We start from the raw sequence: 46,774 nt of genomic DNA on the forward strand, positions 1-46,774 counted from the left end.
ACCCGGACGGCCGCCGGACGGCGGGGAGGGCACACGGGACGCGTGGAAGGGTCCGGTGCGCTCGCCGGACGCGCTCGCCGGACGGGACTGTGTCCCGGGCGGAACCGGACGCAGCCGGGCGGTCGTCTCGCTCGGGGCCTCGGGAGCGGCGGGCGGCTGCGCGGGCACGGGCGGGCGGCCGACGGGACGCCTCGGCGCCGGTGGACGGCCGGTGGGGCGGGGCGGTACGGCGGCCTGGCCCGTCCCTTCGGCGCGGGGCGGCGAGGTCGCCGGACGCTGGGCGGGGGCCGGTGGGCGGCCCGACGGGCGTGGCGGCACGGCGGTTTGGCCCGTCGGCTCGGTGGGGCGCTCCGGGGACGCCGGGGGGCGCGTCGGCTTCGGCGGGTGCGAGGGGGCGGGTGTCGGGGCGCCGGAGTCGCCGCCGACGGCCGGGGGCGTGTCGGGGAAGCGGGCCGAAGCCTTCGGCGGGGGCGGGGGGTTGCCGACGGCCGGTGAACGGAAGCCGGGGAAGCGAGGGCTGTCCGACGGCGGTGCGGAGTTCGGGCGCGGGCCTGGCGAGGCCGCCCGCGCGACCCGGGAGACCTCGGGCCCGTCCTGCGAAGGCGCACGCCCGTCCTGTGGTGTGTCGCGGTGCGGGGGTGCCGGTTCGCGCGGTGGACCGGCTTCGGTCGGGTGTGCGTCCCGGGCAGGTGGCCCGGGCTGTGCCGGGTTCCGGGCGTCGGGTGCCGGGGTCCCGGGCGTCGAAGGGGTGGAGGCGCGTCGCGCTTCCGTGCTCATCCGCCCCCCGTTTCCTCGTCCCCGGGTTCTGCCGTTCCCCGTCCCCGGGCCTGTCCCGTACACGGACCCGCGTGCCGCTCCCGGGCAACCCGTACCCGCGTGCGAAATTCCTTCGGGCACGCATACCCGCGCGCGCGTGGCGGCATCCCGGCGCGGTTGCGGCGGGCGGCGTTCCGCGTGCGTGCGCGTCACTCTACGGCGTGTCGGCGCCCGAGCGGGAACCGGACCGCACCACCGTGGCATCTGCCCGGGAACGTCCCCCTACCCTGCGGTAATTCCGTCTGGCAGGCTGCGTTCATGACCGCACGCTCCGCCGACCGGGCTCGGTACGACCGGGCCACCGCCCATCTCGACGCTCCTCTCGCGATCGTGGACCTGGACGCGTTCGACGCCAACGCGGCCGATCTGGTCGGCCGGGCCGGCGGGAAACCGGTCCGGGTCGCCAGCAAGTCCGTCCGCTGCCGTGCCCTGCTGGAACGGGTCCTGGCCCGGGACGGCTTCGCGGGGATCATGTCGTTCACGCTGGCCGAGTCGTTGTGGCTGGCGCGCTCCGGCTTCGACGACGTCCTGCTCGCCTACCCGTCCGCCGACCGCGCCGGTTTCGCGGAACTCGCCGGTGATCCCAAGCTCGCCGCCGCCGTGACCGTGCTGGTGGACGACCCGGCGCAGCTCGACCTCATCGACGCCTCGCGCGGCGGCGGACGCGAAGTGGTGCGGGTGTGCCTGGAGTTGGACACCTCCCTGCGGCTGTTCGGCGGGCGGGTGCGGATCGGCGCGCTGCGCTCCCCGGCGCACTCCCCGGCGCAGCTCGCCGACCTGGCCCGCGCGGTGGCCCGTCGGCCGGGTTTCAAGGTCGTCGGGATCATGGCGTACGAGGGGCATGTCGCCGGGGTCGGTGACGCGGTGGCCGGGCGTCCGCTGCGCTCCCGGGCCGTGCGGCTGATGCAGGCCGCCGCCCGCCGGGAGCTGGCCGAGCGGCGCGCGGCGGCGGTGCGGGCGGTACGGGCCGTGGTGCCGGACCTGGAGTTCGTCAACGGCGGCGGCACGGGAAGCGTGCAGCACACGGCCGCCGAGGACGCGGTGACGGAGATCGCCGCGGGGTCCGGGCTGTACGTGCCGCGGCTGTTCGACAACTACACGTCGTTCACGGGCCGTCCGGCCGCCCTGTTCGCGCAGCCGGTGGTGCGCCGTCCCGGCGTCGGCGTGGTGACGGTGCTCGGCGGCGGTTATCCGGCGTCGGGCGCGGCCGGGCCGGACCGGCTGCCGGTGCCGTATCTGCCGGAGGGGCTGCGGTACGACCCCCGGGAGGCCGCGGGCGAGGTGCAGACGCCGCTGCTCGGCTCCCCCGCCGATGATCTCCTCGTCGGCGACAAGGTGTGGTTCCGGCACGCCAAGGCGGGCGAGCTGTGCGAGCGGTTCGACACGCTGCACCTGGTGGAGGGGGACGCGGTGACCGGGTCGGTGCCCACGTATCGCGGCGAGGGGCACACGTTCCTGTAGCCGGGCCCGCACCCCCCGTTCAGCCGGTGGGGCCGATGCTGCTGCCGACGCCGCCGCCGGTGGACGCGTCGCCGGCCGGGCGGATGCCCTTGGTGATCCGGTCCATGTCGGCGAGCGGCGGGCCGTCCGGGCCCGCGTCGAAGACGTACCGGACGAGGACGGGCGACTCGGTGCCGACGGTCGACGGGAACACCAGCGACTGCACGTAGCCGCCGGGGCCCTCGGCGGTCCGCACCCGCCAGCGCACGAAGTACCCGGCGCGTCCGGCCACCGCGACGGGGCCCGCCCCGACCTCCTCGTGGGACTCGATGCCGCCGAAGGGCCGCTTGCCGAGGAGGTCCCGGCCGTAGGCGTCGTCGGCGGCGTCGGAGATGTCCTCGCGGGCCAGCGCCTCGGGCGACCTCTCGTCGTTGGCGGTGACCGTGCGGGAGATGACGAGGCCGTGCCGGCACACGCCGCCGTCGCCGGGGCAGTCGTAGGTGCCGTCCCTGGTCATGACGACGTCGTCCTGGGCGACGTGCTCCGGCCGGACCCAGCCGTCGAGGAGCGGCAGGGTGATGCCGTTGAGTTCGTCCGCGACGCGGGACGGGTCCTCGGCGGCGGAGGCGGAGGCGGAAGGCGACGGCGAGGGCGTGTCGTCCGTCGGCGCGACGCCGGAGGAGGCCGGGGCGGACGGCGGCGGGTTCCGCGCCCCGGGGTCGCCGTCGTCCTTGCCCAGCAGGACCGCGCCGGTGACGATCGCGGCGACGAGGACGGCTCCGGCGGTGGTGAGGGCGACGGCCCCGGTCCGGTTGCCGCCGGAGGCGGACCGTGCCGGTGCCCCCGGCGGCACCGGTGGCGGCACGGGCGGTGCCGCCGCCTCCGGCGCACGCCGGTGGTCGGTCCAGGCCGTGCCGTCCCACCAGCGTTCCAGGTGCGGGCCGGACGGATCGCGGTACCAGCCGGGCGGAGGCGTCATGCTCATCCCGGCACTCTAGGACGCGCCCTACAGCGGCGTGACGTACGCCCCCGAGATTCCGCCGTCCACCAGGAAGTCGGTGGCGTTCACGAAGGACGAGTCGTCGCTGGCCAGGAAGGCGACGGCGGCGGCGATCTCCTCGGCCTCGGCGAACCGGCCGAGCGGGATGTGCACCAGGCGGCGGGCGGCGCGCTCCGGGTCCTTGGCGAACAGCTCCTGCAGCAGTGGGGTGTTGACCGGGCCGGGGCACAGGGCGTTGACGCGGATGCTCTCGCGGGCGAACTGCACGCCCAGTTCGCGGGACATGGCGAGCACGCCGCCCTTGGAGGCGGTGTACGAGATCTGCGAGGTGGCCGCGCCCATCCTGGCCACGAAGGACGCCGTGTTGATGATCGAGCCCCTGCCCTGGCGCCGCATGTACGGGATGGCGGCCTTGCAGCACAGGTAGACGGAGGTGAGGTTGACCTCCTGGACGCGCTTCCAGGCCTCCAGGCCGGTCTCCAGGATGGAGTCGTCGTCGGGCGGGGAGATCCCGGCGTTGTTGAAGGCGACGTCGACGCTGCCGTAGGTGTCGTACGCCGTGCGGAACAGCGCCTCCACCTGCTCCGGGTCGGTGACGTCGACCTTGACGAAGATGCCGCCGGTCTCGTCGGCCGCCGCCTTGCCGCGGGTCTCGTCGACGTCGCCGCAGACGACGTGCGCTCCCTCGGAGGCGAGCCGGCGCGCGGTGGCCAGGCCGATGCCGCTGCCGGCTCCGGTGACGACGGCGGTACGGCCGACCAGCCGGCGGCAGATGATCTCGTCAGGCGATGCGGTCACTGTGCGGGGCCCTCCGTGCTGATGAAGACGTTCTTGGTCTCGGTGAAGGCGGTCAGGGCGTCCGGGCCCAGCTCCCGGCCGATGCCGGACTGCTTGAAGCCGCCGAACGGGGTCCAGTAGCGGACGCTGGAGTGGGAGTTGACGGACAGGTTGCCCGCGCGGACGGCCTGCGAGACGCGAAGGGCGCGGCCCACGTCGCGGGTCCAGATCGAGCCGGAGAGGCCGTAGTCGGTGGCGTTGGCCAGACGGACCGCCTCGGCCTCGTTCTCGAAGGGCAGCACGACGGCGACCGGGCCGAAGACCTCCTCGACGGCCACGCGTGCGTGCGGGTCGACGCCGGTGAGGACGGTGGGCGGGAACCAGAAGCCGGGGCCTTCGGGTGCCTTGCCGCGGATGCCGTCGGCGTCCTGGGGGACGTACGAGCGGACGCGGTCGAGCTGGGCCCTGGAGATCAGCGGGCCCATGGCGCTGTTCTCGTCGGCCGGGTCGCCGACGACGACGGACTCGACGGCGGGGGCGAGCAGTTCGAGGAAGCGGTCGTAGGCGGTGCGCTGGACGAGGATGCGGGTGCGGGCGCAGCAGTCCTGGCCGGAGTTGTCGAGGAAGGCCATGGGAGCCGCTGCGGCGGCGGCCTCGATGTCCGCGTCGGCGAAGACGATGTTGGGGCTCTTGCCGCCGAGTTCCAGGGTGACCGGCTTGAGCAGTGCCGAGCCCTTCGCAGCGACCTGCCTGCCCACGGCCGTCGATCCGGTGAACACGATCTTGGCGACGCCGGGGTGTTCGACGAGGGCGTTGCCCGTGACGGGGCCGTGGCCGGGGAGCACCTGGAACAGGCCCTCGGGCAGGCCCGCCGCCAGGGCGAGTTCGGCCAGGCGCAGAGCGGTCAGGGGGGTGGTCTCGGCGGGTTTGAGCAGCACCGCGTTGCCGGCGGCGAGCGCGGGGGCGGCGCCCCAGGCCGCGATCGGCATGGGGAAGTTCCAGGGGGCGATGACGCCGACGACGCCGAGCGGTTCGAGGACGGTGACGTCCAGCCCGCCCGCGACCGGGATCTGACGGCCGGTCAGCCGCTCCACTCCCCCGGCCGCGTAGTCGAGGAGGTCGCGGACGTTGCCCGCCTCCCAGCGCGCGTTGCCGATCAGGTGGCCCGCCTCCCGCACCTCCAGCCGGGCCAGTTCCTCCAGGTGTTCGTCCACGGCGGCGGCGAAGCGGCGCAGCAGCCGGGCGCGGTCGCCGGGCGCCAGGGCGGCCCATGCGGCCTGTGCCCGTGCGGCGCGTACGACGGCGGCGTCGACGTCGGCCGCGGAGGCGGCCGGGACGGTGGCGACGACCTCCTCGGTCGCGGGGTTCAGGACCGTGAGGTCGTGGGGCTGTTCGGACAAGCGGGGCCTCACATGCGTTCGAAGGAGCGGCGCAGTTCCCAGTCGGTGACCGCGGCGTCGTAGGCGTCGAGTTCGACGCGCGCCATGTTGCGGTAGTGGGCGACGACCTCGTCGCCGAAGGCCGCCTTGGCGAGCGGGCTGTTCTCCCAGAGTTCGGCGGCCTCGCGCAGGGTGGTCGGGACGTGGGCGAGGTCGGCGGCGTAGGCGTTGCCCTCGCAGGGGTCGGGCAGTTCGAGCCGCTGCTCGACGCCGTACAGCCCGGCCGCGACCATGCCGGCGACGGCGAGGTGCGGGTTGACGTCGCCACCGGGCAGCCGGTTCTCGAAGCGCAGGGAGCGGCCGTGGCCGACGACCCGGAGCGCGCAGGTGCGGTTGTCGTGGCCCCAGGCGACGGCGGTCGGCGCGAAGGAGCCCGGCTGGAACCGCTTGTAGGAGTTGATGTTGGGGGCGTAGAGCAGCGAGAAGTCGCGCAGCGCGGCGAGTTGCCCGGCGAGGAAGTGCCGCATGACGTCGGACATCTCGGCGCCGGGGCCGGCGGCCATGACGTTGCTGCCGTCGGCGTCGGCGAGCGAGAGGTGGATGTGGCAGGAGTTGCCCTCGCGCTCGTTGTACTTGGCCATGAAGGTGATCGACATGCCCTCCTGGGCGGCGATCTCCTTGGCGCCGGTCTTGTAGACGGCGTGCTGGTCGCAGGTGACGAGGGCCTCGTCGTAGCGGAAGGCGATCTCGTGCTGGCCGGGGTTGCACTCGCCCTTGGCGGACTCGACGGTCAGGCCGGCGGCGGCCATCTCGTTGCGGATGCGGCGCAGCAGTGGTTCGATGCGGCCGGTGCCGAGGACGGAGTAGTCGATGTTGTACTGGTTCGCGGGGGTCAGGCCCCGGTAGCCGGCGTCCCAGGCCTGTTCGTAGGTGTCCTTGAAGACGATGAACTCCAGCTCGGTGCCGACCTGGGCGGTCCAGCCGTGTTCGGCGAGGCGGTCGAGCTGGCGGCGCAGGATCTGGCGGGGCGCGGCGACGACCGGGGAGCCGTCGTGCCAGGCGAGGTCGGCGACGAGCATCGCGGTGCCCTCGTTCCAGGGCACACGGCGCAGGGTCGCGAGGTCGGGGTGCATGGCGAAGTCGCCGTAGCCGCGGTCCCAGGAGGACATCGCGTAGCCGTCGACGGTGTTCATCTCGGCGTCGACGGCGAGGAGGTAGTTGCAGCCCTCGGTGCCGTGGTGGAGGACCTCGTCGAGGAAGAAGCGCGCGGCGAACCGCTTGCCCTGCAGCCGTCCCTGCATGTCGGGGAACGCCAGCACGACCGTGTCGATGTCACCGCCCGCGACGAGGGCGTGCAGTTCCTCGACTCCGAGCGGGGGTGTGCGGTCTGCCACGGGAGAGCCTCCTTGGGGCTTCTTCGTTCCGCCGTGAGCCATAAGGTATTGCCGAGAACCTTTGCTTGGGAAGGGGGCACGGCCGTATGCGGGAGGAGCCTGGCGGCGTCGACCGTCTGACGCCGGTGCTGCGGCCGGTGCGGGCGGGCAACGGCTTCGAGGAGGCGCTGGAGCAGATCCTCCAGGTGGTGCGGCTGGGTCTGGTCCCGGAGGGCGGGCGGCTGCCCGCGGAGCGGGACCTGGCGGAGCGGCTGGGGATCAGCCGGGTGACGCTGCGGGAGGTCCTGAAGGTGCTTCAGGACCAGGGTCTGCTGGAGTCGCGGCGCGGGCGGTACGGCGGAACGTTCGTGCTGCCGCGCGCCGCCGATCCCGGCGGGCAGGACGCGCTGCGGCGGCGGGTCGCCGAGGTGGACGTCGAGGACGTGCTGCGGTTCCGCGAGGTGCTGGAGGTGGGGGCGGCCGGGCTGTGCGCGGCGCACGGTCTGGGCGGCGAGCGGGCGGCCCGGCTGCGGGAGGCGCTGGACCGCACGCACGACGCGCCGCTCGCGGAGTACCGGCGTCTGGACACGATGCTGCACCTGACGCTCGCGGAGCTGTGCGGGTCGCCGACGCTGGCGGCGCAGTACGCGGCGGTCCGGGCGACGCTGAACGACCTGCTGGACTGCATCCCGCTGCTGGTGCGCAACCTGGAGCACTCACAGCGGCAGCACGCGGCGCTGGTGGAGGCGGTGCTCGACGGGGACGTGGACGGGGCGCGGGAGATGATGCGGGAGCACTGCGGGGGGACGGCGGCGCTGTTGCGCGGGTTCCTCACCTGAGCGCTTCCAAAGGTACAAATCCACACCATTGCAGGGAGGGTCGAGGTGACCGGACGGCGGCCGCTGATCGGCGTCAGTACCTATCTGGAGGCCGGGGCGCGCTGGGGCGTGTGGGAGCTGGATGCGGCGCTGCTGCCGACCGGCTATCCCCGGCTGGTGCAGCGCGCGGGCGGCCTCGCCGTCATGCTGCCCCCGGACGCGCCGGAACACGCCGCGGCGGCGGTGGCGCGGCTCGACGCGGTGGTGATCGCGGGCGGACCGGACGTGGACCCGGGGCGCTACGGCGCGGAACGGGACCCGCGTACGGGGCCCGCGGCTCCGGAGCGGGACGCGTGGGAGCTGGCGCTGATCGACGCGGCGCTGGCGGCCGGGGTGCCGCTGCTCGGGATCTGCCGGGGAATGCAGCTGCTGAACGTCGCGCTGGGCGGCACGCTCGTCCAGCATCTCGACGGGCACGCGGAGGTGCTGGGCGCGTTCGGCCGTCACGTGGTGTCGCCGGTGCCGGGGACGCTGTACGCGGGGCTGGTCCCGGAGGCGATGCCCGTGCCGACGTATCACCACCAGGCCGTGGAGCGGCTGGGCGAGGGACTGGTCGTGTCGGCGCGCGCCGGCGACGGGACGGCGGAGGCGCTGGAACTGCCGGCGGACACCGGGTGGGCGCTGGGCGTGCAGTGGCATCCGGAGATGGGGACGGACCTGCGGGTGATGCGGGGGCTGGTGATGGCGGCCGGCGGCTGACGGGCCCGCCGACCCGGGTCGGCGACAGCGGGGCCTGGACGGGGCCGGGCCTCCCCCGGTCGGCGACAGCGCGCCCCGGGCGGGGCAGGTTTTCGCCCGGGTCGGCGACCGCACGCCCCGGGCAGGGCCGTCCTCTCGGGACCAGCGACACCAGGCCCCGGCCGAGCCCGCCACCCCCGGACCAGCAACACCAGACCCCGGCCGAGCCCATCACCCCGACACCAGCAACACCAGACCCCCGGGCAGAACCCGTCACCCCCGGGTCAGCGACAGCAGGTCACGGGCCGGGCCCGTCGGGCGGTGGCCCGTCGGCCAGACCGCCCGGAGGTCTCTCGTCAGGGCGATGCCCTCGACCGGCACGGGGACCAGGCGGCGCATGGACAGCTCCTCGCCCACGGCCAGTTCGCTGAGGACCGCCGGGCCCGCGCCGCTGACCGCCGCCGCCTTCACGGCCGTCGTGGAGGACAGTTCGATCAGCGGGCGGGCCAGGCCGCCCAGGGCGGCGTCCAGGACCTGACGGGTGCCGGAGCCCTTCTCGCGCAGGATCAGCGGGGTCGTCGCCAGCTCCTGCGGGGCCAGCGGCCTGCGCCGCCTGGCCCAGGGATGGCGGGGCGCCGCGACGACGATCAGCCGGTCGTGGGCGATGACGGCGGAGTCCAGGCCGGCCGGCACCGACAGGCCCTCCACGAAGCCCAGGTCGGCCTCGTCGGACAGCAGGCGTTCGGCGACCGCCGCCGAGTTCCCGGCGAGCAGCGACACCGCCGTGTCCGGGCGCTGGGCGCGCAGCGCGAGCAGCCAGCCCGGCAGCAGGTACTCCGCGATGGTCATGCTCGCCGCCACCCGCAGCCGGGAGTCGCGCCGGTCCCGCAGCGCCTGCGCCCCGGCGTCGAACGCCTCCGCGGCCTCCACGATGCGGCGCGCCCAGTCGGTGACGAGGGCGCCGGCGTCGGTGAGCCGGGAGCCGCGCGGCGAGCGGTCCACGAGGGCCACCCCGAGCTGCCGTTCCATCGACCGGATACGGCTGCTGGCGGCGGGCTGGGTGATGCCGAGCTCCCGGGCGGCGCCGCCGAGGCTGCCGAGCCGCGCGACCGCCAGCAGCAGTTCCAGCGCTCCGAGGTCGGGCACCCGGTGCGCCAGTGGCCCGCCGGCGGAAGGCCGGGAGGCGTCGTGCCCGTCCGTCGTACTCGCGCTGTCACCGCTCCTGCTCATAAACCCAGCTTATGTTGTCATAGGGGCATACTCCCTGGTGGCGGGGGACGGGGGACGCGACCGTGGACACCATGGTCACCGCCGCCCAGCCCCTTCTCCCCCGTGCCACCGCACGTCCCCCGCGCGCCGCCGCCGTCCGTCACCTCGGACCCAACTGGTACGCCGCCGTCATGGGCACCGCCGCCGTCGCCCTGGCCGGCGCCGCGCTGCCGCTGCGCGTCCCCGGCCTGCGCACCATCTGCGCGGCCGTCTGGGCGCTCTCCCTCGTCCTGCTCGTGGTGCTGCTCGCCGCCCGGGGCCTGCACTGGCGGCACCACCGCGACCAGGCCCGCGCCCATCTCCTCGATCCGGCGACGGCGCCCTTCTACGGCTGTCTCGCGATGGCGCTGCTGGCCGTCGGCGGCGGCGCGCTCACCGCCGGACGCGACTGGCTCGGCCTTCGCGCGGCCCTCGCCGTGGACGCGGTGCTGTTCACCGCGGGAACGGCGGTCGGGCTGGCGGCAGCCGTCGCCGTGCCGTATCTGATGGCCGTGCGCCACCGGACCGAGCCGGGGCAGGCGACGCCCGTGTGGCTGCTGCCGCTGGTCGCGCCGATGGTGTCGGCCGCGCTCGGGCCGCTGCTGGTCCCGCACCTGCCCGCGGGTCAGGCGCGGCAGACCCTGCTGCTCGGCTGTTTCGCGCTGTTCGGGCTGAGCCTGCTCGCGACGCTGCTCATGCTGCCGGTCGTCTTCGCCCGGCTGCTCACCGGGGGCCCGCTGCCGCTCGCGCTGACGCCGACGCTGTTCCTGGTGCTGGGCCCGCTCGGCCAGTCCACCACGGCCGTGGGCGCGTTCGCGGCCGCCGCCCCGGATGCCGTGCCGGCGCCGTACGAGCAGGGCTTCGCGATGCTCGTCGTGCTGTACGGCGTCCCGGTGACCGGGTTCGCGCTGCTCTGGTTCGGTCTGGCCACGGCGCACGTGGTGCGGGCGTGGCGGCGGGGGATGCGGTTCACGATGACGTGGTGGGCGTTCACCTTCCCGGTCGGCACGTGTGTCACCGGCGCGGCGGCCCTGGCCCGGCACACCGGGCTCGTCGTGTTCGACGCGCTCGCCGTCGGCCTGTACGGCGTGCTGGTCACCGCGTGGGCGACCGCCGCCGTGTGCACGGCGCGTGGTCTGGTCAGCGGCGCGCTGCTCGCAGGGCCCGCCCCAGCACCCGGGGCGCCTCGGCCAGCGACGGGCCGTACCAGGTCAGATGGCGGCCACTGACCAGCGCGCAGCGCAGTCCCGGGAAGGCCTCGGGTCCGTCGTCGGCGGTGAAGCGGTAGGGCTCGTCGGGGAGCACCACGAGGTCCGGGGCCGCCGCGCGCAGGTCGGCCGCAGGGACGCGCGGATAGCGTTCCGCGTGGGTCGCGTACAGGTGGTCGACGCCGAGGCGGGCCAGCACGTCACCGGCGAAGGTGTCCCGGCCGAGCACCATCCACGGGCGGCGCCACACGGGCACGACGGCCGTCGTACGACGTTCCGGCGGCGCCGGCGCCGACCAGGTCTCCTCGGCCTCGTCCAGCCACCGGGGACGACCGGGCGCCCCGCAGGCCCGCAGCACCCGCGCCAGTTCCCGGAAGGCCTCGGGCACGTCGCGCACCTGAGTGACCAGCACGTCGGCGCCGCCCGCCCGCAGGGCGTCGAGGTCCGGGGCGCGGTTCTCCTCCTCGTTGGCGATCACCAGGTCGGGGGCGAGGGAGAGGATCCGGTCGGTCTTCGGGTTCTTGGTGCCGCCGATCCGTACGACGTCCAGGTCCGCCGGGTGCGTGCACCCAGTCCGTGGCGCCGACGAGGGCGCCGGGCAGCGTCGCGGCCACCGCCTCCGTCAGGGACGGCACCAGCGAGACGACCCTCACTGCGGCGGCCTGTCCCGGACCGCCTCGATGTGCTCGGCGACCGCGACGACCAGCAGCCGCGTCTCGGAGACCGTGGCCCGCCAGCGGTGCCGCACCCCGCCGGTGAGGTAGAGGGTGTCGCCGCGGCCGAGGCGGTAGGCGCGGCCCTCGGCCTCGATCTCCACGGCGCCGTCGGCCACGTACATCAACTGGTCGTTGCGGTACTGGAATTCACGGCCCGCGTCGTGGTCGCCGGTGAATTCCGAGGCGTGCATCTGGTGGTGGCCGCGCACCAGGGACCGCACCCGGGGCTCCGGGAGCGGCTCGCCCGGCTCGGCGCGGACGACGTCCACGCTGCACGCCGGGTCGGCCGCCGCGAGGAGTTCGACGGCGGTGGTGCGCAGCGCGTCGGCGACCTTCTCCAGGGAACTGGTGCTGGGCCGGGCCCGCTCGTTCTCGATCTGGCTGAGGAACGGCACGGACAGGCCGCTGCGTTCGGCCACGACGGCGAGAGTGAGCTCCAGGGCCCGGCGCCGCCGCCGCACGGCCGCGCCCACCCGCAAGGGCTGTTCTTTGTGGTCGCCCATCGCTCCGGCTCCCTCCTTCGCTCGTCCCTCGGCCACCCGCGCCCGTCGCCGGCGCACCTCCGCTTTCGGGTTCTCTGCACCCTACGCATGGTCGGCAAACCGATTCACGCGCCCGTCACATGCACGTCACGCCGTCAGGGTTGCGACCTGATGGTTCGCGCCATGGAACGACGGGACGTTCCGTCGGGTCAATGCGCGGTCGCTTTTCCGTGTTCCCTTCCTGCCGGAGGTTTCCCCTCCCCGGGACGCGCGGCCGTGGCCGTACGTGTTTGGCCGAATCCTTACCGCGGGCGCCGGGCAGTCACCCGGTAACCATAAGGGCGCCCGGTATCCGGCCCCGGGGAGCCCTCGGGTCACCGCGGGGTCATGCGCTCGACCATGTCCGGGTGCTCCTCCAGCCACGCGGCGACGGCCTCTTCCTCGTGGCCCTGGCCGCGCTCGTTGATCTCGGCCTCCAGAGTGCCCAGCTCGTCCTCACTCATACGGAATCCCTTGATCCACTTGGTGAGCTGCGGGTACTGCTCGGGGAACTTCGCGCTGGAGATCGTGCGGATCGTGTTGCCCTCGCCGAAGAGCTTCTTCTCGTCCTTCAGCTTGGTCAGCTCGTACTGGCTGTACGCCCAGTGCGGCGACCACAGCACGACGACGACGGGCTCCTTCTTGGCGTAGGCGCGCTTGAGCTCCGCCAGCATCGCCGGGGTGGAGCCGTCGACGACCTTGTACTCCTTGTCGAGGCCGTAGCCCGGCAGGACGTCCTTCTTGAGCAGGTTCATCTCGCCGGTGCCCGGCTCGATGCCGATGATCTTCCCGTCGAAGCGGTCGGCCTTGCCCTTGAGGTCCGCGAGGGACTCGACGTCCTTCACGTACGAGGGGACGGCCAGCTCCAGGGACGTCGGCTCGTACCAGGTGCCGAGGTCGTTGAGTCTGTCCTTGTGCTGGTCCCAGTAGTTCTTCTGGGCGTAGGGCAGCCAGGCGTCGAAGTTGAGGTCGAGGTCGCCCGAGGCCAGACCGGTGTAGACCGGGCCGACGTCCATCTGCTTCAGGTTCAGCCGGTAGCCGCGCCGCTCCAGGACGTTCTTCCACAGGTAGGTGACGGCGATGTCCTCGTCCCAGGGGAACCAGGCCACGTCCAGGGGCCGCTTCGCCTCGGCGGGGGTGCCGCCCGCGCCGTTCCCGGCCGGGGCGAGCTTGTCGACGACGCCGGGGTTCTGCTTCAGCCAGGTCTTGACCGCCTGCTGCTGCTTGCCCTTGCCGGCCTTGTTGATCTCGGCTTCGAGGCTCGTGAGCTGCTTCTCGGTCATCTCGAAGTTCTTCAGCCACTCGCCGACGACCGGGTTGTCGGCCGCGAAACCCTTGCGGGACAGCGTGTGCACGCCGTCGCCCTTGCCCCAGGTGCCCTTCGGGCCCTTGAGCTTCTTCAGGCCGTAGTCGCTGTAGGCCCAGTGCGGGGACCACAGGGTGACGACGATCGGCTTCTTGTCGGCGTAGGCGCGCTTGAGCTGCGCGAGCATCGCCGGGGTGGAGCTGTCGACGACCTTGTACTCGCTGTCGAGGCCGTACTCCTTGAGGACCTTGCTCTTGAGCAGGGACATCATTCCGGCGCTGGGCTCGATGCCGGTGATCTTTCCGCCGAACCGCCCGGCCTTGCCCTTGAGGTCCTCAAGGGAGTTGACGTCCTTCATGTACGACGGGACGGTCAGCTCCAGGGACGTCTCGTCGTACCAGGAGCCGAGGTCGTCGAGCTGCTTGCCGTACTTCTTCCAGTACGACTCGTGGGTGGTGGGCAGCCACGCGTCCGTCTGGAAGTCGATGTCGCCGCTCGCCAGGGACGTGTACAGCGGGCCGGCCTCCATCTGCTTGGTCTCGACCTCGTAGCCGCGCCGCTCCAGGATCTCCTTCCACAGGAAGGTGGAGGCGACGCCCTCGTCCCAGGGGATGTAGCCGATGCTGATCTTCTTGCCCCGGCCGACGTTGCCGTCGGCGGCGGTGGCGGTGCCCTTGTCGGCGCTGCCGAACATGCCCATGCCGCCCGCGACGAGGGCGAGCACCACGACGCCGATCACGGCGACGGACGGACGGGGCCGGTACGACCAGATCTTCAGGCCCTGGGTGGCGCGCAGCCGGGCCGCGGCGCGGCGGCCGAGCGGGGACACCTGGGTGCCGAGGGCGCTGGTCATGCGGTCGAGGTAGATCGCGAGGATCACGATCGCGACACCGGCCTCGGAGCCGAGGCCCACGTTGAGCTGGCCGATGGCCTCGTTGACGTCGCCGCCGAGACCGTCGGCGCCGACCATGCCGGCGATGGCGGCCATCGACAGGCCGAGCATGATGACCTGGTTGACGCCCGCCATGACGGTGGGCAGGGCCAGCGGCAGCTGGACGCGCAGGAGGATGTTGCGCGGCGTGGTGCCGAACGCCTCGGCGGCCTCGACCAGTTCCTTGTCGACCTGCCGGATGCCCAGCTCGGTCATGCGGACGCCGGGGGCCAGCGCGAAGATCAGGGTGGCGACGATGCCCGCGGGGGCGCCGCTGCCGAAGAAGAGGATCGCCGGGATGAGGTAGATCATCGCGGGCAGCGTCTGCATGAAGTCCAGCACCGGCCGGACCACACCGCTGACGCGCTCCGAGCGGGCCGCCCAGATGCCGACGGGCACCGAGACGACGAGCGCGATGATCGTCGCGACGAGGACCAGGGAGAGGGTCATCATCGCGTTCTCCCACAGCCCGAGGGAGTCGATGAACGCGAACCCCGCGAAGGCCAGCACACCGGCGACGGTGCCGCGCAGCCAGAAGGCGATCACGGCGAAGATGCCGGCCAGCAGGAGGGGCTCGGGGGCCTGGAGGACGGCGTCGATGCCGTCGTAGGCGCCGAGGAAGACCGTCTTGAGGAAGTCGAACAGCCACGACACGTTGTCGAGCAGCCAGTCGACGGAGCTGTTGACCCAGTCGCCGAAGGGGATCCTAGGCATTGGCGATCACCTTCTCCCCGTCCTGGGCGCTCGGGGAGCCGCAGGGCTCGGGCGCGCCCTGCTCGTCGCCGAGGAAGCCGACCAGCCGCTGCCGGGGCACGACCCCGACGACCTCGCGGTGCTCGTCGAGGACGGCGACCGGGTGGGCCAGCCGGGCGCTGAGGGCGCACAGGTCGGTGAACGACGTGTCGGTGGTCGCCGTGTCGCAGTCGCAGTCGGCCTCGTCGCCGCTGACGTCGCGGTCCATCACGGACTCGGCGGTCAGCACGCGGGAGCGGTCGACGTCCTGCGTGAAGGAGGCGACGTAGTCGTCGGCGGGCCGCAGCAGGATGTCCTCGGCGGTGCCGGTCTGCACGATGCGGCCGTCGCGCATGACGGCGATGCGGTCGCCCAGGCGCATGGCCTCGTTGAGGTCGTGGGTGATGAAGACGATGGTCTTCTTCAGCGTGCGCTGGAGCTCCAGGAGCTGGTCCTGCATGTCGCGGCGGATCAGCGGGTCGAGGGCGCTGAAGGACTCGTCCATCAGCAGCAGATCGGCGTCGGTGGCCAGCGCGCGGGCCAGGCCCACGCGCTGCTGCATGCCGCCGGACAGCTCGTCGGGCCAGGACTTCTCCCAGCCGGCCAGGCCACACAGGGCGAGCGCCTCGTCGGCGCGCCGTGCGCGCTCGGCGCGGGGCACGCCCTGCACTTCCAGACCGTAGGCGGCGTTCTCGCGCACGCTGCGGTGCGGGAAGAGCGCGAAGTGCTGGAAGACCATGCTGATCTTCCGGGAGCGGACCTCGCGCAGTTCGCGGTCGCCGAGTGCGGTCAGGTCCTGGCCGTCGAAGCGGACGTGGCCCGCGGTCGGTTCGAGCAGGCCGTTGAGCATGCGCAGCAGAGTGGACTTGCCGGAGCCGGACAGGCCCATGACGACGAAGATCTGGCCCGGCTCGACCGTGAAGGAGGCGTCGATCACGGCGGCCGTGGTGCCGTCCGCACGCAGCTCCTCCCGGTCCACCCCTTGCTGGAGCTGTGTGACCGACTCGTCCGGTCGTCTCCCGAACACCTTGTACAGGTGCTCGGCCTCAAGCGTCGCTGACACGCGTACCTTCTCGTCTCGACAGCAATGGAAACGGAGCGACGGGGCCGCGAACAGCTTCAAAAGTTGAACGCGCGACCGACATCGCTCCGAGGCCGCGCCTGCCCCCGGTCTTCGAACACAAACGCGCAAGTGTCGGAGGTCACACAGCGTTCACGGTTGACTCGCGTTCGGGCGTCGAGTGGTCACGGTGCGTGGTTGTCAGTGGCGTGCGGCATGATGCGAGACGTGACCGGACGACTGATGCTCCTCGACGCCGCCTCGCTCTATTTCCGCGCCTACTTCGGAGTCCCGGAGTCGGTCCGCGCCCCGGACGGCACGCCGGTGAACGCCGTGCGCGGGCTGCTGGAGTTCATCGACCGCCTCGTCAAGGACCACCGCCCCGACCGGCTGGTGGCCTGCATGGACGCCGACTGGCGGCCGCACTGGCGGGTCGAGCTCATCCCCTCGTACAAGGCGCACCGGGTCGCCGAGGAGCACGCGGCGGGGCCGGACGAGGAAGAGGTCCCGGACACCCTCTCGCCCCAGGTGCCCGTCATCGAGGCCGTGCTCGACGCGCTGGGCATCGCCCGGGTGGGCGTCGCCGGGTACGAGGCGGACGACGTGATCGGCACGTTCACCGCCCGCGCCACGGGTCCGGTCGACATCGTCACCGGCGACCGCGACCTGTACCAGCTGGTGGACGACGGGCGCGGGGTCCGCGTGCTGTACCCGCTCAAGGGTGTGGGCACGCTCCAGGTGACCGACGAGTCCTGGCTCCGCGAGAAGTACGGCGTGGACGGACGCGGGTACGCGGACCTGGCGACGCTGCGCGGCGACCCGAGCGACGGACTGCCGGGCGTGCCGGGCGTCGGCGAGAAGACGGCGTCGAAGCTGCTGGCCGAGTTCGGCGACCTCGCCGGGATCCTGGCCGCGGTCGACGATCCGCGGGCGAAGTTGACCCCGACGCAGCGCAAGCGGCTGAACGAGGCGCGGCCGTATCTGGCGGTCGCGCCGAAGGTGGTGCGGGTCGCGGACGACGTCCCGCTGCCCGACGTCGACACGGCCGTCCCGGTCGCGCCGCGCGACCCGGCGGCACTGGAGGCGCTGGCGGCCCGCTGGGGCCTGGGCGGCTCGCTGCAGCGGTTGCTGACGACACTCGGAGGGTGACGGCGCGTGCGTCCGCGGCGGTTGCCGACGACGCTCGGGGTGTGACGGCGTGTACGTCCGCAGCGGTTAGTGACGACGCTCGGAGTGTGCGGCATGTGCGACGCGCGCTCATCAGGGAACGCGTAGTGGTGCGCCGGGGGAAGTGCTAACTTAGGTCACCCTAAGCACGAGTCAGGGAGCTCCCTCATGGCAGACCGACCGGACCGCAAGCCGCGCAAGCCGCACACCGCGCAGGTCGTCCGCATCGAGCGGCTGACCCCCCACATGCAGCGTGTGGTGCTCGGCGGCGACGGTCTCGCCGGGTTCTCCGCGGACACGTGCACCGACCACTACGTGAAACTGCTGTTCCCGTCCGGGGGCGCGACCTACCCGGAGCCGTTCGACCTGGAGCGCGTCCGCGCGGAGTTCCCGCGCGAGCAGTGGCCGGTCACCCGGACCTACACGGTGCGCCACTGGGACCCTGAACACCGTGAGCTGACACTCGACTTCGTCCTCCACGGCGACGCGGGACTCGCCGGCCCGTGGGCGGCGCGCGCCCAGCCGGGCGAGACCGTGCGCTTCCTGGGCCCCGGCGGCGCCTACGCCCCCGATCCGGCCGCCGACTGGCACCTTCTCGTCGGCGACGAGAGCGCGCTGCCCGCGATCGCCCGCTCCCTGGAGGCACTGCCGCACGGCGCGCGGGCCCACGCCTTCATCGAGGTCTCCGGCCCCGAGGAGGAGCAGAAGATCGACTCCGACGTGGACGTCGCCTGGCTGCACCGCGGCGACCGTCCGATCGGCGAGGCGCTGGTGGAGGCCGTGCGGGGGCTGGACTTCCCGGCCGGCCGGGTGCACGCGTTCGTGCACGGCGAGGCGCACTTCGTGAAGCAGTTGCGCCGGCTGCTGCGGATGGAGCGCGGCGTCGCACGCGAGGACCTGTCCATCTCCGGCTACTGGCGGCTCGGTCACAACGAGGACGGCTGGCAGGCCTCCAAGCGGGAGTGGAACGCGCGCATCGAGGCCGAGCAGGAGGGCACGGGCACGGCGGCGTGAGGCACTGACCCGGAAGGCGCGCGGCACGAACGCCGCGCGCCCTTCTTCTTCATCTCGCGGGGACACGGCCGGCTCCACTCGCGGGGACATGCCCAGCTTCTCTCGCGGGGACACGCCCGGCTTTTCTTGCCGGGGACATGCCCGGCACCTCTGGACCGCCGCCTCCCCTGCCGGGACGGCGGACGCGGCGGTGCCCGACCCTGGCGTGCCCCACCCTGGCGTGTCCGCCAATGGGGGTCGGCCTCGCGAACGCCCGGAATGGCGCGGCCGGCGCCCCTCTCGGCCACCCCTAGGATCCGGCCGCGTGGCACACACCTTCGACGAACTCGTCGCCATGCAGCGCGCCGCCGACGAGGCCCACGCGCGGGTCGATAAGCTCCGGCAGACCTACGGCCGCCCCACCGACCACACCTGGTCCGCGCAGCAGACCACCACCTGGGAGACCGCCTGGCGGGCCTGGCGCGACCTCGCCCGCGACGTGCAGCGGGCGGTCGCCGAGCACGCCGCCGAGCAGGGGACGTCTCGGCAGTCGGTCGAGGCGGAGGTGGAACGGGCGGCCCGTCAGGGGTAGGCCCCGGGGCTGCCTCCGGGCGGGAGGCCGGTCCGGCCCGGCGCCGCATACTCTGAGCCCTGATGAGACGCCGCAGACCGGTCCTGCCCGCCCCCCTCCCCCAGCGCGACGGGGTCGATCCGGTGCGGGTGCGGTTGCCCGCCGGCGGGACGTGGGCCACGGTGCGGGACCATCTGGCGGAGCGGCTCGCGGCGGCGGGCCCCGGTGTGGTCGACGGCATGTTCGCGGCGGGCCTGATCGTCGGCGCGGACGGGCGCCCCGTGGCGCCGGACGCCCCGTACGTGCCGGGGACGTACGTGTGGTTCCACCGGGAGCTGCCGTCCGAGGTGCCGGTGCCGTTCCCGCTGGACGTGGTGTACCGCGACGAGCACGTCGTCGTCGCCGACAAGCCGCACTTCCTCGCCACCACCCCGCGCGGCGGCCACGTCGCCGAGACCGCGCTGGCGCGGCTGCGCCGGGAGCTGGGCATCCCGACGCTGACCGCCGCGCACCGCCTGGACCGGCTCACCGCCGGGCTGGTCCTGTTCACCGTGCGGCCCGAGGAGCGCGGCGCGTACCAGACGCTGTTCCGCGACCGGCTGGTGCGCAAGGAGTACGAGGCCGTCGCCCCGTACGACCCCGGCCTCGCACTGCCCCGGACGGTGCGCAGCCGGATCGTGAAGGAGCGCGGTGAACTCGCCGCCCGCGAGGTCGGGGGCGAGCCGAACGCCGTCAGCCGCGTCGAGCTGCTGGAGCACCGGGCGGCGCACGGCCTGGGCCGGTACCGGCTGCTGCCCGGCACCGGCCAGACCCACCAGCTGCGGGTGCACATGACCGCGCTGGGCGTGCCGATCCTCGGCGATCCGCTGTACCCCGTGGTGACCGGCCCCGTGCCGGCCGGCGACTTCCGCCGCCCGCTGCAACTGCTGGCGCGGGAGCTGGAGTTCACCGACCCGGTCACGGGTACGGCTCACCGGTTCCGCAGTGCGCGCGTGCTCGCGGCCTGGGCGTCGTACGACGAGTGGGCCGGTGGTCAGTAGCCGCGCCACCAGCGCAGCAAGCGCTGCCAGGCACCGAGCGGGCGGGCCGGTGCGGGCGCCGGCCCCGGCGCGAGGGGCGGCTCGGGCTGCGGCACGGCGGCTTCCGGTGCCGGCCGGGGCGTCGGAACCGGCTGGGAGCGGGGCGGTTCGGTGCCGATGTGCCAGTCGGCGCGCTGCCGCGGGACCGAGAGGCCCGGCGTCTGCGTGACCTCCTGCTGCTCCGAGGGCTCGAAGCGCACCGGCAGCTCCACCAGATGGCGCGACGCGATCGACGACCGCCAGCTCAACTCGTCCTCGTCGCAGTCGAGTTGTACGTCGGGCAGCCGCAGCAGCAGCGCGTCGACGCCCGTGTCGGCGATGGCGCGGCCGATGTCCTGGCCGGGGCACTCGTGCGGGCCGCCGCCGAAGGCCAGGTGGGACCGGTTGCCCTGCATGTTGGCCGCCAGGTCGGGCCGCACCCGGGGGTCGACGTTGCCGGGCGCGATGCCGAACAGCAGGCCGTCGCCGGCCCGGATGCGCTGCCCGCCCAGTTCCACGTCCTGCTTGGCGAAGTAGGCGAGGACGGTGCTGAACGGCGGCTCGTCCCACAGGGACTGCTCGACCGCCTCGGGCACGGTCATCTGGCCGCCGCTGAGCCGGGCCCGGAATCCGGGGTCGGTGAGCACCACGCGCAGCACGTTGCCGATGAGGTTGGTGGTCGCCTCGTAGGCGGCGAGGAGCACCACGCGCAGGTGCTCGCGGACCTCGTCGTCGGTGAGCCGGGCCGGGTGGTTGACGAGGTGACTGGCGAAGTCCTCGTCGGGCTGGGCGCGGCGCCGCGCGGTGAGCCGGCCGAGGGCCTCCATGACGTAGGCGTGGCTGGCCATGGAGGTCGCGGTGCCCTTGAGGGTGTCGCGGGCGGCCTCCACCATCCGGTCGTTGAACTCCTCGGGCATGCCGAGGATCTCGCACAGCACACCCATCGGCAGGTGCTCGGAGAACTGCCCGACGAGGTCGGCGCGGCCCTGTTCGCAGAACCGGTTGACGAGGGCCTGGCTGTGGCGGTTGATGTGCCGGCGCAGGCTGCGGTAGTCGATGGTCGACATGGCGCCGGTGACCGCGCCGCGCAGCCGCTTGTGTTCGTCGCCCTCGGCGTGCGAGCAGATCGGCTGCCAGGCGATGTGCGGCATGAGCGGGTGGTCGGGCTTGACCTTCCCCTCCTTGAGCGGGGTCCAGATGCGGCTGTCCCGGCAGAACTGGGAGGGGGTGCGCACCATGTGGAGGTTCTCGGCGTGGCCGAGGACCACCCACACGGGGATGTCGTCGTGGAGCAGCACGGGCGCCACGGGGCCGTGTTCGGCCCGGAGCTTCTCGTACAGTTCCTCCAGGTCGTCCGTCTCGTGCAGCCGTTGCAGCCCGCCGGGTCCGAGACCGTGCGCGGGGCAGCCGGGGGGCGGGACGAGCCGGGGGTCGCCCGTTCCGGCCGGGAAGTGGGAGTCAGGCGTCACAGTGGTCGCTCCGGAGCTGAGAAGAATGAAGGCAAGGGGTACGGGGCCGGGCAGGGGCGTCAGGTCAGGGAGCCCGTCACGGCGAGCGAGTGCAGGAAGCGCATCAGGGTCAGCAGGACGTCGCGGCTGGAGGCCCGGCGGCGCACGTCGCAGTCGATGATGGGGATGTCCTCGGCCAGGTCGAGTGCGGCCCGCAGATCCGGTACGGGACAACGCGGCGCGTCCGGGAAGGAGTTGACGGCGACGACGAACGGCACGCCGCGCTCCTCCAGCCGCCCCATGACGTCGAAGCTGACCTCCAGCCGGCGGGTGTCGACGAGCACGACGGCGCCGAGCGCCCCCTCGAACAGGCCGTTCCACAGGAACCAGAAGCGCTCCTGGCCGGGTGTGCCGAACAGGTACAGGACGAGCTGGTCGGTGATCCGGATGCGGCCGAAGTCCATCGCCACGGTGGTGGCCGTCTTGGTCGCCGAGCCGAAGTTGTCGTCGACGCCGATGCCGGCCTGGGTCATCGTCTCCTCGGTGGTCAGCGGTCTGATCTCGCTGACCGAACCCACCATGGTGGTCTTGCCGACCCCGAAGCCCCCCACGATCACGATCTTCACCGCGGCCTGTGCCGTGTGCGGCAGTTGGTCCTCGGTCCGTGGGCCCGGGATGGTGTCAGAGCCTTTGAAGTCCATGCATCACCGCTTCGAGGATGTCTCGGTCGGGGAGCGCCTGGCGGACGATCGGGGCGCGCGCCTGCACCAGTTCGGCCGTCAGCAGGTCGGTGATCAGCACGGTCACCACGCTGAACGGCAGGTTCAGATAGGCCGACAGCTCGGCCACGGAGAGCGGGGCGGCGCACAGCCGGATCAGTGCGGCCTGCTCGGGTGTCGCGGACGGGGAGGGCTCGGCGCGCGCCACGATCAGCGTGACCAGGTCGAGTTCGGCCCGTTCGCCGTCCGGACCGGCGACGACGTACAGCCGCTCGGGGTTGCGGCCCTCGCCCTCCTGCTCCGGGGCCGGTTCGGGGGGAGGTTCCTGCCGGGGGTTGCGCCTCTGGCGTTGCGGAGGAGTCATACGGTCTGCCCGTTCCGCCGGGGCGGACTGGTCAGGTGGGCACCGATGCGGCCGACGAGGTCGCGCATGCGGTTGCTCATCAGGCCGGGTTCGGCGACGACGTCGGAGAGCACCGCGAGGTAGGCGTTGGCGCCGGCGGCCATCAGGTAGAAGTAGCCGCCGTCGATCTCGATGATGACCAGCTTCATCCGGCCGTCGCTGTCGGGGATCTCCGTGGCCACGGCGCCGGCCAGGCTCTGGAGTCCGGCGCAGGCGGCGGCGACCCGGTCGGCCGCGTCGGGGTCGCCGCCGTGGCGCGCGATGCGCAGGCCGTCGGCGGACAGCACGACGATCATCTCGATGCCCGGGACGCCGTCGGCGAGATCCTTGAGCATCCAGTCGAAGTTGGCTCGCTGCTGGATCACGTGAAGTCCCCTTCGTCGGCGGCCTCGGCACGGGCCGGCTCGGTGGTCGGCTGGGTGAATGCGGTCGGGTCCGGGTCGCCCTTGAGCCCCTCCCAGAACGCCTCGACCCACAGGCCGGGCGGGGGCTCGTCCTCCTTGGGCTTCACGGGCTCCGGCGCGGGCGTCGTCCAGGGGGACTCGGACACGTTCCCGGACTGCTGGGCCTCGCGGGCGGCGCGCTCGGCGGCGTACTGCTCGGCGTAGCGCTGGGTGAGGGAGGTCTTGACCCGGCTGCGGCGCTGCGGCAGGCCGTTCGCCGTCCACTCGGTGACCTCGGGGACGTCGTCCTCCGGGGACACGCTCAGGGGGGTGCGCGGGCTGGTGGGGCGGCGCTTCTTGGGGGTGCGCTTGGGGCCCTCCAGGGCGCCGGGGCCCTGCTTGGGCACGGAGGTGGCACCGATGCCGTGGGCGAGTCCGACGCCGGGCTCGTCGGTCATCATGTTGCTCGGCACGACGAGGACGGCGCGGACGCCGCCGTACGCGGAGGCGCGCAGCGACACCTGCATGTTGTGCGCCTTGCTGAGGCGGCCGACGACGGCGAGTCCGAGGCGCGGATGCTCGCCGAGGTCCTGGAGGTCTGTACCGGTCCTGGCGCGCTCCAGCATGCCCTCGATGCGGTTGCGGGCCTCCTCGCTGAGGTTGACCCCGGCGTCCTCGATCTCGATGGCGACGCCGGTCTGCACCTCGACGGCGGTGACGTGCACCTTGGTGTGCGGGGGCGAGTAGCGGGTGGCGTTGTCGAGGAGTTCCGCGGCGGCGTGGATGACGGGCTCGACGGAGACGCCCTTGATGTTGACCTTGGCGATGGAGTGCAGCTCGATGCGGCGGTACTCCAGGATGCGGGACATGGCGCCGCGCAGCACGCTGTACAGGGCGACGGGCTGGGGCCACTGCCGGCCGGGCCTGCCGCCGCCGAGGACGGCGACGGAGTCGGCGAGGCGGCCGATCAGCGCGGTGCCGTGGTCGATGCGCAGGAGGTCGTCGAAGACCTCGGGGTTGCGGCCGTGGTCCTCCTCCATCTCCCGCAGTTCCTTGGCCTGCTGGTGGACGATCGCCTGGACGCGCCGGGCGATGCTGACGAAGGAGCGCTGCGAGGCGTCGCGCAGGGACTCCTCGGTGTCGATGATCTTCAGGACGGTCTTGATCAACGACACCTGCGGTGGGCGCAGTTCGCGGTAGGAGGGGTCGAGGTCGGGCAGCCGCAGCAGCACCTCGCGGGGCGAGAGTCCGCCGTGCAGCAGGTGCAGCGCGGCGGGCACGATCTCGTCGGCGAGGCGGCCCATCTCCGTCTCGTGGGCGGCGAGCCGGCGCTCCATGGACGTGGTGTGACGGGCGTGTTCGGCGCGCAGGTCGCGCAGGGCCCGGCCACGGCGCACGGCTTCGGCGGCCGTCGCCACGACCAGGAGCGTGGCGACGGCACCGCACCAGCCGACCGCGGTCCGGGCCGGCTGCGCCACCCAGGCGACGGCGGCCCCGGTCACCGCGGCCATCAGGACGGCCGGCAGCAGCAGCACGCGCGCGTAGGGAAGTTCACGGCGACCGGGAGGGGATTCAACACTCACCATGTAGGCCCTCTGAAACGAATCGGCTGGGAGAACGGGGAGCTTGCCGCGGGATGTGTCATGGAAACCGTGGGTATGTCATGGAGGCAGACGGCATCTTCCGCGCATCAGGGAACAAACGCGCGAATTCCTCTCAACTCGGCGCGCTGCGGGCGAGCTTAGCCCGACCGGCCCAACCTCATGGCATATTCGGCGAGCACCTGACACCCCTCCCATGACAGGAGTACTCTCGGCCCCATTTGCACGCTCGGACATCATTCGCACACGATGCGTCACGGCGTACCGGTGTACGAAAACCTCCGGAACCGCCGGCAGATCAACAGCCCTTGCGGCGGTTTCGGGCCGACGGCCGTGGAGAGGACCATCCGGACGGCCACCGAGGCCGCGACCGGGACGACGACCCGGGCCACGACCCGAGGGGCCGCATGACTTTCGACACGCTGCTCGTCGCCGACTGCGGCGAGACCGCCGTCCGCGTCGTCCGCACGGCCCGCGAACTGGGCCTGCGCACGGTGGCCGTGTACTGCGACGCCGACCGGTCCGCCCCGCACGTGCGGCTCGCCGACGAGGCGGTGCGGCTCGGCCCGGCGGAGAAGGACGACATCCACCCGATCCTGCGGGCGGCCGGGGACACCGGCGCGGGCGCCGTCCATCCCGGCAGCGGACCGCTGTCCGAGGACGCGGCCTTCGCACGGCGCTGCGAGGACGCCGGGTTCGTCTTCGTGGGCCCGACGCCGGAACAGCTGGAGATGTTCGGCGCCAGGCGATCGGCACGCGCGGCGGCCGACGCGGTCGGCGTACCCCCCGCCTCGGACACGGCGGCCCCCGGGAAACACACCCGGCGCCTGGAGGTGCAGGTCTTCGGCGACGGAGAGGGCCTGGTCGTCACCTTCGGCGACCGCGACTGCTCCCTGCGGCACCGGGGCCGCACGGTGCTGACGGAGGCCCCGGCGCCGGACCTCCCCGATCACGTGCGCGCCCAACTGGCCGCTTCCGCGAGGGACTTGTGCGCCTGGGTCGACTACCGCTCCGCGGGAACCGTCGAGTTCGTGTACGACACCGCCCGCGAGGAGGCGTACTTCCTGGAGGTCGGCACCCGCCTCAGGCCGGGGCACCCGGTCACGGAGGAGGTCTACGGCGTCGATCTGGTCGCCTGGATGCTGCGCCTGGCGCGCGGCGAGCGGGGCGTGGTCCGCGCCCCCGGCCCGCCGCGCGGCCACGCCGTCGGGGCCCGCCTGTACGCGGAGCACCCGGCGCGTGAACACCCGCCCGCTTCAGGCGTGTTGACCCCGGTGGAGGTCCCGCCGGGCGTACGCGTCGACGGCCGGGTGGAGACGGGCGCCGGGGTGAGCACGTCGGACGACCCGATGCTCGCCGAGGTGATCGCTCACGGCTCCGACCGCGACGAGGCGCTGCGGCGGCTCGGCGAGGCACTGGCCGGGACCGGCATCGACGGCGATGGCATCGAGACGAACCTGGGGCTGGTGCGGGCGGCGCTCACCGAGCCGGCGTTCCGCGAGGGCCCCGCACGCCGCGCGGCCCTCGCGGCCGTGACCGATCCGCCGCCGCGCGGGCGCGGCAAGGCGGACCGGACCGGCCGGCGGACAGATCACCCCACCGACGAGTAGGCGACGACTCCCCGCAGCAGCCCGTCCACGGCCTTCCGCGCGTTCTTGGCCACGGTGGACCCCTCGACGGCAGGCGCCGCAGCGGAGATCTGCCCCAGCACGTCGATCACCTGCTTGCACCAGCGCACGAAGTCCCCGGCCGGCATCTCCGCCTCCCGCAGCACTTCGTCAAGACCCGACCCCGAGGCCCACTGGTACGCGGCCCAGGCGAACCCGAGATCGGGCTCGCGCTGCCCGACCCCCTCGGTCTGGGTGATCCGGAACTCCTCCTCCAGCGCGTCGAGCCGCCCCCAGATCCGCACCATCTCGCCCAGCGCGGCCTTGGCCTTCCCGGACGGCAGCTTCGGCGCCATCGCGTCGTCGGCGGCCCGCGCCTCGTACACCAACGCCGAGACGCACGCGGCGAGTTCGGCGGGCGCGAGCCCTTCCCAGACGCCCTCGCGCAGGCACTCGCTGGCGAGCAGGTCCAGCTCGCCGTAGAGCCGGGCGAGACGCTTGCCGTGCTCGGTGACCTCGTCGGCGCGCAGATAGTCCAGCTCGGTCAGCAGGGCGACGATCCGGTCGAAGGTCCGCGCGATGGTGTTCGTACGGCCCTCGATGCGGCGCTCCAGCTGCGACGTGTCCCGCAGCAGCCGGTAGTACCGCTCGGCCCAACGGGCGTGGTCCTCACGGTCGTTGCACCCGTGGCAGGGGTGGGCGCGCAGCGCGGTGCGCAGCCGGGCGATCTCCCGGTCGTCGGCCGCCTGGGACCGCTTCTTGCGGGCCCGCTCGGGCGGGATGTGCCCCGCCTTGGTGCGCAGCGCGGAGGCCAGGTCGCGGCGGGACTGCGGCGAGCGCGGGTTGAAGGACTTCGGGATCCGCATGCGCTCCAGCGCCTCGACCGGCACCGGGAAGTCGATGGACGCGAGCCGCTTGACCTGCCGCTCGGCGGTGAGGACCAGCGGGCGCGGCCCGTCGTGGTACTCGACGCCGCGATGTCCGCCGGCCCGCCCGGCGGGCAGGCCGGGGTCCAGCACCAGGGCGAGCCCGGCGTACTTGCCCGTCGGTACGTGGATGACGTCGCCCGGCTTCAGCTTCTCCAGCGCGACGGCGGCCTCCGCGCGGCGCTGGGAGGCGCCCTGCCGGGCCAGTTCGGTCTCCCGGTCCTTCAGCTCGCGGCGCAGCCGCGCGTACTCCTCGAAGTCGCCGAGGTGGCAGGTCATGGAGGCCTTGTAGCCCTCAAGACCTTCCTCGTTGCGCTGCACCTGCCGGGAGATCCCGACGACCGACTTGTCGGCCTGGAACTGCGCGAAGGACGTCTCCAGCAGCTCGCGCGAGCGGTGCCGCCCGAACTGCTCGACCAGATTGACGGCCATGTTGTACGACGGCTTGAAGCTGGAGCGCAGCGGGTACGTGCGCGTGCCGGCGAGTCCCGCGAGGTGCTCGGGGTTCATGCCGCGCTGCCACAGCACCACGGCGTGTCCCTCGACGTCGATGCCGCGCCGCCCGGCGCGGCCCGTCAGCTGCGTGAACTCGCCGGGGGTGATGTCGGCGTGCTGCTCGCCGTTCCACTTGACGAGCTTCTCCAGGACCACCGAGCGCGCCGGCATGTTGATGCCGAGGGCGAGGGTCTCGGTGGCGAACACGGCCTTCACCAGGCCGCGCACGAACAGTTCCTCGACGACCTCCTTGAACGTCGGCAGCATGCCCGCGTGGTGGGCCGCGATGCCGCGCTCCAGGCCTTCCAGCCACTCGTAGTAGCCCAGGACGTGCAGGTCCTCGGGCGGGATGGAGGCGGTGCGCTCCTCGACCAGGGCACGGACCTTCTCGCGCGCCTCCTCGTCGTTCAGCCGCAGGCCCGCGTACAGGCACTGCTGGACGGCGGCCTCGCAGGCGGCGCGGCTGAAGATGAAGGTGATCGCGGGCAGCAGGCCCTCGGCGTCGAGCCGCTCGATGACCTCGGGGCGGCTCGGCGTCCAGATCCGGGACCGCTGTCTACGCTCGCGCTCCCGGTCGGCCTCGCGCATGTGCCGGCCGCGCCGCCGGTCCTGGTACGACGGACGGCTCGCCTCCAGCCGGGCCATCCGCGTCAGGTCGGGGTTGACGGCCTTCTTGTGGCCCTCGGCCTCCTCGAAGAGGTCGTACATCCGGCGCCCGGCGAGCACGTGCTGGAACAGCGGCACGGGCCGGTGCTCGGAGACGATCACCTCGGTGTCGCCGCGGACGGTGTCGAGCCAGTCGCCGAACTCCTCGGCATTCGACACGGTCGCCGACAGTGACACGAGGGTCACCGATTCGGGGAGATGGATGATCACTTCCTCCCAGACGGCGCCGCGGAAGCGGTCGGAGAGGTAGTGCACCTCGTCCATCACCACGTACCCGAGGCCCCGGAGGGTCTGGGAGCCGGCGTACAGCATGTTCCGCAGGACCTCGGTGGTCATCACGACCACCGGGGCGTCGGAGTTCACGCTGTTGTCGCCGGTGAGCAGGCCGACCTTGTCCGTGCCGTAGCGGCGGCAGAGGTCGGCGTACTTCTGGTTCGACAGGGCCTTGATGGGCGTCGTGTAGAAGCACTTCTTGCCCTGCCGGAGGGCGAGGTGGACGGCGAACTCGCCGACGATCGTCTTGCCCGAGCCGGTGGGCGCGGCCACCAGCACGCCCTTTCCGGCCTCCAGGGACTGGCAGGCCTCGGTCTGGAAGGGGTCGAGGCCGAAGTCGTACATCTCGCGGAAGGAGGCGAGCGCGGTGGCCTGCTCGGCAGCGCGCCTGCGGGCCGCCGCGTACCGCTCGGCCGGTGAGAGATCCTCTGTCATCGTGCTTTCGAGCGTACCGGGCCGCACTGACAACAGGACGATCATTATCCGGATCGGCTGCCGGCAGACCCCGGGTACGCCCAGCTCACGGCCCCACGACCCGCACGGCGCCGGGCACGCAGCGCGCCGCCAGCGGCAGCGGGCCGAGCGGCTCCCCGTCGGCGTACCCGGTGATGCCGTCCGCGGCGAGCTCGACCCGGGCCGCCCGGAGCACGGTGACCGCGGGATGGTCGACGTGCGTGCCCCGGTAGACGCGCGGGAACACCCTCAGCAGCGTCGCGCGGCTGCAGTCGCCGACCACGGTGATGTCGAACAGCCCGTCGGCGAGGTCGGCGCCGGGACAGATCCGCATGCCGCCGCCGTACGACGATCCGTTGCCGACGGCGACGAGCGTCGCCTCCACCTCCCGGACCTGCCCGTCGTCGAGCCGGATGCGGTACGGGAACGGCCGGAACGCCGCGAGTTCGGCGAGCATCGCCAGGTCGTACTTGGCGCGGCCGGCGGGCCACCGCATCCGGTTGCCGCGGTCGTTCACGCGGGAGTCGAAGCCGGAGGCGAGGACCGTGCCGAACCACCGGTCGCCGGCCCGCCCGAGGTCGACGTCCCGCAGCCGCCCGCCCTTGAGCGCGTCGGCGATCAGGCGGCCCGCGGCGGCCGGGTCCCGCACCGGCAGGCCGAGGGCGCGGGCGAAGTCGTTGCCGGTGCCGACGGCGACCAGGCCGAGCGGGGTGCTCGTGCCCGCGACGGCCTGCAGGGCGAGGCTCGCCATGCCGTCGCCGCCGACGGCTATCAGGGCTTCGGTGCCGTCCGCGACGGCGCCGCGCGCGCGGGTGAGGGCGTCCGGGGCGTTCTCGCCGAGGACCGTGCGGACGGAGAAACCGGCCGCCCGCAACGCGGAAGCGGCCGGCTGCGCCGCGCGGGCGCCCCGGCCGCGGCCCGCGGTGGGGTTGACGAAGAGGGTGATCTCGCAGGTCACGGCCCGACCCTACGAGGTGTCGGCCGGTCTTCAGGTCACGTCGTCATAACCGTTGACCCGGTCCGGTCCGGCCTGCTCGGGCAGGGCCCGCTGCGCGGTCACGGGCTCGACCTCGCCGATGTCCTCGGGGGTGAGGTCCAGCTCGGAGGCCTCGTCGTCGGCGGGTTCCAGGGCCTCGCGGCGGCGTCGGCGCCGGTCGTTGAGCAGCGAGACGGCGACCGCCGTGAAGTACAGGATCCAGATGGGTCCGGCCAGCGCCATCATCGTCAGCGGGTCGGTGCTGGGCGTGGCTACGGCCGCGAACACCGTGATGCCCATGATCATGCCGCGCCACCAGCCGAGCATCCGCCTGCCGCTCAGCGCCCCGGTGAGATTGAGCATGATCAGCAGCAGCGGCAGCTCGAAGGAGAGGCCGAAGACGATCACCATGCGCGTGACGAGATCGAGCAGGTCGTCCAGCGGCAGCAGGTTGTCGACGCCGAACGGGGTGAACTCGATCAGGACCTTCGCGGTGGTGGGCAGCACCTTGTAGGCGAAGAAGGCGCCGCCGAGGAACAGCGGGAAGCCCGTGGCCACGAACGCGTAGGCGTACTTCTTCTCGTGCCCGTGCAGTCCCGGGGCGACGAACGCCCACAGCTGGTAGAGCCAGACCGGCGCGGCCAGCACGACACCGGCCATCAGGGACACCTTCAGCGCCAGCGTGAACGGCGTCAGCAGACCGTTGATGGTGATCTGCGCGCACGGCGAGTCGGACCGCGAGTTGGCCAGTTCCTCGAAGGACTCCTTGCAACCCACCGACTTGAGGATCGGCTCCGTGAAGAAGTTGATGATGTCGTTGTAGAAGAAGGCGGCGACCACGGTGACGACGACGATGGCCACCAGCGCCTTCGCAAGCCGGTTGCGGAGCTCACGAAGATGTTCCGCGAGGGGCATCCGCCCCTCCGGATCCTTCTCCTTCTTGCGGGCAGGCTTCAGCAACCCACGTTCCCATCTCGTGCGGGCGGGCCGGAGGTCACCGGCCCCGCGTCAGCGCTTGGTCGTGTCCGTCGGCTCGTTGACCGGGCGGGAGGTGGACACGTCGCCGGGAGCGGCCTGGATGATGCGCTGGGCCGGGGGCTGCTCGTCGTTGTTGGGCGGGTCGGCCGGGGCGGAGGACTTCTCCTCCTTCATCGCCTTGGCCTCGCTCTTGAGAATGCGCGCGGACTTGCCGAGCGAACGCGCCATGTCCGGAAGCTTCTTCGCGCCGAACAGCAGGATGATGACGACGAGGATGAGAATGATCTCGGGAGCGCCGAGCCTTCCGAACATAAGTCTTTACCTTCTCACCGAGGCGGCTTGGGGTGGGGTGCCGTCCGACCGGTCGGACACACGTCCGACAGATCGTGCTGACAGCGATCGTAACGCTCAGGGGTGAACGTGAGGCAATGCCCGTGCGTCCCCTGTGCGTACTCCCGTCCGCGGCCGGGCCTCGTTCTCCGGCCGCGACAAGCAGCCTACCTGCCGCCCCCTGCGGGCCGACAGGGCGAAGCGCTCCCGACGGCTCGAACGACGAACCCGCGGGCGGCGGGCCGGGGCCTCACAGCGCGTCGACGGAACGGGCCGTACTCGCCGCCGCGCGCTCCAGGTCCTCGGCCGCCCTGTTGATACGGCGCGCGGAGTCGGAGACCTGCCTGCCGAGGCGCTCCGCCTCCACGAAGACCCGCACGGCGAACACCGCGAGGACCACAAGCCCGAGAAAACCCACAGCAATCGCGAACATCGGCCAGAACATGACGTCGAGCCTAGACCGTCCCGGCCGGCCGTCGTGCGACCGGTCGGCGGCGGGCTACACCGTCGAGTGCAGCCGCAGGGTCCGCACACCGCCGCCGGTGAGGAGCTCCACTATCCGCTCCCCCGCCGGCTTGCGGACCGCGGCGCCGCAGTCCGGGCAGGTGAAGGAGTAGAACGTGGTCCGGCTCGTGGCGCCGATGGTCAGGCGCAGGGCGCTCGCGGTGAGCTCGAAACTCGCGCGGCAGTCCGGGCAGCCCGCCCGGAACACCACCGGGGCCACGCTCCTCATCCCCGCGAACGCGGAGGCCACCGTCATGCTCCGCGCACCAGACATCGCCGACTCGCTCAAAGCACCCGCTCCTGCCTGTCGTCCTGCCCGTCCTGGACCACGGGCACCGCCCGCGGCCGCCCCGCCTCGGTCCCGTCGCTCCCGCCGATGGCGTCGTACGCCGCCAGGGCCTCGCGGGCCGCCTGCCGGGCGCTCTCGGCGAGCTCGGGCGGCGACACGATCCGGCCGTCCCGGCCGAGCCGCAGCGCCAGGCGGCGCAGCGACGCGGGGTCGGGGGTGCGCAGGCTGATGCGCAGCCCGCCGTCCGGCAGCTCCTGCGCGCTGTCGTGCGGGTAGTACTCCGCGACCCAGCGGCCGCCCGGCCCGACCTCGACGACGACCTCGGGGTCCTCGGCGGCGGGCTGCACCAGCCCCTCCGACAGGTCCCGCAGCTCCACCTCGGGCGGTGCGGACGGCTCGTCGAGGATCTTGATCTCGGCGACCCGGTCGAGCCGGAAGGTGCGGCGCGCCTCGGAGCGCCGGCACCAGGCCTCCACGTACGTGTGGCCGACGCTGACCAGGCGGATGGGGTCGATCTCCCGCTCGGTGACCTCGTCGCGCGCGGGTGAGTAGTAGCGGATCCACAGGCGGCGGCGCTCGGCGATGGCCCGGTCGACGTCGGCGAAGACGCCGCCCTCGGACTCGAAGGTGACCGACAGCCGGGAGCTGGCGCCGGCGGCCTCCCCGGCCGCGGTCTCCACCTTGGCCGTCGCCCGCAGCAGCGCCTGCCGGTCGCTCTCGCGCAGGCCGGGCAGGGTGGCCACGGCGCGGGCGGCGACGAGCAGCGCGGTGGCCTCGTCGGCGGCGAGCCGCAGCGGCTCGGCGGCGTCCGCGCCGAGAGCGGCCGGGTTGTGCCACCAGATGCGCTCGCCGTCGGTGTCGATGTCGAGCAGGTCGCCGCCGCGGAAGCTGGTGCCGCACATGGGCAGCACGTCGAGGTCGGAGACCAGCTCGTCCTCGGTGATCCCGAAGGCGCGCGCGACGTCCTCGACCCGGGCGCCGGGGCGCTCCCGCAGATAGGTCACCAGGGAGAGCATCCGCCGGGTCTGATCGATGGCGCTCGTGGGCCTGACCGGTTTGCCTGCCACTGTGTTGTCGCTCCCCCTCAGCCCCTGGCGACGGCGCGCAGCCGGTCCACCACGTCGGCCCGCAGCTCGGCGGGCTCCAGGACCACCACGTCCGGCCCGAACTCCACCAGCCAGGCGTCCAGCCCGTGCCCGTACGGAATCTCCAACTCGTCCCAGCCGTCGCCGAGTTCCCGGACGGCGGTGGCCTTCGCCCGAAGGGGGTATCCGGCGGCCGCGCGCAGCCGGATGCGCGCGGAGCGGTCCGCGGTCTCGCCGGCCCAGCTCGCGACGGTCTCGCGGACGGTGACGACGTCGGGGACCGGGACGGTGAACCGGCCGCCGCGCGAGCGCACCCTGCCGGTGATCCGGGACAGCCGGAAGACGCGCTCGGCGCCCCGGTCGCGGTCCCAGCCCGCCAGGTACCAGTGGCCCCGCCAGCACTCCAGGGCCCACGGTTCGACGTGCCGCTGCTCGGGGTGCGCGGCGGTGGCCTTGCGGTAGTCGAAGACGACCGGACGGCGGTCGCGGCAGGCCAGCATCAGCGGTTCGAAGGCGGCCTCGTGCACGGGGATGCGCGGTTCCAGGGCGCTGTGGGCCTCGTACGGGTCGACGTCCTCGGGGAGCCCGGCGGCGCGCAGTTTCTGCAGGGCGCCGCTGGCGGCGCCGGCGAGCCGGGCCTGCTGCCACACCTTGGCGGCCAGCCCCAGGGCGGCGGCCTCCTCGGCGTCGAGGGTGATGGGCGGCAGACGGTTGCTGTCGCGGCGGGCCAGGTAGCCGACCTCGCCGTCGAGGTTCTCCACGGTCTCGATCACCAGGCCGAGTTCGCGCAGATCGTCCTTGTCGCGCTCGAACATCCGGTTGAAGGAGTCGTCGCTGCCGGCCGCGCCGTTCCCCGGCCCGAAAGCCTCGACGTATGCCTCGATGGAGTCACGCAGCTCGCGCTTGCTGAGCGGCCGCCGGGTCCCGAGCAGACACAGCGCCAGGTTCATCAGCCGCTCGGCCTTGGCAATGGCCATCGACGCGCTTCGCCTCCCTATGGTGCTTACGAGCGACGACCGTACCGCTCTGCGGTGTCCTGACAAAAGCCGAGGGCCCATGCCGGAAAGGCATGGGCCCCGGGTGATCGGGTGCCGTCGTACGACGGTCAGACCCCGAGCAGGTCGACCACGAAGATCAGGGTCTCGCCGGGCTTGATCGCCGGGGTCGGGCTCTGGTTGCCGTAGGCGAGGTGGGCCGGGATGGTCAGCTGGCGGCGGCCGCCGACCTTCATGCCCTGTACGCCCTGGTCCCAGCCCTTGATGACCCGGCCGGCGCCCAGCGGGAAGCGGAACGGGGTGCCGCGGTTCCAGCTGGCGTCGAACTCCTCGCCGGTGCTGAAGGCCACGCCCACGTAGTGGACCGTGACGGTCTGGCCGGCCTGCGCGACCTCGCCGTCGCCCTCCCAGATGTCCTTGATCTCAAGGTCCGCCGGGGGCTCGCCGCCCGGGAAGTCGATCTCGGGCTTGTCGATGCTCACTTCATCTCTCCTTGTTGCGTGACCTGCGTCGCCAACAGTCTCACAGACTTCCCGGTCAGACGGTGCCCAGGATGTCGACCACGAAGACCAGCGTGTTCTTCGCCAGCTCGCTGCTGGGGCTGGCGCCGTAGCCGAGGGAGGGCGGGATCACCAGCAGGACCCGGTCGCCCACGTTCTTGCCGACGAGGCCCTTGTCCCAGCCCTGCACGACGGAGCCGGTGCCGATCTGGAAGGCGGTGGCGCCCCCGTGGTCCCAGGAGGAGTCGAACTTCTTGCCGTCCTCCCACTTGACCCCGGTGTACTGGGCGACGAGCCCCTGGCCGGCCTCGACCTTCTTGCCCTTGCCCTTGATCAGCACCTGCTGCTTGAGGTCCTTGGGGGCCTTGACGCCCTTGGGCACGGTGATGGTGGCCGCCTTCTGCGACGCGGCCTTCACCTCGGGCAGGCCCGCCTCGGTGGCCGCCTGCTCGCCCTCGGCCTCGCCCTTGGCGTCGACGGCGGCGGCGCCGACCGGGTCGACCACCCAGATCAGCACGTCCTTCGCGGTGATGCCGGAGGAGGGGTTGAGGTTCTGGCCGATCAGGTCGCCGGCGGTGCCCTGCACGAGGATGCGGCTGCCCGCCTTCTTGCCCTTGACGGCCTCGAGGACCTTGGCGGGCAGCTGCTGGCTCTGCTTGCCGACCTGCTCGACGGACTGCTGCTTGGGCGTCTTGGCGCCGGTCTGCGGCGCCGCCCAGGTGCCGCCCAGGTCCTGGTCGCCGCCCCACTTCTTGACGGTCCAGTCCAGCCGGACGAAGTCGGAGGCCTTGATCGCGGCGCCGCTGCCCTCGGAAACCGTCTCGGTCACCGTCTTCTGGGACGGCTTGCCGTCCTTGGGCACGGAGATCTCGGGCTTCTCCCCGACCTTGCCCTTGACCTGGGCGACGCCTGCCTCCGCATCGCCGTTGCTGTCGTCGTCCGAACCGCACGCGGCGGTGAACAACAGTGCGGGAACGGCGAGCAGCGCCGCGACGCGTCGTTTCATGGTGTAGTTCATCAGTCCAACTGGGTTCGGAGGTGGGGGGCAATGGCCGCCACTCTACGACCTACACGCTCCGCGCACGGGTCAGGCGGGGACACGCCGCCGCGCGCGACATCTTCGCGGCGCCCCGGCCGGCCCATCAAAAACCCGTCGGCCGGCATGTGAAACGCCCGGTGTCCGGAGGCGGTGAACACCTCCGGGCACCGGGCGTCCCCGGCGAGCCGGCGCCGGGCCGTGGCCGTGTCACATACCGGCGATGAGCTTCTCCACCCGGTCGTCCACGGAACGGAACGGGTCCTTGCACAACACGGTGCGCTGCGCCTGGTCGTTGAGCTTCAGGTGCACCCAGTCGACGGTGAAGTCACGGCGCTGTTCCTGGGCCCGCCGGATGAAGTCGCCGCGCAGCCGGGCCCTGGTGGTCTGCGGCGGGACGGACTTGCCCTCGAAGATCTTCAGGTCGTTGCAGATCCGGGCAGCCTGGCCCTTCTTCTCGAGCAGGTAGTACAGGCCACGACGCCGGTGGATGTCGTGGTACGCGAGGTCTATCTGCGCGACCCGCGGGTGGGACATGGTCATGTTGTGCTTGGCGCGGTAGCGCTCCAGGAGCTTGTACTTCATGACCCAGTCGATCTCGGTGCCGATGCGGTCGAGGTCCTCGGTCTCGATCGCGTCCAGCGTGCGGCCCCACAGCTCCAGGACCTGCTCGACGGTGCCGGTGCGGATGCCGCGCCGCTCGCAGAAGTCCACGGCCTTCTCGTAGTACTCCCGCTGCACCTCCAGGGCGGAGGCCTCGCGGCCGCTGGCCAGGCGGACCTTGCGGCGGCCGGTGATGTCGTGGCTGACCTCGCGGATCGCCCGGATCGGGTTCTCCAGGGTGAGGTCCCGCATCACGGTGCCCGCCTCGATCATGCGGAGCACCAGGTCGGTGGCGCCGACCTTGAGGAGCATGGTCGTCTCGGACATGTTCGAGTCGCCCACGATGACGTGCAGGCGGCGGTAGCGCTCCGCGTCCGCGTGCGGCTCGTCGCGCGTGTTGATGATCGGCCGGGAGCGGGTCGTCGCCGAGGAGACGCCCTCCCAGATGTGCTCGGCCCGCTGGCTGACGCAGTACACGGCCCCGCGCGGGGTCTGCAGCACCTTGCCGGCACCGCACAGGAGCTGCCTGGTCACCAGGAACGGAATGAGGATGTCGGCGAGCCGGGAGAACTCCCCGTGCCGGGCGACGAGATAGTTCTCGTGACACCCGTAGGAGTTGCCCGCCGAGTCGGTGTTGTTCTTGAAGAGGTAGACGTCGCCCGCGATTCCCTCCTCGTGCAGGCGTCGTTCCGCGTCTACCAGGAGTCCTTCGAGAATGCGTTCGCCGGCCTTGTCGTGGGTGACCAGTTCGATCACGTTGTCACATTCGGGTGTGGCGTATTCCGGATGTGACCCCACGTCGAGATAGAGCCGGGCGCCGTTTCGCAGAAAGACATTGCTGCTGCGGCCCCATGACACGACACGGCGGAAGAGGTACCGCGCCACCTCGTCAGGCGACAGGCGGCGCTGTCCCCTGAACGTGCACGTGACGCCGTACTCGTTCTCCAGCCCGAAAATGCGGCGGTCCATGAGTGAACATTACGCCCGATCCCCTGAGCTGAAACGGGGTTCGACGGCACGGTTTGGATCATTTTCCGAACCGGAGGCAATGACCGCGCCGCGGGCGGGAGCTGCGAGTACCCGTCCCGTGCCCATGAGGACCAGCAGCGACACACCGCCCGCGACGGCCGGCACGGCGAAGCCCCACACGGCGCCGCCCACCTCGACGACGGGTCCGGTCAGGCCCGTCCCGACCGACGCGCCCACGGTGAACGTCGTCACGAGCCAGGAGAACGCCTCGGTGACCGTGCCGCGCGGCGCGTGCCGGTCGACCAGGACGAACGCGCAGGCGATGGCCGGTGCGAGGAAGACGCCGGCGACGACGGTGAGCAGCGTCATGGCGACCGGGCCCGGCATCAGCATCAGGGGCAGGTAACACACCGCCAGAAGGCCGACCAGGACGCGCAGTCGCCGGGCGGGTTCACCGGCCCACTGCCGGGCGCCGTACACCGCGCCTCCGACGAGCGCGCCCAGACCGATGGCCGCCATCAGCCAGCCGTAGACGGCGTCGCCGCCGTGGTCGTCCGCGTACGAGACGGCGGCCACGGTGATGGAGCCGAGGGCCACGCCGACGAACAGGAACGCCGCGAGCAGCGCCAGCAGCCCCGGCGAGCGCAGCGCGCCCAGCCAGTGCGCCTCGCGCGGCGCCGACCGCCAGGCGCGGGAGGGCTGCGAGACGACCACGGAGAGCGCGCCGAGCACGCCGACGGCGTTCAGGACGAGGAGTCCGGCCTGCGCGGACCACAGGGCGGTGCACAGGGTCACCAGCAACGGCCCGACGGTGAACATCACCTCCTGGGCGACGGCGTCCATGGCGTACGCCGTGTGCACCTGCTCCTCCTTGCCGAGCACGCCGGGCCACAGCGCCCGCAGACCGCCCTCCAGGGGCGGCGTGAGGAGTCCGGCGGCGGCCACGGCGACGTAGGCCAGGAACACGGGGTCGGTCCCGGTGAAGGCGAAGACGGCCATCGCCAGGGCGGAGCCGACGGCGGCGGGCAGCTGCACGCGCGGCTGTCCGTACAGGTCGACGAGCCGTCCGAGCAGCGGCTGTCCCACGGCGTTGGAGACCCCGTACACGGCCGCGAGCGCGCCCGCGAGGCTGTACGTGCCGCCCTCGGCGCGGACGAACAGCACGATCGCGATGGCCGCCGTCGCGTTGGGCAGCCGGCCCACGAGGGTGCCGACGAGCAGACGGGTGGCGTGTTTCGCCCGGAGGATCTCCAGATATCCCGTGGCCATGTCCGCCCTCCGTCCGCCCGTGACGCTTCCGGCCACCGACACGAGTTGTACGTATAACTACCTCTGTCATACGTACCATGTGCGCAGTTCACGAGTCCAGGCGAAGGAGCGGGCCCACGGTGGCACGAGGCAGCACACGGCCCACGAGCCGGGACGTCGCCCAGGCCGCCGGGGTTTCCCAGGCCGCGGTCTCGCTGGTGCTGGGCGACAAGTGGCGCGGGCGCGTCTCGGAGGCCACCGCGCAGCGCGTGCGCGACGCCGCGCGCGACCTGGGCTACCGGCCGAACCTGGCGGCCCGCAATCTGCGCCTGGGGCGCACCCGCACGGTCCTGCTGGTCGTCCCGGCGCTCACCACGGAGTTCTTCGCCGGTGTCTACACGGGCGCCGCTCGGGTCGCCGCCGAGCACGGCTTCGGCGTGGTGCTCTACCCCTCCCCCGAGGGCATCGGACCGGCCCGCGACCCGTTCGCGTCGGCCCAGGCCGCCCTGGACGGCGTCATCGCGTCCTCGATGGCCGCGGACGCGCTCTCCGCGATCCGGGGCGACCAGCTGCCGCTGGTGATGCTGGACAGCGATCCGGCCGGCAGCCTGGGCGCGGCGACGGTGAACCTCGACATCGCGGACGGCGTGCGCCAGGTCGCCGAGCATCTGCTCGGGCTCGGCCACCGCAGCTTTCTGCACCTCGCGGCAGACGTGCCCTCCTGGACGTTCGAGGTGCGCGCCCGGGAACTGGCCGAGCGGCTGGGCCGGGTGGCCGGCACGGAGATCCGTACGGCCCGCGCCCCCATCTCGATCGACGGCGCGCAGTACGCCGCGGAGGCCGCGCTGACGGTCCCCGGTCCGCGTCCCACGGCGGTCGTCTGCGACGACGACAAGCTGGCGGCCGGGGCCTACAAGGCGATCCGCCGGCTGGGCCTCGGGGTCCCGTCCGACGTGTCCGTCACCGGTCTGGACGACCTCGCCCTGGCCACGGCGATCGACCCGGAGCTGACGACGGTCCGCCTGGACGCGGAGCTGTTCGGCGAGCGGGGCATGCGGGCCCTGCTGGCGGTCCTGGAGGGCCGCACACCGGAGGCGGGCGACATCCCCGTCGAACTGGTCGTCCGGGCCTCCACAGCGCCGCCGCCCCGCCTCTGACGCGCGGCGCGGCAAACCCCTGCCGCACGCCGCGCGCCCCGGTCCTGAGCGGCCGGGGCGCGAGGTGATGTGCGGTGGTGTCTGTGCGGCTAGTCCTCCGAGTCGTCCGCCTCCGAGGAGTCCCCGGCCGGCTCGCCGTTGCCCTCGGCGAGCAGCCGCGACAGCCGGGCGCCGGTGATCCGCCGGAACTTCCGCTTCTGCGGCCGGGTCCGGTCCAGCACCGCCACCTCCAGCCGCTCCGCGGGGATCTCCCGCTCGCTGCCGTTGGTGTCGCGGGACAGCGCCTGCACCGCCAGCCGCAGCGCCTCGGCCAGCGTCATGCCGTCCCGGTGGCGCTGGTCCAGGTAGCTGCTGATCTGCTCCGCGTTGCCGCCGACGGCCACCGAGCCGTGCTCGTCGACGATCGAGCCGTCGTGCGGCAGCCGGTAGATCTGGTCGGCCTCGGGCGTCTCGCCCACCTCGGCGACGACCAGCTCCACCTCGTACGGCTTCTCGCCGACGCTGGAGAAGATGGTGCCCAGCGTCTGGGCGTACACGTTGGCCAGACCGCGGGCGGTCACGTCGCCCCGGTCGTAGGTGTAGCCCCGCAGGTCGGCGTAGCGCACGCCGCCGATGCGGAGGTTCTCGTACTCGTTGTACTTGCCGGCGGCCGCGAAGCCGATCCGGTCGTAGATCTCGCTGAACTTGTGCAGCGCGCGGGACGGGTTCTCGCCGACGAACACGATGCCGTCGGCGTACTGCAGCACGACCAGGCTGCGGCCACGGGCGATGCCCTTGCGGGCGTACTCCGCCCGGTCGGCCATGGCCTGCTGGGGTGAGACATAGAACGGCGTCGACACCGGTTATCCGTCCCTTTCTGTCGAAGTCACTGGATCACCTGACCAAGAAGCTCACGCGCTCAGAGCAGCGCGGCCCGCGGACCGTCGGGCTGCTCAAGACGCCGCTGGAGCACCGCGCGGGCGATCTCGGAGGACTCGTCCTCGGTGAGCCGGCGGAAGCCGTCGTCGGTGATCACGGTGACGATCGGGTAGATCCGGCGGGCGACATCGGGACCGCCGGTCGCCGAGTCGTCGTCTGCCGCGTCGTACAGCGCCTGGACCACGAGCGTCGTGGCCTCGGACTCGGTCAGGTCGTCCCGGTAGAGCTTCTTCATGGCGCCGCGCGCGAAGATCGAGCCGGAGCCCGTGGCCGCGTAGCCGTGCTCCTCGGAGCGGCCGCCGGTGACGTCGTAGGAGAAGACGCGGCCCTTGCCGCGGTCCACGTCGTACCCCGCGAAGAGCGGCACCACGGCCAGGCCCTGCATGGCCATGCCGAGGTTGGAACGGATCATGGTCGACAGCCGGTTCGCCTTGCCCTCCAGCGACAGCTGCGCGCCCTCGACCTTCTCGAAGTGCTCCAGCTCCAGCTGGAACAGCTTCACCATCTCCACGGCGAGACCAGCCGTACCGGCGATGCCCACCGCCGAGTACTCGTCCGCCGGGAAGACCTTCTCGATGTCCCGCTGCGCGATGACGTTGCCCATGGTGGCCCTCCGGTCACCGGCGAGCACGACGCCGCCGGGGAACGTCACGGCCACGATCGTGGTGCCGTGCGGCGCCTCGACCGCGCCCTGGACGGGCGGCAACTTCCTGTTGCCCGGCAGCAGTTCGGGCTGGTGCTCGGACAGGAAGTCCACGAAGGACGAAGATCCCGGCGTCAGGAAGGCAGCTGGTAGACGCCCGGTGCTACGAGTGTTGGCTTCCACGCGATTCCTTCCACGTATGCAACAGCCCGCCCTGTGACGTCGGGCCGATCCTGGAAAAACTCCCCGGCGCGGTCGCCCGGCCGGGGCCTGGTATGCCTCGGACCCTACCCGCCCGACGGCGGTGATCCACATGCCCGGCGGAACCGAAAAAACACGTCCCGGTCCGGACGCGAAACGCATGCTGCGCGCGGCACGGTCTGAACCGCACCGCACGCAGCACTCACGCCCGCTCGTCAGCCGCAGAGGGCCTACTGGCCGCCCTTCTGGACGAAGGACCGCACGAAGTCCTCGGCGTTCTCCTCGAGGACGTCGTCGATCTCGTCCAGCACGGAGTCCACGTCGTCCGAAAGCTTCTCCTGGCGCTCCTTGAGGTCCTCGGAGGCCTGCCCGTCCTGCGCCTGCTCCTCGACCTCCTCGGTGGAGCGCGTCGCCTTCTGCTGTCCGCCGCCGGTGTCCTTGGTCGCCATAACCCTCACCCCGCTCGGTTCGACGTTCTTGATCAGACCCTACAAGCAGGGTCCGACATCGGCCCCGCAGTTCTTCCAACGTACGGGGCCCACCTCCTTGATTCCCTGGCACGGGGTTTTCCACCCCGCGCCGGCGGGTCCGGACCGAACTTCCGTTCAGTGGCCCGACAGGACTCTGACCAGGTCTTCCGCCGTGCGGCAGCGGTCCAGGAGCTCCTTGACGTGATTACGCGTTCCGCGAAGCGGTTCCAGGGTTGGGACCCGCTGCAGGGAGTCCCGCCCCGGCAGATCGAAGATCACCGAGTCCCAGGAGGCCGCCGCGACGTCGTCCGCGTACTGCTCCAGGCAGCGCCCGCGGAAGTACGCGCGCGTGTCCTCCGGCGGCTTCGTACGGGCCCGCTCGACGTCTTCCTCGTCCAGCAGGCGCTTGATCCGGCCGCGGGCCGCGAGACGGTTGTACAGGCCCTTGTCGGGGCGCACGTCGGCGTACTGGAGGTCGACCAGGTGCAGCCGGGCGGCGTCCCAGTCGAGGTCGTCGCGGCGCCGGTAGCCCTCCATGAGCTCCCGCTTGGCGACCCAGTCCAGCTCGCCGGCCAGGCTCATCGGGTCGTTCTCCAGGCGGTTGAGCGTGTCCTCCCAGCGGCCCAGGACGTCCTTGGTCTGCTCGTCCGCGTCGGCGCCGTAGCGCTCCTCCACGTACTTGCGGGCCAGCTCGTAGTACTCCATCTGGAGCTGGACCGCGGTGAGTGTCCGGCCGCTGCGCAGCGTGATCAGCCGCTTCAGGCCGGGGTCGTGCGAGACCTGGTGGAGGGTGCGGACGGGCTGGTCGACGGCCAGGTCGACCGCGATGAAGCCGTCCTCGATCATGGACAGCACCAGTGCGGTCGTGCCCAGCTTGAGGTACGTCGAGATCTCCGACAGGTTGGCGTCGCCGATGATCACGTGCAGCCGGCGGTACTTCTCGGCGTCGGCGTGCGGCTCGTCGCGCGTGTTGATGATCGGGCGCTTGAGGGTGGTCTCCAGGCCGACCTCGACCTCGAAGTAGTCCGCGCGCTGGCTGAGCTGGAAGCCGTGCTCGTGCCCGTCCTGGCCGATGCCGACGCGGCCCGCCCCGGCGAAGACCTGACGGGAGACGAAGAAGGGCGTCAGGTGGCGCACGATGTCCGAGAACGCGGTCTCCCGCTTCATCAGGTAGTTCTCGTGCGTGCCGTAGGAGGCGCCCTTGTTGTCGGTGTTGTTCTTGTAGAGGTGGATCGGCTGGGCGCCGGGCAGCTGGGCGGCGCGCTCGGCGGCCTCCGCCATGATGCGCTCGCCCGCCTTGTCCCACAGGACGGCGTCCCTCGGGTTGGTGACCTCCGGCGCGCTGTACTCCGGGTGGGCGTGGTCCACGTAGAGCCGTGCGCCGTTGGTGAGGATCACGTTGGCCAGGCCGATGTCCTCGTCGGTGAGCTGGCTGGAGTCGGCGGCCTCGCGGGCGAGGTCGAAGCCCCGCGCGTCGCGCAGCGGATTCTCCTCCTCGAAGTCCCAGCGGGCCCGGCGGGCCCGGTGCATCGCCGCCGCGTAGGCGTTGACGATCTGGGACGAGGTGAGCATGGCATTGGCGTTGGGGTGGCCGGGGACGGAGATCCCGTACTCCGTCTCGATGCCCATTACTCGCCGTACGGTCATGCGGCCCTCCTTGCCCGGCGGCACCCTCGGTCGTGGGCGCCGCTCAGATACCGCTGGCGCTCGGTTGCGTGTGCGGTGCCCGTCCCCGCACTGCGCGACTCGGCGGTATGCAAGAGCCTAGAACGCCTTTGCGCTGGTGGGGAGATCATTTGCGTCATTGCCTTGCGCGCTCTCATTTACGGCAGTGGCCGGAAAAAACAGTCGGCTGCGGGTACCCGGTGAGGGCACCCGCAGCCACCCTGTTCTTACAGGTACTGCCCGGTGTTCGCCACCGTGTCGATGGAGCGTCCGGTGTCCGCGCCCTGCTTTCCGGTGATGAGGGTGCGGATGTAGACGATCCGCTCGCCCTTCTTTCCGGAGATCCGGGCCCAGTCGTCCGGGTTCGTGGTGTTGGGAAGGTCCTCGTTCTCCTTGAACTCGTCCACGCAGGCCTGGAGCAGGTGGGACACTCGCAGACCCTTCTGGTCGTGCTCAAGGAAATCCTTGATGGCCATCTTCTTGGCCCGACCCACGATGTTCTCGATCATGGCGCCGGAATTGAAGTCCTTGAAGTAGAGGACTTCCTTGTCACCATTGGCGTAGGTGACCTCCAGGAAGCGGTTCTCCTCCGATTCGGCGTACATGTGTTCCACGGCCGTCTGGATCATGGCCTGGACGCACGCACCCTTGTCGCCGCCGTGCTCGCGCAGGTCCTCCGAATGGAGCGGGAGGCGCTCGGTGAGGTACTTCCCGAAGATGTCCTTGGCCGCCTCGGCGTCCGGACGCTCGATCTTGATCTTCACGTCGAGCCGGCCGGGTCGCAGGATGGCCGGGTCGATCATGTCCTCGCGGTTGGAGGCACCGATCACGACCACGTTCTGCAGGCCCTCGACACCGTCGATCTCGGCGAGCAGCTGCGGGACGATGGTGTTCTCCACGTCCGAGCTGACACCGGAGCCACGGGTGCGGAAGAGCGACTCCATCTCGTCGAAGAAGACGATGACGGGCGTGCCCTCGCTCGCCTTCTCCCGGGCCCGCTGGAAGACCAGGCGGATCTGCCGCTCGGTCTCACCGACGTACTTGTTCAGCAGCTCGGGGCCCTTGATGTTGAGGAAGAAGCTCTTGCCGGCGGCCTGGCCGGTCACCTCGGCGACCTTCTTGGCCAGCGAGTTGGCCACCGCCTTGGCGATCAGCGTCTTTCCGCAGCCGGGCGGGCCGTAGAGCAGCACGCCCTTGGGCGGGCGCAGTTCGTGTTCCTTGAACAGGTCCGGGTAGAGGTACGGGAGCTCGACGGCGTCGCGGATGGCCTCGATCTGGCCGCCGAGGCCGCCGATCTGCTCGTAGCCGATGTCCGGGACCTCTTCGAGGACCAGTTCCTCGACCTCGCTCTTGGGCACGACCTCGTAGACGTAGCCAGAGCGGGGTTCCATCAGGAGGGCGTCGCCGGGGCGGATGGTGACGTCCAGCAGCGGCTCGGCGAGCCGCACCACCCGTTCCTCGTCGGTGTGGCCGAGCACCAGGGCGCGCTCGCCGTCCTCCAGGATTTCCTTGAGGGTGACGATGTCACCCACGCGCTCGAACTCCATGGCGTCGACCACGTTGAGCGCTTCGTTGAGCATGACTTCCTGGCCGCGCCTGAGCTCCTCCAGCTCGATGCTCGGGCTGACGTTCACCCGGAGCTTGCGGCCGCCTGTGAAGATGTCGGCGGTGCCGTCCTCGTTCGCCTGCAGGAAGACACCGAAGCCGGCCGGCGGCTGCGCGAGCCGGTCGACCTCCTCCTTGAGGGCCACGATCTGGTCGCGGGCCTCACGGAGCGTGTTGGCGAGCCGCTCGTTCTGTGCGGACACGCCGGCCAGATTGGTCTGCAGCTCGACGATCCGCTCTTCGAGAATTCTCGTGTGCCGCGGAGAGTCGGCGAGCTTGCGTCGCAGGACGGCGATCTCCTGCTCAAGGTAGGCGATCTGCCCGGCCGGGTCGTCGGACCCGCGTCCCGGGCGGATGCCGCGGTTCATGTCGTCGTCGTGGGCTGCCACGGTCCTCACCTCCTCCAAGGGGAGCTGGACGCTTCCAGACCCTACCTGGGCCGGTGTCGATTGAAACCCCTAGATCACAAAGACTGTCGGGGTGTGTCCGATCTTCACCCTTGCGCTCTCCCTCACGGAGGGGAGATACCCACCGAACGTGAAGGGAAAGCAGCCGGAGGTAGGGTCGAGATGTTCAACACCCGTCAGAGCTGGCCGGATTCCCGTCCAGTTCGGCGCTCAAACGGCAGGAGAGATGAACGTGCAGGAGGAGGCCGGAGTCGACGGTGAGGACCTGGAGGTCTGGATCGACCAGGATCTCTGTACCGGCGACGGCATCTGCGCCCAGTACGCGCCCGAGGTGTTCGAGCTGGACATCGACGGTCTGGCCTACGTGAAGGGCGCCGACGACGAGCTGCTGCAGGCCAAGGGCGCGACAACGCCCGTGCCGCTGCCGCTTCTCACGGACGTCGCCGACTCGGCGAAGGAGTGTCCGGGCGAGTGCATCCACGTGCGTCGCGTTTCGGACAAGGTCGAGATCTTCGGACCGGACGCCGCGTGACCCGTCCGGCACGCGCCGTCATCGCTGTCTGATTCCTCACACCGGCCGGGGTCAACGGGTCAGACGCTGCGGGCACCCGCGGGCGTGGAGCGGACGAACGTGCCGTTCTTCCACTGCCACTTCACCTCGTCCTTCAGGTCCGGGCAGCAACTGGGCACGTCGGAGGACGAGTAGCCGAGGAGGGTGGCCAGCACGGCGCCGTCGCGCACCGCGAGGCCGGACACCGTCTGGCGGTCCTCGGGGTCGACGAGGGTGGCCACCACGCGCGGTTCGCCCGCACCGGAGCCGCGGGTCAGGACGTACAGGCCGTCGGGCGGTGTGCCCATCGGCGAGTCGCAGTGGACCGCGGCCACCGTCTCCGGCCTGCCGTCGCCGTCGAGGTCGCCGGACGCCTTGTGCGCCACCTTCGTCCGCACCGTTCCGCACTGGAGCGGGAACTCGACGTCCGCCGGGTCGGGCGGGACGACGTGCGCCGGGGCGCTCCTGGTCTCCGGGGCGGCCGCCTGGGCCGCCGTCGCGGGGCCGGGCTGCACGACGGAGGACAGGGCCACCACGCCGGCCACGGCCGTGGCGGTGGCGAGCCAGTGGATGGGGCGGGTATGGGTGTGGGCGAGCTCCGGGACGGCGGATTGCTGCACTAGGAGTGTCTCCTGTGAGGGCTGTGCCGGTGGGGGGTGGCCTGCATGGTGCCACACGTCACATCGCGGGGGAACGGCGGGGTACGCGGTTGCGGTGGAGGCTTCCCCGGGACGGCCGCCTCTGGTGTCGTGTCACCTGCCCGGTCAACGAAAAGGCGCCGTGGCCGAGTTCCCGGGGACAAACGCGCACTCGGCCACG

The 46,774-nt window shown here is 72.1% G+C and carries 41 protein-coding genes and 2 pseudogenes; 11 read left to right on the forward strand and 32 right to left on the reverse strand.

Going from position 1 to position 46,774, the window contains the following annotated elements; genetic code table 11:
* Positions 1-1,074: 1,074 nt before the first annotated feature.
* Positions 1,075-2,277, forward strand: a complete 1,203-nt coding sequence (locus QC282_RS28965; RefSeq protein ID WP_279552549.1) for an amino acid deaminase/aldolase — start codon at positions 1,075-1,077, stop codon at positions 2,275-2,277.
* A 19-nt stretch (positions 2,278-2,296) separates the two neighbouring features.
* On the opposite strand, the gene QC282_RS28970 is transcribed toward QC282_RS28965, so the two are convergent.
* From QC282_RS28970 to QC282_RS28985, 4 genes are read right to left on the reverse strand one after another with little or no spacing between them, the layout of a single operon-like run.
* A complete protein-coding gene (locus QC282_RS28970) occupies positions 2,297-3,235 on the reverse strand; it encodes a DUF2510 domain-containing protein (protein WP_279552584.1) in 939 nt (312 codons plus the stop codon).
* A 27-nt stretch (positions 3,236-3,262) separates the two neighbouring features.
* Positions 3,263-4,054: a 3-oxoacyl-ACP reductase gene (locus QC282_RS28975; RefSeq protein ID WP_279552550.1), complete on the reverse strand. Its 792-nt coding sequence runs from the start codon at positions 4,052-4,054 to the stop codon at positions 3,263-3,265.
* Entirely contained in the window at positions 4,051-5,433 is a 1,383-nt protein-coding gene (locus tag QC282_RS28980; protein ID WP_279552551.1) for an aldehyde dehydrogenase family protein, read from the reverse strand. Before QC282_RS28980 ends, QC282_RS28975 begins: the two co-directional genes overlap by 4 nt.
* Positions 5,434-5,441: 8 nt before the next feature.
* Positions 5,442-6,806 carry a glutamine synthetase family protein gene (locus QC282_RS28985; RefSeq protein ID WP_279552552.1) on the reverse strand — a complete coding sequence of 455 codons (1,365 nt, stop codon included), beginning with the start codon at positions 6,804-6,806 and terminating at the stop codon, positions 5,442-5,444.
* A gap of 86 nt (positions 6,807-6,892) precedes the next feature.
* On the opposite strand from QC282_RS28985, the gene QC282_RS28990 reads away from it, so the two are divergent.
* Together QC282_RS28990 and QC282_RS28995 are read left to right on the forward strand one after the other, a co-directional pair.
* Positions 6,893-7,624, forward strand: a complete 732-nt coding sequence (locus tag QC282_RS28990; protein ID WP_279552553.1) for a FadR/GntR family transcriptional regulator — start codon at positions 6,893-6,895, stop codon at positions 7,622-7,624.
* A 45-nt stretch (positions 7,625-7,669) separates the two neighbouring features.
* Positions 7,670-8,362 (forward strand): gamma-glutamyl-gamma-aminobutyrate hydrolase family protein, encoded by a 693-nt coding sequence (locus tag QC282_RS28995; protein ID WP_279552554.1) that lies wholly within the window; start codon positions 7,670-7,672, stop codon positions 8,360-8,362.
* A gap of 252 nt (positions 8,363-8,614) precedes the next feature.
* Here the strand turns inward: QC282_RS28995 and QC282_RS29000 are convergent, their stop codons facing one another.
* The gene (locus QC282_RS29000; RefSeq protein WP_279552555.1) at positions 8,615-9,571 is read right to left on the reverse strand and encodes a LysR family transcriptional regulator; all 957 of its coding nucleotides are present in this window, start codon (positions 9,569-9,571) and stop codon (positions 8,615-8,617) included.
* A 71-nt stretch (positions 9,572-9,642) separates the two neighbouring features.
* On the opposite strand from QC282_RS29000, the gene QC282_RS29005 reads away from it, so the two are divergent.
* On the forward strand, positions 9,643-10,818 hold the full coding sequence (locus tag QC282_RS29005; protein ID WP_279552585.1) for a TDT family transporter: 1,176 nt from the start codon (positions 9,643-9,645) through the stop codon (positions 10,816-10,818).
* On the opposite strand, the pseudogene QC282_RS29010 reads toward QC282_RS29005, so the two are convergent.
* The 4 genes and pseudogenes from QC282_RS29010 to QC282_RS29025 form a co-directional block, all read right to left on the reverse strand.
* Positions 10,730-11,450 (reverse strand): annotated as a pseudogene (locus tag QC282_RS29010) (helical backbone metal receptor). The gene QC282_RS29005 and the pseudogene QC282_RS29010 overlap by 89 nt on opposite strands.
* Complete coding sequence (locus QC282_RS29015) at positions 11,447-12,016, reverse strand: XRE family transcriptional regulator (RefSeq protein WP_279552556.1); 570 nt, start codon at positions 12,014-12,016, stop codon at positions 11,447-11,449. The pseudogene QC282_RS29010 and the gene QC282_RS29015 overlap by 4 nt, the downstream one beginning before the upstream one ends.
* A gap of 353 nt (positions 12,017-12,369) precedes the next feature.
* Positions 12,370-14,985, reverse strand: coding sequence for an ABC transporter permease/substrate binding protein (locus tag QC282_RS29020; RefSeq protein WP_279552557.1), 2,616 nt, complete (start codon positions 14,983-14,985; stop codon positions 12,370-12,372).
* A complete protein-coding gene (locus tag QC282_RS29025) occupies positions 14,978-16,066 on the reverse strand; it encodes a glycine betaine/L-proline ABC transporter ATP-binding protein (protein ID WP_279552558.1) in 1,089 nt (362 codons plus the stop codon). Before QC282_RS29025 ends, QC282_RS29020 begins: the two co-directional genes overlap by 8 nt.
* 216 nt (positions 16,067-16,282) lie before the next feature.
* Here QC282_RS29025 and QC282_RS29030 point away from each other — a divergent pair, with 216 nt between their 5' ends.
* The 4 genes from QC282_RS29030 (at position 16,283) to QC282_RS29045 (ending at position 19,834) form a co-directional block, all read left to right on the forward strand.
* Positions 16,283-17,212: a 5'-3' exonuclease gene (locus QC282_RS29030; RefSeq protein ID WP_279552586.1), complete on the forward strand. Its 930-nt coding sequence runs from the start codon at positions 16,283-16,285 to the stop codon at positions 17,210-17,212.
* Positions 17,213-17,398: 186 nt separating this feature from the next.
* Positions 17,399-18,244, forward strand: coding sequence for a siderophore-interacting protein (locus QC282_RS29035; RefSeq protein WP_279552559.1), 846 nt, complete (start codon positions 17,399-17,401; stop codon positions 18,242-18,244).
* A gap of 304 nt (positions 18,245-18,548) precedes the next feature.
* Positions 18,549-18,815 (forward strand): hypothetical protein, encoded by a 267-nt coding sequence (locus QC282_RS29040; protein ID WP_279552560.1) that lies wholly within the window; start codon positions 18,549-18,551, stop codon positions 18,813-18,815.
* Positions 18,816-18,877: 62 nt separating this feature from the next.
* Positions 18,878-19,834 (forward strand): RluA family pseudouridine synthase, encoded by a 957-nt coding sequence (locus QC282_RS29045; RefSeq protein ID WP_279552561.1) that lies wholly within the window; start codon positions 18,878-18,880, stop codon positions 19,832-19,834.
* Here QC282_RS29045 and QC282_RS29050 read toward each other — a convergent pair.
* Genes QC282_RS29050 through QC282_RS29070 form a run of 5 tightly spaced genes read right to left on the reverse strand, consistent with a single transcriptional unit; the run spans position 19,828 to position 24,391 of the window.
* A complete protein-coding gene (locus QC282_RS29050) occupies positions 19,828-21,321 on the reverse strand; it encodes a cytochrome P450 (protein ID WP_279552562.1) in 1,494 nt (497 codons plus the stop codon). The two genes, QC282_RS29045 and QC282_RS29050, sit on opposite strands and share 7 nt — an antisense overlap.
* Before the next feature lie 59 nt (positions 21,322-21,380).
* Entirely contained in the window at positions 21,381-22,001 is a 621-nt protein-coding gene (locus QC282_RS29055) for an ATP/GTP-binding protein (RefSeq protein ID WP_279552563.1), read from the reverse strand.
* Positions 21,982-22,383, reverse strand: coding sequence for a DUF742 domain-containing protein (locus tag QC282_RS29060; protein ID WP_279552564.1), 402 nt, complete (start codon positions 22,381-22,383; stop codon positions 21,982-21,984). Before QC282_RS29060 ends, QC282_RS29055 begins: the two co-directional genes overlap by 20 nt.
* Complete coding sequence (locus QC282_RS29065; protein ID WP_279552565.1) at positions 22,380-22,787, reverse strand: roadblock/LC7 domain-containing protein; 408 nt, start codon at positions 22,785-22,787, stop codon at positions 22,380-22,382. The genes QC282_RS29060 and QC282_RS29065 overlap by 4 nt, the downstream gene beginning before the upstream one ends.
* The gene (locus QC282_RS29070; RefSeq protein ID WP_279552566.1) at positions 22,784-24,391 is read right to left on the reverse strand and encodes a sensor histidine kinase KdpD; all 1,608 of its coding nucleotides are present in this window, start codon (positions 24,389-24,391) and stop codon (positions 22,784-22,786) included. The genes QC282_RS29065 and QC282_RS29070 overlap by 4 nt, the downstream gene beginning before the upstream one ends.
* A 422-nt stretch (positions 24,392-24,813) precedes the next feature.
* On the opposite strand from QC282_RS29070, the pseudogene QC282_RS29075 reads away from it, so the two are divergent.
* A pseudogene (locus QC282_RS29075) lies at positions 24,814-25,905 on the forward strand (biotin carboxylase N-terminal domain-containing protein); the annotation flags it as partial.
* 92 nt (positions 25,906-25,997) lie between these two features.
* Here the strand turns inward: QC282_RS29075 and QC282_RS29080 are convergent.
* The 12 genes from QC282_RS29080 to QC282_RS29135 form a co-directional block, all read right to left on the reverse strand.
* Complete coding sequence (locus QC282_RS29080) at positions 25,998-28,853, reverse strand: RNA helicase (RefSeq protein WP_279552567.1); 2,856 nt, start codon at positions 28,851-28,853, stop codon at positions 25,998-26,000.
* A 40-nt stretch (positions 28,854-28,893) separates the two neighbouring features.
* The gene (locus QC282_RS29085) at positions 28,894-29,784 is read right to left on the reverse strand and encodes a diacylglycerol kinase (protein WP_279552568.1); all 891 of its coding nucleotides are present in this window, start codon (positions 29,782-29,784) and stop codon (positions 28,894-28,896) included.
* Between the two features lie 30 nt (positions 29,785-29,814).
* A complete protein-coding gene (tatC, locus tag QC282_RS29090) occupies positions 29,815-30,762 on the reverse strand; it encodes a twin-arginine translocase subunit TatC (protein WP_279552569.1) in 948 nt (315 codons plus the stop codon).
* A 48-nt stretch (positions 30,763-30,810) separates the two neighbouring features.
* Positions 30,811-31,092 (reverse strand): Sec-independent protein translocase subunit TatA, encoded by a 282-nt coding sequence (gene tatA / locus QC282_RS29095; RefSeq protein WP_279552570.1) that lies wholly within the window; start codon positions 31,090-31,092, stop codon positions 30,811-30,813.
* 268 nt (positions 31,093-31,360) lie between these two features.
* Complete coding sequence (locus QC282_RS29100) at positions 31,361-31,555, reverse strand: hypothetical protein (protein WP_279552571.1); 195 nt, start codon at positions 31,553-31,555, stop codon at positions 31,361-31,363.
* 54 nt (positions 31,556-31,609) lie between these two features.
* Positions 31,610-31,903, reverse strand: coding sequence for a hypothetical protein (locus QC282_RS29105; protein ID WP_279552572.1), 294 nt, complete (start codon positions 31,901-31,903; stop codon positions 31,610-31,612).
* Positions 31,900-32,970, reverse strand: coding sequence for a WYL domain-containing protein (locus QC282_RS29110; RefSeq protein WP_279552573.1), 1,071 nt, complete (start codon positions 32,968-32,970; stop codon positions 31,900-31,902). Before QC282_RS29110 ends, QC282_RS29105 begins: the two co-directional genes overlap by 4 nt.
* A gap of 17 nt (positions 32,971-32,987) precedes the next feature.
* Positions 32,988-33,965 carry a YafY family protein gene (locus QC282_RS29115; protein ID WP_279552574.1) on the reverse strand — a complete coding sequence of 326 codons (978 nt, stop codon included), beginning with the start codon at positions 33,963-33,965 and terminating at the stop codon, positions 32,988-32,990.
* Between the two features lie 128 nt (positions 33,966-34,093).
* A complete protein-coding gene (locus QC282_RS29120) occupies positions 34,094-34,465 on the reverse strand; it encodes an FKBP-type peptidyl-prolyl cis-trans isomerase (RefSeq protein WP_184824563.1) in 372 nt (123 codons plus the stop codon).
* Between the two features lie 55 nt (positions 34,466-34,520).
* Entirely contained in the window at positions 34,521-35,501 is a 981-nt protein-coding gene (locus QC282_RS29125) for an FKBP-type peptidyl-prolyl cis-trans isomerase (RefSeq protein ID WP_279552575.1), read from the reverse strand.
* A gap of 228 nt (positions 35,502-35,729) precedes the next feature.
* Positions 35,730-37,091, reverse strand: a complete 1,362-nt coding sequence (gene pafA / locus QC282_RS29130; RefSeq protein ID WP_020274871.1) for a Pup--protein ligase — start codon at positions 37,089-37,091, stop codon at positions 35,730-35,732.
* Positions 37,092-37,100: 9 nt separating this feature from the next.
* Entirely contained in the window at positions 37,101-38,360 is a 1,260-nt protein-coding gene (locus QC282_RS29135; RefSeq protein ID WP_279552576.1) for an MFS transporter, read from the reverse strand.
* Positions 38,361-38,479: 119 nt separating this feature from the next.
* Here QC282_RS29135 and QC282_RS29140 point away from each other — a divergent pair, with 119 nt between their 5' ends.
* Complete coding sequence (locus tag QC282_RS29140; protein WP_279552577.1) at positions 38,480-39,496, forward strand: LacI family DNA-binding transcriptional regulator; 1,017 nt, start codon at positions 38,480-38,482, stop codon at positions 39,494-39,496.
* A gap of 89 nt (positions 39,497-39,585) precedes the next feature.
* Here QC282_RS29140 and prcA read toward each other — a convergent pair whose 3' ends face one another.
* From prcA to arc, 5 genes are all read right to left on the reverse strand, one after another.
* Positions 39,586-40,335: a proteasome subunit alpha gene (gene prcA, locus QC282_RS29145; RefSeq protein WP_279552578.1), complete on the reverse strand. Its 750-nt coding sequence runs from the start codon at positions 40,333-40,335 to the stop codon at positions 39,586-39,588.
* 59 nt (positions 40,336-40,394) lie between these two features.
* On the reverse strand, positions 40,395-41,240 hold the full coding sequence (gene prcB, locus QC282_RS29150) for a proteasome subunit beta (RefSeq protein WP_279552579.1): 846 nt from the start codon (positions 41,238-41,240) through the stop codon (positions 40,395-40,397).
* A 248-nt stretch (positions 41,241-41,488) separates the two neighbouring features.
* Positions 41,489-41,707 carry a ubiquitin-like protein Pup gene (locus QC282_RS29155; RefSeq protein WP_279552580.1) on the reverse strand — a complete coding sequence of 73 codons (219 nt, stop codon included), beginning with the start codon at positions 41,705-41,707 and terminating at the stop codon, positions 41,489-41,491.
* A 156-nt stretch (positions 41,708-41,863) separates the two neighbouring features.
* Entirely contained in the window at positions 41,864-43,375 is a 1,512-nt protein-coding gene (dop, locus tag QC282_RS29160) for a depupylase/deamidase Dop (RefSeq protein ID WP_369293052.1), read from the reverse strand.
* Positions 43,376-43,620: 245 nt separating this feature from the next.
* A complete protein-coding gene (arc, locus tag QC282_RS29165) occupies positions 43,621-45,387 on the reverse strand; it encodes a proteasome ATPase (protein ID WP_279552581.1) in 1,767 nt (588 codons plus the stop codon).
* A gap of 244 nt (positions 45,388-45,631) precedes the next feature.
* On the opposite strand from arc, the gene QC282_RS29170 reads away from it, so the two are divergent.
* Positions 45,632-45,937, forward strand: coding sequence for a ferredoxin (locus QC282_RS29170; protein WP_279552582.1), 306 nt, complete (start codon positions 45,632-45,634; stop codon positions 45,935-45,937).
* Between the two features lie 59 nt (positions 45,938-45,996).
* On the opposite strand, the gene QC282_RS29175 is transcribed toward QC282_RS29170, so the two are convergent.
* Positions 45,997-46,575: a hypothetical protein gene (locus QC282_RS29175; RefSeq protein ID WP_279552583.1), complete on the reverse strand. Its 579-nt coding sequence runs from the start codon at positions 46,573-46,575 to the stop codon at positions 45,997-45,999.
* Positions 46,576-46,774 lie beyond the last annotated feature (199 nt).

It is taken from the genome of Streptomyces sp. DH24, assembly GCF_029813775.1.
In the GTDB taxonomy this organism is placed as follows: domain Bacteria; phylum Actinomycetota; class Actinomycetes; order Streptomycetales; family Streptomycetaceae; genus Streptomyces.

Coding starts and splice junctions, on each gene's coding strand:
- QC282_RS28970 (WP_279552584.1), bottom strand. CDS start 3,235: ATGACGCCTCCGCCCGGCTGGTACCGCGATCCGTCCGGCCCGCACCTG.
- QC282_RS29030 (WP_279552586.1), top strand. CDS start 16,283: ATGCGAGACGTGACCGGACGACTGATGCTCCTCGACGCCGCCTCGCTC.
- QC282_RS29080 (WP_279552567.1), bottom strand. CDS start 28,853: ATGATCGTCCTGTTGTCAGTGCGGCCCGGTACGCTCGAAAGCACGATG.
- QC282_RS29005 (WP_279552585.1), top strand. CDS start 9,643: ATGGTCACCGCCGCCCAGCCCCTTCTCCCCCGTGCCACCGCACGTCCC.
- QC282_RS28965 (WP_279552549.1), top strand. CDS start 1,075: ATGACCGCACGCTCCGCCGACCGGGCTCGGTACGACCGGGCCACCGCC.
- QC282_RS29035 (WP_279552559.1), top strand. CDS start 17,399: ATGGCAGACCGACCGGACCGCAAGCCGCGCAAGCCGCACACCGCGCAG.
- QC282_RS29115 (WP_279552574.1), bottom strand. CDS start 33,965: ATGGCCATTGCCAAGGCCGAGCGGCTGATGAACCTGGCGCTGTGTCTG.
- QC282_RS29060 (WP_279552564.1), bottom strand. CDS start 22,383: ATGACTCCTCCGCAACGCCAGAGGCGCAACCCCCGGCAGGAACCTCCC.
- QC282_RS29015 (WP_279552556.1), bottom strand. CDS start 12,016: ATGGGCGACCACAAAGAACAGCCCTTGCGGGTGGGCGCGGCCGTGCGG.
- QC282_RS29100 (WP_279552571.1), bottom strand. CDS start 31,555: ATGTTCTGGCCGATGTTCGCGATTGCTGTGGGTTTTCTCGGGCTTGTG.
- QC282_RS29070 (WP_279552566.1), bottom strand. CDS start 24,391: ATGGTGAGTGTTGAATCCCCTCCCGGTCGCCGTGAACTTCCCTACGCG.
- QC282_RS29020 (WP_279552557.1), bottom strand. CDS start 14,985: ATGCCTAGGATCCCCTTCGGCGACTGGGTCAACAGCTCCGTCGACTGG.
- QC282_RS29170 (WP_279552582.1), top strand. CDS start 45,632: ATGAACGTGCAGGAGGAGGCCGGAGTCGACGGTGAGGACCTGGAGGTC.
- QC282_RS29155 (WP_279552580.1), bottom strand. CDS start 41,707: ATGGCGACCAAGGACACCGGCGGCGGACAGCAGAAGGCGACGCGCTCC.
- QC282_RS28990 (WP_279552553.1), top strand. CDS start 6,893: ATGCGGGAGGAGCCTGGCGGCGTCGACCGTCTGACGCCGGTGCTGCGG.
- dop (WP_369293052.1), bottom strand. CDS start 43,375: ATGACCGTACGGCGAGTAATGGGCATCGAGACGGAGTACGGGATCTCC.
- tatA (WP_279552570.1), bottom strand. CDS start 31,092: ATGTTCGGAAGGCTCGGCGCTCCCGAGATCATTCTCATCCTCGTCGTC.
- QC282_RS29045 (WP_279552561.1), top strand. CDS start 18,878: ATGAGACGCCGCAGACCGGTCCTGCCCGCCCCCCTCCCCCAGCGCGAC.
- QC282_RS29125 (WP_279552575.1), bottom strand. CDS start 35,501: ATGAACTACACCATGAAACGACGCGTCGCGGCGCTGCTCGCCGTTCCC.
- QC282_RS29135 (WP_279552576.1), bottom strand. CDS start 38,360: ATGGCCACGGGATATCTGGAGATCCTCCGGGCGAAACACGCCACCCGT.
- QC282_RS29055 (WP_279552563.1), bottom strand. CDS start 22,001: ATGGACTTCAAAGGCTCTGACACCATCCCGGGCCCACGGACCGAGGAC.
- QC282_RS29000 (WP_279552555.1), bottom strand. CDS start 9,571: ATGAGCAGGAGCGGTGACAGCGCGAGTACGACGGACGGGCACGACGCC.
- pafA (WP_020274871.1), bottom strand. CDS start 37,091: ATGGACCGCCGCATTTTCGGGCTGGAGAACGAGTACGGCGTCACGTGC.